Raw genomic sequence first — 56,827 nt, 5'->3', positions numbered from 1 at the left:
TCACCGCCGACCAGGTCCAGCCGCAGGCCGCCCTCCCACCCCAGGACGCTGCGGTTGTCGGCGTGGTGGTGCTCGGCCAGGCGCACGTCCTCTCCGGGAAGGGGGACGCGCCGCACCTGCGCCAGACCGCCGAACACCAGCTCCAGCCAGGGTTCGGCCAGGTCGCGCGGGGCGAACCGGGCGACCGCGCCGACGGCCCCGCTGCCGCCGACGATCCCGCCGCCGGACCGGTGCACCGCGCCGAAGATCCGTCGGGGGTTGGGCCACACGTGCGGAATGCGTTCGCCGGTGGCGTCGCGCGTGGTCATGACGATGGGCGTGCGGCTGCGGATCTCCGCCGACCGGACCGCCGACGGGCCGCGCGAGGCCGTGAGCACGCGGGTGTAGGAGACGTCGAAGGTGCGGGTGACCGACAGCGGTTCGAGCAGGTGGTCCCCGATCCGCTGCGGCTGTCCGACCAGGTCCCGCGGGTCGACCGGGGGCGGGACGGCGTCGTCCAGCCAGGTGATCGTCCAGTGGTGCAGCCGGTCGCCGAGCGGCGCGGGCCAGCCGTTCATCGACCACCGCTTGGCGGCGGCGTGCTCGTCCGGGGGCTGCGGCCACCAGTGGTTGAGCAGTCCGTGACAGTCCTCGGGCCGGATCGGCCGCGCGGTGTCCGCCAGGTCACGCAGGATCACGGTCCAGCGTGTCGGCACCGGCACCACCCCTTCTCACGTGGTCGTGACGGCGACGGGTCCGCGCCGTCCTCGGTTCACCGAGGACATCTCTCGGACAGTCGCCGGGGGCGGGCGCCGGTCAGCCCTCGACCATCTCCAGCAGCCGCAGGACGGTGCGCCAGTTGCGCCCGGTGAGGACGCCGTCGGCGTGCCGGGCGACGATGTCGGGGACCCTGGCCTTGCGCAGGCCCTCGCGGTGATCGGTGTAGGCCTCGGTCGCGGTCACGGCGAGCCGTTCGTCGGGCAGGTGGGACAGGTCGAGCCCGCGCAGGGCGTCGACGTCCAGGCCGCCGGAGCAGAACAGGACGAGGAAGCGGGCCGGGTCGGGGACGTCCAGGGGGTTGGCGTCGACGGCGGCGCGCAGCCGGTCGGCCGCGCGCACGACGGTCGGGACGTCCAGGCCGAGTTCGCGGCGGATGGCGTCGTGGACGCGCGCCGCCACGTCGTCGGCGTCGGCCCCGGGCGCGGTCAGCACGACGTTGCCGCTCTGGAGGTGGGTGGCCACGTCGGTGTAGCCCAGCCCGGTGACCAGCGTCCGCAGGTCGGCCATGGCGACACGGCGGCGCGTGCCCAGGTTGATCCCGCGCAGCAGCGCGACGTACCTCGTCATGTCCCCATTGTGGCGCGGCCGCCGACATTCCCCGATCCCTCGCTCGGCCGGGCGCGGGCGTCCGCGTACGCTGGTCCCGACCAGCGCGCCGACCAGCGCACCGAACGCACGTGATCCGGAGCCGCCTTGCCTCGTCTGACCCACGCCTTCGACGTCGCCGCCGTGGACCGGGACGCGGTCGCGCGGACGGTCGCCGCGGCGCACGAGGTCACCCGCTCGTGCCGGTTCGACGGCCGGGGCTGGCTGCTCACCCCCGACGAGCCCACGCTCGCGCGGCTGACCAGGCGCGCCGAGGAGCTCGGGCTCGTCGACCGCGAGGCGGCCGAGCGGCGCGATCGGGAACGGACCGCCGAGGCCGAACGCGCGGGCGGGCGGGTCCGGACGGCGGCGGAACGGGCGACCACGACCGCGCTCCAGCTCCAGACCGGGCGGCACCTCGCGCCCCGCAGCCACTACCTCGTCGCCGAACTCTCCGCCGACGGCGTGCCCCTGGAGCCGCGCTACGAGGAGGAGGGGTGGAGCAGCACGGGGCTGACCGTCACCTCCTGGGACGAGGCGGGCACGTGCGCCCTGGAGTACGCCATGCCCGACAGCGTCGGCACGGGCGAGACCCCGGTGACGTCGGGCACGGTGACCCACGACGCGGCGGGCGTCCTGACCGTGACGACGCGGATCCAGCTGCCCGGCCGCTTCCCCGGCTGGCGCACGGCCGACGGCACGCTCACCGTCGACACCGGCGCCTGGTACGCCGCCCTGGACGCGGGCACGACCGAACCCCCCGTCCGCCTGTCGGCGACCCACGCGCTGGCCGACGTCACCGCCTGGCTCTCCCCCGCGCCCCGCACCGACGGCCGCTGGGACGTGACGGCGGTGCTGGACGTGCGAGGGCGCGGCCTCATCGCGCGCCCGCTGGTGGCGATGCTGGTCTGGGCGATCCGCGGGTCCTTCCGCGGGGAGGAGAGACGGGCGCGCCGGGGGCGCGGGACCGGGGTCGTGGGACCGCGTGAGCGCTGGGACCGCGCTGTGCGCTCCTGGGACCGCGTCGCGCACCAGGCGCGGCGGATTCCGGACTTTCTCCACGACGTGGCCAGGGCAATGGCCGAGGCACGCCCCCAGACCTGACGGGCACCGCCATTTCCCGCTCCCTTTCCCATGGCTTATCGGACCTCCGGAATTTCCCGGAGAACGGAGAGCGACACGCGCGTCACACCGTGATTCAACCTTTGATCACGGTACCGGAAAACACGGCGTTCACCGCGTTCCGCCCCTCCCGCGGCGGCGACGGCCGCGCGCCCCGGGCAGCGCCAGGTGGCCCTGGGTGACCAGGTGGAACCGCTCCAGCCCGGGGCACTGGACCTGGACGACGGTCGTCCCGTGCGCCAGTTCCGCGAGCGTGTGCGCCACCACCCGGTGCCCCGCCCCGGCGATCCGCGCCACCACGGCCTCCCGCTGCGCGGCGACGCCGGTCCCGGGCGGCACGGCGTCGGAGGCGAGCGCGCCCGCGGGCGCCGCGTCGAGCCGGTCGGCGAAGTCGAGCATCGCGCAGGCCAGCAGCCGGGGATGGCCCGAGAGCCGGGCGCGCACGGCCGGTCCGGTGTCGTGGTCGGCGACCAGGCGGGCGAACGGCGCCGAGACGTCCCCCGACGCCGACTGCTCGGCCACCACCCGGGCGAGCAGCTCGCCCTGCACGAACTCGGTCACCGCGCGCTCGGCGGCCAGCTCGCCCCACAGCGACGCGCCGAGCCCGTACCGGTGCGCGGCCGCCGGGCCGCCCGAGGCGGGCGCGTACGCCATGACCACGGGAACGCCCAGGTCGGTGGTGAGATCGAGCAGGACGACCGGCCCGCCGACCAGAGCACGGGCACGGTCCAGCTGGTCGCGCAGCCGCCCGGGCAGCGCCGCGTCCGGCACCGTGGCGGGCATGGGGCCGCGGTCGTAGACCGACCGCAGGAGGAACAGGGAGAACGCGTCGCGCTCGACCCACTCGTTGAGCGCGTGCAGCAGCGCCTCGTCCCGGGTGGCGCCGATCGCGCACCCGGAGTTGACGCTGTGGGAAAGCGCGGCGCGGTAGTCGGCGGTGTCGCCCAGGCCGTGCCGCAGGGCGGTCGTCGCGGCGTCCGACACCGGGTACCAGGGCGCCCACAGGTACACGGGGACGTCCGCGTCGGGGCCGCCGTCGAGCGCCGCGTAGCGCACGCACGCCACCCGGGCGCCGTCCTGGCCCGCCACGTCGCGCACGGCGCGGTCGGTCGCGAACGGTCCCCCGCGCAGGTCGGCGGCCTCGACCAGCCGCAGAGGAAGGGAGTCGAGCACGGTGGGGCCGGTGAAGGCGTGTTCCAGGGCCTCGAACCGGGCGCCGACCCTCGCGGCGGAGCCCGCCCCCTTGCCCGCGCCCAGACCGAAGGGGACCTCGGTGCCGTCGGCGCGCCACAGCCCGCACTGCACGGCCGTCGGGTCCCGGTCGTCGAGCACCCGGTACCGCGCCCGCCAGCCCAGGGCGCGGGTGTCCGCTCCGACCCGGTCCTCGGCCTCCTCCAGGGACAGCTCGCGCTCGGGCGAACCGGCCCGGTCAACGGCCCCGCGGCCGGGCAGGGGACGGGACGCGCCCTCCCGCCCGGCCGCGGGGATCCACGCGGAACGCGGCACCGCTATTCCGCGGTGTCCTCGTCGAGTTCCTCGACGGCCATCGTGATGTCCTCGGTGGGCTCCAGGGGAGCGGCCCAGTCATATCCCGCGCAAGCCATGGCGATTCCTCTCTCGCGGTGGTTTACCGAGCACGAATCAGCTCCGTGCTCAGGCCTTCCTATCCCACCGTCAAAGCCTTTGTCACCACCTGCCGGACAGGAATTCCTGCCATTGTCCGATGTCGGCTTTCACGTTTTCCGAATACACCTCGCCCGACCTGGGCGGATGCGCGGACGTGTCGGAGAGTGACAGACTCGCGCCATGACGAACACCCCGACCGACCTCGCACGACGTGTCGAGGAACTCACCGACGGTGTCTGGATCCTGGCGGCGCTCGCCGCGGCGGCGGGCGACGGGCGCCCCGACGGCGCGGCGCTGTCCGACGAACACGGGGCGCTGCTGGCGCGCGCGGGTCTGGCCGGGCACGGCCCGGACGGCTGGCGGCTGCTCCCGGCCCACCGCGCGGCCCTGGCCCGTCAGTCCGACCCGTCGGCCTTCGCCCGCCGCGTGGCCCGTCAGCTGCGCCAGGCCGCGGACGCGATCGAGGACCGACCGGCGCCGCCCGAGGACGACGCCGCGTTCGTGGCCGAGGGGGTGGCCTCGGGCGCGCGCGTGGGGTCGTTCCTGGACCTGCTAGCCGCGAGCGTCCCCGGGTTCGCCCCGGTGCTGCGGGCGGAGGGGCTCAGCGTCCTGGACGTGGGCACGGGCATCGGCGCGGTGGCGGCCACCGTCCTGGACCGGGTGCCCGGCTCCCGCGCCGTCGGCCTCGACACCGATCCGCGCGCGCTGCGGCTGGCCGAGGAGCACCTGGCCGAGCGCGGGGTGCGCGACCGCGTCGACCTGCGCCTGCTCGACGTCGCCGACCTCCCCGCGACCGACGTCTTCGACCTGGTGTGGCTGCCGCTGTCCGTGCTCTCCCCCGACGCGGCCGGCGCGGCGCTGCCCCGCGTCCACGCCGCCCTGCGCCCGGGGGCGTGGCTGGTCAGCGCGACGGCCGCGGGCCCGAACGGCGACGGCGGCACCCGCGAGGCCGTACTGCGGTGGCGCATGACCCGCTCCGGGGTCGCCGCGTGGCCGCCGGAGGAGGTGGAGCGGCGGCTCACCGCGGCCGGGTACCGGGGCGTGACGACCGTCCCCGCGCCCGGCCGCGCGGTCACCCTCGTCGTCGCCCGGCGTGCGTGACCGCGCGGGCCCCTCGCGCCCGCCCCACCCCGGCTCCACCCTCAGGAGGAGGAGGTCTCGGTGCCCCAGCCGGTGAGCGAGCGGACCCGCAGCTCGGTGTAGCGCGAGGTGTCGCGCTCGTCCGAGAGCAGGCTGCCGACCACCGCGCACAGGAACCCGACCGGCACCGCGAACAGCGCCGGGTTCTCCATCGGGATGAGCTGGATGTCGATCCAGGCGGGCAGCAGCGACAGGTTCTCCCCGGTGACCGGGTGCGTCTTGCCCGACATCACCGGGGAGAACAGCATGAGCAGCATCGTGCACGAGAGCCCGCCGTAGATGCCCCACTCCACGCCCCGGGTGTTGAACCGCCGCCAGAACAGGGTGAGCACGATGACGGGGAGGTTGGCGGCGGCCGCGATGGCGAACGCCAACCCGACGAGGAAGGCCACGTTGAGCTCCTGCGCCCGGATCGCCAGCACGACGGCCAGCCCGCCGATCGCGCACGCCGAGAAGCGGGCCACCCCCACCTCCTGCGACTCGCGCGGCCGCCCCCACATGAGGATGTGCCCGAACAGGTCGTGCGCGATGGAGGACGACGAGGCCAGGGTCAGGCTGGCGATCACCGCCAGGATCGTGGCCAGCGCCACCGCCGAGATCAGCGCGAGCAGCACCGCCGCCCCCACCGGCCCGGCCGTCAGCCGTCCCAGCTCCTCGGCGAGCATCGGCACCGCGCTGTTGCCCGACGGGTCCAGCCCCAGGATGCGTTCGGACCCCACCAGTGCGGCCGCGCCGAAACCCAGCGCCAGGGTCATCAGGTAGAACGCCCCCACCATGACGATCGCGCGGTTGACCGAGGTGCGGGCCGCGCGGCCGTCCCGCACGGTGTAGAAGCGGATGAGGATGTGCGGCAGGGCGACCGTGCCCAGGACCAGCGCCAGCCCCAGGCTGATGAGGTCGAGCTTGTTGAACATCGTCCGCACCGGGTCGCCGGGCACCTCCACCCCCCAGCGCAGCCCCGGTTCGAGGAAGGCCTGGCCGTGCCCGCTGGCCTGGGCCGCCTCCGTCAGCAGGGCGCGGGGGTCGAAGGAGAACTGCGCCATGACCAGGACGGTGAGCACCCCGGTGGCGCCCAGCAGCACGACCGCCTTGATGATCTGCAGCCAGGTGGCGGCCTTCATCCCCCCGTACATGACGTAGACGATCATCAGCACGCCCACGAGCACGATCGCCCCCGACCGGGCCTGGCCGGCGCCGACGCCCAGGAACGTGCCGCCCTCGTGCAGGCCGAGCAGGACCGCCACCAGCGCGCCCGCCCCGACCATCTGCGCGACCAGGTAGAACACGCACACGGTGACGGTGGAGACGGTGCACGCCAGGCGTACCCGCATCCGGCGCATGCGGAACGCGGGCAGGTCGGCCATGGTGAAGCGGCCGGTGTTGCGCATCAGCTGGGCCATCGGCAGCACCAGCAGCCAGGCCACGAGGAAGCCGATGGAGTACAGGAAGCCGTCGTAGCCCTTGAGGGCGATCATCCCGGCGATGCCCAGGAAGGAGGCGGCCGACAGGTAGTCCCCGGTCAGCGCCAGGCCGTTCTGGGTGCTGGAGAAGGCGCGGCCCCCGGCGTAGAAGTCGACCGCGCCGCGCGTGGTCCGGCGCGCCCGGACGGTGATCGCCAACGTGACGAGGACGAACACGGCGCACAGGACGAGCGTCCAGGCGTGCGCGGCGCCGAACTGGCCGCCGAGGACGCCGGCGAGGCCGGTGGCGGGGTCCGTGTGGGCGGTGCCGTCCCCCGCGGCGGCACCGTCCGCGGACCCCCGGACGAGATCGGACGAGGCGGTCATCACCGGATCACCCTCCCGCTCACGGTCTCCTCCTCACGGACCCGCTCGCGGATCCGGTCGGCCAGCGGATCGATCGCGCGGTCCGAGAAACGGCCGAAGGCCCAGGAGAGCGCGAACACCACCAGGAACTGGCCGATTCCCATCACGAGGGCGACGTTGACCGGCGCGAACACCGGCTTCGCCATGAATTCCCTGGCGTAGGCGGCGAACAGCAGATAGGTGAGGTAACTGAGGAGGAATCCGGACACCAGGACAACCGCCTGGAGTGCGAATCTCCTTCGTAGTTTCACGAAACCCGGGTCCACCGACATCCGTTCGCACGTGCGCGCCACGTCGGCCCGTGCGCGCCTGCGCGCCGCCGCCGACCTGGGACCCCGTGGACGGAACGGTTCCCTCCGTCCGTCGACACGCCTTCCGGAGGCGCCCTCCATGTACTCGACCACAGCCCTCCCCCTGCGTTTCTCCCACGGAATCCGCTCCCCCACGGAATCCGCCGTCACCGGCGTGCGCCATGAGGGAACGACACCGATTCCTCCTCCACCGCCGCGCGTGCGCGCCAGCGTGTCGTGAAGTGGGAATTACGATAGCCAGAAGAACGCCGCCGTGTTCACCAAACGCACAAATCGGTTGACGCGCATTCCACACACCGATCACACGAACCGGACGAAGTGCCGTGGAATCCACCAGTCCACACCAAACCACGACCGGAAGCCCCGCCCCGACCGCGCGGCGCCGACACGCCCCGCCCTTCCAGCGCCGACGCGCCGCGCGCGGGCGCGGACGGTGTCCGGTCTTCGCTAGGCTTCGGGGCGACCCCGAACCCATCACGGAATCCGACAAACCTCGGCTTTCCGTGTTCGTACACGTGTATGATTACGGGGTCCGGACTATTCACGCGATACCGAAGGGAAATCCCCGCCGTGGTCACCGAGGTCTTCACGCGCAAGTACTGCGATCCCCACGCCGTCCGCGAGGAGAAGGTCGAGGCGACTGAGGTCATCCAGTTCGCCTGGGAGGGCGCCGTCCGTGAGGTCGACGCCTGTGACGAGTGCGCCAAGGAGCACGAGTCCCGCTACGAGCCCCTCGTCGACTACTCCCGCCCGGTGAAGAAGCGCCGCGCTCCCAAGAAGACGCCCGCCTCGGCCCCCGCCGACAACGGCTCCGCCGACGCCGCCGCGGACAGTGGAGCCGACGAGGAGTAGGGCCCACCCGTCGCCCGCCACCGCCCGGGGGCCGCTTCGCGGCGGGGCGGGCACCCACCCGTCGCCCGCCACCGCACCGACGAACGGGGATCAGCGACACCCCCAGTGACCGCCGACCCCCGCGTCTCGTCGCGGCTCAGGCCTGGCCCATCAACCGCGCCACCTGACCGCCGCGGCGCGCCTCACCGCCCACGCCCGCCTGCACCGCCTCGGCGACCGGCAGGCGGGCGTGCACGTACGTGCCGCCCTGGGGCCGCACCGACGCGCCCAGGCGCCGCATGATCCTCAGCATCCCCGTGTTGGCCAAGCTGGTCTCCGCCCGCACCTCGGCCAGGCCCCAGTCGGCGGCCACGACCGTCAGCGCCCGGGCCACGGCGGTTCCCACGCCGCGCCCCTGCCAGGCGTCCTCCACCAGGAAGGCGATCTCGCCCACCCCCGGGTCGAGCGTGTACATCAGGTGCCCCAGCGCCACCGGCTCCTCCCGCCCGCGCGGGCGCACCGCCAGGGTCAGCCCCCGTTCGGGGTCGCAGAACACGCGCAGCATCCGCGGGCTCAGCTCGCTCATGCCCGTGAAGTACCGGTTGCGCACCGTCTCCTCCGAACAGCGGCGGTGCAGGTCGCTCAGGGAGGGAGCGTCGGTGTCGCGCACCTGGCGCAGGGACAGCGCCACGCCCTCGCCGGTGCGCACGATCCGGTCGGTGGGCACCGGTCCGGTCGACGGCATCACCGAACGGACCAGGGCGTCCGCCCGGCTCGACTCGGTCCAGGTGAACGGGTGGGAGGCGCGGCGGACCAGCACCCCGCGCAGGGGCCCGACCGGGACCAGCATGGCCGTACCCGTGTCGGCGTCCGCGACCGCGTCCGCCCGGGTGAGGTTGGTCCACCGGGCGTCGTCGGCCAACAGCAGTTCCGCCAACGCCTCGGGCAGCCGGTTGGGATGGGTCCGCAGCCGCGCGGTCAGCAGCAGCGCCCGGGTGACGTCGTCCCCGACCTCGCGCCTGTGGGCGGGGACGGCCGTCACCGCACCGGACGGACTGAGCTCCGCGACCGCGCGCACCGCCCGCGCCTGATCGCCCGGCACGTCCACGACGAACTCGTCGACCACGCCCGCCACGTCGGTGTGCAGGGACAGGCCGACGATGTTGCCTCCGTGTCGCGCGAGGGCGCCGACGACCTCCGCGAGACCGCCGGGTCGGTCCTCGACCGCCGTCCTGATCCGCCACAGGCCCACAGTGTCCTCCAGGGAGTGGTTGCTCCCGTCGCCGCGGCACGACTCTGGACCGCGACGACGGGACGCGCACCGACGTGGTGTCCACGGTGGGCGACGCACGTTTCGGGGACGTTAGGCGACCGTTGAGTTCCGTCGGCGATCACGCCGGACCGCGTGATACGGCGTCATCGAAGGACGGACGGCGCCGTGCCGGAGCGGATCGTGGCCGGTCAGGGGCGCCCGGCGACCAGCTCGCCGTCCTTCCACACCGCCGCGACCTGCGGAACCCCCGGCCGGTAGGCCAGGTACAGGTGGTTGGGCGCCTCCAGGAGGGTGAGGTCGGCGCGCGCCCCCGGGGCCAGGTGGCCCACGTCCGTGCGGCGCAGGGCCCGGGCGCCGCCCGCGGTCGCCGCCCACACCGCCTCGTCCGGCGTCATACCCATGTCGCGGACGGCGACGGCGACGCAGAAGGCCAGGCTGGAGGTGAAGCACGACCCCGGGTTGCAGTCGCTGGCCAGGGCGACCAGCGCTCCGGCGTCGATGAGCGCCCGCGCGTCCGGGTAGGGCTGGCGGGTGGAGAAGTCGACGCCCGGCAGCAGTGTGGCCACGGTCGGTTCGGGCCGCCGGGCCGCCTGGGCGAGGGCGTCGACGTCCTCGGCGGTGAGGTACGTGCAGTGGTCGACGGAGGCCGCGTGCGTCTCGACCGCGAGCCGCACGCCCGGCCCCTCCCCGAGCTGGTTGCCGTGCACCCGGGGCAGCAGACCGCGCGCGACACCGGCGGTGAGCACCCGGCGCGAGGCCTCCTCGTCGAAGGCGCCGCGCTCGCAGAACACGTCCACCCACCGCGCGTGCGGCGCGCACGCCTCCAGCATCGGCCCCGTCACCAGGTCCACGTAGCCCTGCGGGTCGTCGGCGTACTCGGGGGCGACCACGTGCGCGCCGAGGAAGGTGACCTCGTCGGTCACCCGGGCGGCCACGGCCAGGGCGCGCTCCTCGTCCGCGACGGTGAGCCCGTACCCGGACTTGACCTCCAGGGTGGTGGTGCCCTGCGCGTGGGCCTCGCGGACCAGGCGGCGGGCGTTGGCCAGGAGTTCGGCGTCGCTGGCGGCCCGGGTGGCGGCGACGGTCGTGCGGATGCCGCCCGCCGAGTACGGTGTCCCGCTCATGCGCGCGGCGAACTCGCGGCTGCGGTCGCCCGCGAACACGATGTGCGAGTGGCTGTCGACGAAGCCCGGCAGGACGCAGCGCCCGGCGGCGTCGACCCGGGCGTCGGCCTCGGGGGCCCGGTCGCGCGGTCCGACCCAGGCCACGCGCCCGTCCTCGATCACCAGGGCGGCGTCGGGGATCTCGCCGACCGGCCCGCGCCCGAGCTCGGGATCGTTGGTGACCAGGGTGGCGATGGCGTCGACGAGGACCGCGCGGGGCGTGTCGGTCATGAGTGGAGCTCCTTGATCACCGTGTCGAGGTCGTGTGCGGCGTCGGGCACACGGGTGTGCGCGCCGTCGCGGACGGTCCAGCGCCCGTCGGCCATCACGTGGCGCACGTCGGCGGCGGTCGCGGCGAAGACCACCGCGTCCGTGGCGCGGGCGGGGTCGGCTCCGGCGAGCCGGACCCCGTCCAGGGAGACGTTGACCAGGTCGGCCCTGGCCCCCGCACGCAGTTCACCGGCGTCGGCCCCGCCCCGCTCCGGGTCGCCCGACCAGCCGAGCGAGCGGTGGCCGTGCGCCGAGGCCGCGTGCAGCAGCGCCCCGCTGCCCAGGGTGCCGCGCCGGTGGGTGCGCAGGCGCTCGTGCAGTTCGACGCCGCGCGCCTCGGCGAACAGGTCCGTCCACGCGTGCTGGTCGGTGCCCAGACTGAGCCGGTCCGGGGCGAGGTCGCCGGTGCGGGGCAGACCGTCGGCCAGGTCCCGCTCGGTCGTCGGGCACAGGCACACGGTCGCCCCCGCGCCGCGGACCGCCGCCACGTCGGCGTCGGTCAGGTGGGTGGCGTGCACGAGCGTGGTGCGTTCGGACAGGGCGCCGGCGTCGGCGAGCACCCGGGTGGGGGTGCGTCCGTGCGCGGCCAGGCAGGCGGCGTTCTCCGCGGGTTGCTCCGACACGTGGACGTGCAGGGGCATCCGGCGTCCGTCGGCGAAGGCGGCCACGCCGGGCAGGTCCTCGGCGGGGACCGCGCGCACCGAGTGCGCCGCCGCGCCGACCCTGGCGTGCTCCCCCCGCGGGGTGAAGGCGGCGACGCGCTCGGCCCACCCGGTCACGTCGCCGTCGCCGAACCGGCGCTGGGGGCCGGTGAGCGGCAGGTGCGACCCGTGCTCGTCCAGCCCCCCAGACAGGTAGCACACGTCGAGCAGCGTGATCCGCACCCCGGCCTGCGCCGCCGCCTCGACCAGGGCGTGGCCCATCGCGTTCGGGTCGGCGTAGCGCGCGCCGCCCGGGGCGTGGTGCAGGTAGTGGAACTCGCCGACGCACGTCACCCCGGCCAGGGCCATCTCCGCGTACACCGCCCGCGCCAGGCGCAGGTAGGAGTCCGGGTCCAGGCGTTCGGCGACGCGGTACATGCCCTCGCGCCAGGTCCAGAACGAGCCGCCGCCCGCGTGGGTGCGGCCGCGCAGGGCCCGGTGGAAGGCGTGCGAGTGGGCGTTGGCCAGACCGGGCAGGGTGAGGCCGGACAGGACCTCGGCGCCCTCGGGCGGCGCGGCGGCCTCCACGACGGAGGCGAACCGTCCGCCGGCCACCTCCAGCAGCACGCCGCGGGTCGGGGCGTCGCCGCCGAGCCAGGCCCACGCGCACCAGTAGCGGCCGGTCGCGGGCGCGGTCACGGCGCCACCTCCCCCACGGGTCGCGCGAGCAGGTCCTGGAGCACGTCGGCCAGGGCGAGCACCCCGGCGTGGCAGTCGTCGGGGCGCGCCCACTCCTCGGGCGAGTGCGAGACTCCGGTGGGGTTGCGCACGTACAGCATCGCGGTGGGCACGTGGGCGGCGAGCACCCCGGCGTCGTGTCCGGCGCCGGTGGGAAGAACCGGCACGCGGGGGTCGGGGGCCCGGGTGCCGACGACGGCGGCCAGACGGTCGCGCAGCCCGTGCGTGAACGACACCAGCGGGGTGGTCGACTCGGCGGTCATCGCGTACCCGACGCCGTGCTCGCGCGCGGCGGCCTCGGCCCGGGCGCGCACGCCCTCGACCACGGCCGTGAGCGCGGCCTCGGAGTCGGCGCGGGCGTCCAGCCAGGCGTTGACCAGGGACGGGATGGCGTTGGTGCCGTTCGGGACGATCAGCGACTTGGCCACCGTGGCGCGCGCGTCGTGCTCCTCGGCCAGGGCGCGGGCGGCCAGGACGGCGTGCGCGAAGGGCAGCATGGGGTCGTTGCGGTCGGCCAGACGGGTGGTCCCGGCGTGGTCCGCGCGGCCGGTGAAGTCCATCCGCCACCGGCCGTGCGGCCAGATCGCGCTGGCCACGCCCACCGGGTGGTCGGTGTCCTCCAGGGCGCGGCCCTGCTCCACGTGCAGCTCGACGAACACGTCCAGCAGGGCGAGCGCGTCCGGATCCGGGCCGATCCCGTCGGGGTCGTGTCCGGCGCGGGCCATCGCCTCGGCCCAGGTGACCCCGGCGGCGTCGGTCAGCCCGCGGGCGCGCTCGGGCGCGATCTCCCCGGTGGTCAGTCGGCTGCCCAGGCAGGGGACGCCGAACCGGCCGCCCTCCTCCTCCACGAACACCACCAGGGCGAGCGGGCGGTCGGGGCGCACGCCGCGGGCGCGCAGCTCGTCGACGGCGGCCAGGGCGCTGGCCACGCCGAGCGGGCCGTCGAAGGCGCCGCCGTTCGGCACCGAGTCCAGGTGGGAGCCGGTGGCGACCGCGCCGGGGCCGGGCGTGCCCCACCAGGCCCACAGGTTGCCGTTGCGGTCGGTGCGCACGTCGAGTCCGCGTGCGGCGGCCTCCCCCGTGAACCAGGCGCGGGCGTCGGTGTCGGCGCCCGCCCAGGTGTACCGGTGGTAGCCGCCGCCGTCGTCGGCGTCGCGCCCGACCGGGGCCAGGTCGGCCCACAGACGGTCGAGGGACACGGTCACTCCCCCTCGGCCATGGGGACGCGGATGCCGTGCTCGGCCGCCACGCGGGCGGCGTCCTCGTACCCGGCGTCCACGTGCCGGATGACGCCCATGGCGGGGTCGTTGGTCAGGACCCGGTCGAGCTTGGCCGCGGCCAGTTCGGTGCCGTCGGCGACGCTGACCTGCCCCGCGTGCAGGGAGCGGCCCATACCCACGCCGCCGCCGTGGTGGATCGACACCCACGAGGCGCCGGAGGAGGTGTTGACCAGGGCGTTGAGCAGCGGCCAGTCGGCGATGGCGTCGGAGCCGTCCTTCATCCCCTCGGTCTCGCGGTAGGGGGAGGCGACCGATCCGGTGTCCAGGTGGTCGCGGCCGATGGCCAGCGGCGCGGAGACGGCGCCGGAGGCGACGAGGTCGTTGAAGCGCGCCCCGGCGGCGGCCCGCTCCCCCTGGCCGAGCCAGCAGATGCGCGCGGGCAGGCCCTGGAAGGCGACGCGTTCGCGCGCCATGCGGATCCACCGCGTCAGGTGGTCGTTGTCGGGGAACAGGTCGAGGATCGCCTCGTCGGTGCGGGCGATGTCGGCGGGGTCGCCGGACAGGGCGGCCCACCGGAACGGGCCCTTGCCCTCGCAGAACAGCGGCCGGATGTAGGCCGGGACGAACCCGGGGAAGTCGAAGGCGCGGGTGAAGCCGCCCGTGCGGGCCTCGTCGCGGATGGAGTTGCCGTAGTCGAACACCTCGGCCCCGGCGTCCATGAAGCCCACCATGGCCTCCACGTGCGCGGCCATCGACTCGCGGGCCCGGACGGTGAACTCCTCGGGCTTGGCGGCGGCCAGGTCACGCCAGTCCTCGAAGGCCACGCCGACCGGCAGGTAGGCCAGCGGGTCGTGCGCCGAGGTCTGGTCGGTGACCACGTCGATCGGGGCGCCCTGGGCCAGCAGGGTGGGCAGCGCCTCGGCGGCGTTGCCCAGGACGCCGATGGACAGGGCGCGGCGCTCGTCCCGGGCCTGGACGGCCAACCTGAGGGCGTGGTCGAGGTCGTCCGCGCGCACGTCCAGGTAGCGGTGTTCGAGACGGCGGTCGATGCGGCTGGAGTCGCACTCGACCACGATCGCCACGCCGCCGTTCATCGTCACGGCCAGCGGCTGGGCTCCGCCCATCCCGCCCAGACCGGCGGTGAGGGTGATGGTTCCGGCCAGCGAGCCGCCGAAGCGTTTCGCGGCGACCGCGGCGAAGGTCTCGTAGGTGCCCTGGAGGATGCCCTGGGTGCCGATGTAGATCCACGAACCGGCGGTCATCTGCCCGTACATGGTCAGACCCTGGGCCTCCAGGCGGCGGAACTCCGGCCAGTTCGCCCAGTCGCCGACGAGGTTGCTGTTGGCGATGAGGACGCGGGGCGCCCACTCGTGGGTGCGCATGACGCCGACCGGACGCCCGGACTGCACGAGCAGGGTCTCGTCGCCCTCCAGGTCGCGCAGGGAGGCGGTGATGCGGTCGAAGCTGCGCCAGTCGCGCGCGGCCTTGCCGGTGCCGCCGTAGACCACGAGGTCCTCGGGGTGCTCGGCCACCTCGGGGTCGAGGTTGTTGTGGAACATGCGCAGTGCGGCCTCCTGCTGCCAGCCCTTGGCGGACAGGGCGGTGCCGCGGGCGGCGCGGACGGTACGCGGGGTGCTCATGGGTCTCCTCGGGGTCTCAGGCGAGCGCGGTGACGGATTCGGCGGCGGCGACGACGGTGCCGTCGGCGACCAGTTCGGCGACGGCGGCGATCTCGGGCGCCAGGTGGCGGTCGGGGCCGGGGCCGGACACGCGCTCGCGGACCGCGCGCAGGACGGCTCCGGTGGCGGGTCCTGGCTCCAGCGGCGAGCGCAGGTCCAGGGCGCGGGCGGCGGTGAGCAGTTCGACGGCGAGCACGCTGGTCAGGCCGTCCACGGCACGGCGGAGCTTGCGCGCGGCCGACCACCCCATGGACACGTGGTCCTCCTGCATGGCGGAGCTGGGGATGGAGTCGACGCTGGCGGGCGCGGCCAGGCGCTTGAGCTCCGAGACGATCGCGGCCTGGGTGTACTGGGCGATCATGTGCCCGGAGTCGACGCCGGGGTCGTCGGCGAGGAAGGCGGGCAGGCCGTGGGAGCGGGCGACGTCGAGCATGCGGTCGGTGCGGCGCTCGGCGATGGAGGCGGTGTCGGCGACCGCGATGGCCAGGAAGTCCAGCACGTAGGCGACGGGCGCGCCGTGGAAGTTGCCGTTGGACTCCACGCGGCCGTCGTCGAGCACGACCGGGTTGTCGATGACGCTGTCGAGTTCGCGCCCGGCGACCAGGAGCGCGTGGTCGAGCGTGTCGCGGGCGGCCCCGGCGACCTGGGGGGCGCAGCGCAGGGAGTAGGCGTCCTGGACGCGGTTGCACTCGGGGCCGCGGTGGGAGGCGACGATCGGCGAGTCGGCGAGCATCGCGCGGATGTTGGCGGCCGAGGCGGCCTGGCCCGGATGCGGGCGCAGACGCTGGAGCTCCTCGGTGAACACCCGGTCGGTGCCCAGCAGGGCCTCGACGCTCATCGCCGCGGTGATGTCGGCGACCTTGAGCAGCCGCGCCAGGTCCTCGCAGGCCAGGACGAGCATGCCGAGCATGCCGTCCGTCCCGTTGATGAGGGCCAGGCCCTCCTTGGCGCCCAGCTCGACGGGGCTCAGGCCCGCCTCGTGCAGGGCGGTGTAGGCGGGGAGCCGGGCGCCGGAGGCGTCGCGGACCTCGCCCTCCCCCATGAGGGCGAGCGCCACGTGGGACAGCGGCGCCAGGTCGCCGGAGCAGCCGAGGCTGCCGTACTCGTGCACGACGGGGGTGATCCCGGCGTTGAGCATGGCGGCCAGGGTCTCGACGGTGGCGACCTCCACCCCGGTGTTGCCGGAGGCCAGGGTGCGCAGCCGCAGCAGCATGAGCGCGCGGACGACCTCGCGCTCGACCTCGGGCCCGGTCCCGGCGGCGTGGGAGCGGATGAGGGAGCGCTGGAGACGGGCGCGCAGGTCGGGAGCGATGTGGCGGGTGGCCAACGCGCCGAAGCCGGTGCTGACCCCGTAGGCGGGGACCTCGCCGCGGGCGAGCGACTCGACCCGCTCGCGGCCGTGCCGGACGGCCTTGAGGGCCTCCTCGGAGAGCGTGACGCGGGCGCCCTCGCGCGCGACGGCCAGGACCTGGGCCGGGGTGAGCGGGGCGCCGCCGACGGTGACGGAAGGAACTGCTGTGGTCATACCCCCATTGCAGCGCTGGTGAGCTCATTGGTGAAGGGGTGACCCACGGGTTTTGTCTGACATTTCAGACGAACGAGAGGCGGGGCGTGGGACTATCGGGGCATGTCCCTCGTTCCGGCGGCCACCCGCGCGCTGCGGCTGCTGCGCTTCCTGGCCACGCGGCCCGGCCCCGTGTCGGCGTCGACCGCGGCGGCCGAGCTCGGGCTTCCGCGCTCCAGCGTCTACCAGCTGCTGGAGGCCATGGCCGAGGAGGGGTTCGTCATCCACCTGCCCGAGGAACGGCGCTGGGGACTGGGCGTGGCCGCGTTCGAGATCGGCTCGGCCTACCTGCGCCACGACGGTCTCGAACGACTCACCCGGCCCCTTCTGACCCAGCTCACCGAGGCCACCGGCGCCACCGCCCACCTGGGCATCCTGCACGGCGCCGACACCCTGTACCTGCTCAAGGAGCAGCCCCCGCACGCACCCACCCTCATCACCGGCGTCGGCGTGCGGCTGCCCGCCCACCTGACCGCCTCGGGCCGGGCCATGCTCGCCCTGCTCCCCCGCGCCCAGGTCCGCGCCCTCTACCCGGACGCCGCGGCCTTCACCGACCGCACGGGCCGGGGCCCCAGCACCCCGACCGAACTGCGCCGCGTGCTCGCCGAGGAGCTCAGGCAGGGGTGGTCGATGGAGAACGGCCAGGTCACCGAGGGGTTCGTGTCCGTCGCGGCGGCCGCCACCGACCACAACGGCCGACCCGCCGCCGCGATCAGCCTGACCGTGCCCAGCGCCCGGCCGGTCACGCCGCAGGCCCTCGCCGCGCGGGTGCGCGACGCGGCGACCGACCTCACCCGACGGCTGGACGGGCGCGCGTCAACGTAGCGGTTCGCTGCGCTCCACGGTCGACGGCAGCGGCGCCGTGCGCTCGATCATCCGCAGGATGCGTTCCTTGACGTCCTCGGGCACCTGCACGTAGAACTGCGTGGGCGCGTCGGCCTCCTCCAGCCCCAGGCTCTCGGCGGTCTCCGCCCAGCTGGGCAGTTCGGGGCCGGTGCGGTGGGTGTCGAGCACGAACTCGATGAAGTAGGTGAGCCGGCGCCCGCCCGTGTGCACCTCGCGGATCCGCCGCACCTCCGGCCACGCGACGAACGTGCCCTCGCCCGGGAACCACCACTTGCGCTCCTGGAGGACGGTGAGCCCGTCGCTGTCGGCGCTGATCCCCTGGCGGGTGATGCGCTGCGGCAGCCCGCGCACCACGACGACGTTGCTGCCGGGGCCGAGGAAGGCCATCACCACGGCGGCCGTGCCCCACAGGACGACCGATCCGACCGTGTAGTCCCCCGACACCAGGTACCAGACCAGGGACCCGACCACGACGAGGAACCCGAGAGTCAGGGCCGCGGAGAAGTAGGCGACCGCCATCCACATGCGGGCGTGCGGGCCGCGCAGGCTGACGTACCGACGCAGGTGCGACACCCCGGCGGGCGGCTGGGTCAGGTCCGAGGGCACGCCCTGGACGGTGGCGCCGGGGTCGGAGGGTTCGGGGGAAGCCATGGCCCCATTCTCCCAACCCTCCCGTGTGCCCGGTGCGCCGGATCGCCCGCGCCGTCGGGGATCGATCCACGCGAAGCCCGGACGACCGGACCGCGCTCGGGCTAGAGTCCCGTCCATGAGACGCAACACGAGCGAATTCGACACCGAGCTGCGGGCCAACGGCCAGATCATCACCCTGGACGGAGTCGCCTACCAGGGGCGGACCGTCCTCATGGACGGACCGGACCGGTTCGCGCCCCTGGAACGCTGGGCCAAGGGCGTCGCCGAGACCCTGGGCGAACCGGTGACCTGGCGCGCCCTGGAGAAGGGGGAACTGGCCGCACGGGGCACGGTGCAGCCCGGACCGGGGGCTCAGAACCTGCGCGCGCTCTGAGCTCCGCACTTGGCGCACTGGAACTTGCGGTCGTCGCCGAGAATCCAGTCGTGGTCGCCACCGGTCGGACACGCTGACATCGACACCATCTCCTCGGGAGGGGCTGTTGGGGGAGCGTGGCGATCACTGTAATTCCCAGTAACCACACCAGTCCCGGGAATGAGAAAGTCACCCGGTCCTTCACATCCTCGCCCGTTCATGCCCTTCCACGATGGAATTGTCGGCACCGTGGGTGAACGCATCGTCGTTCTGAGTCACATTCGTCTTCCTCGGCGCGAAGACGCCACCGCCCGGAACGCCCCGAGGGGACCCTCGGGGCGTTCCGGGCGGTGGCGAACCGGAGGAACGAGCGTTCCGCCTAGTTCTGGGAGGCCTTCATGTGGGCCTCGACCGCGGCGCGGTCGGCGCGCAGCTTGGCGAGCGCCTCGTCGAGGATGAGCTTGCCCTCCTCCTCGCTACGCCGCTCCTTGACGTAGGCCAGGTGGGTCTTGTAAGGCTCGGTGCGCGGCGGCGACGGGGGGTTGGCCTTGTCCTTGCCCGCGGGGAAACCGCAGCGCGGGCAGTCCCACTCGTCGGGGACGGCGGCCTCGCTCGCGAAGCTGGGCACGACCTCGTGCAGGTTCGCACAGTAGAACGGAACCCGGATCCGGGGTGCGGCCTCGCCGCGCTCCGCCTCGCCCATCGGGCCGGCTCCGACTCGGCTGCCACGGATGGCACTGCCACTACCCACGAAATACTCCTTCAGCGAACGCGCTCGCCGGAACTCGGGCGAGCGTGACTGTGGACGGGGGAAGCCTTCGGGGCGCCTGTCAGGCCCGGCCGTACAGGATGCCGAGGACGACGACGGACAGGATCCACACGATGCCGACGGCCACCGTCATGCGGTCGAGGTTGCGCTCGACCACCGACGAACCGCCGAGCGAGGACGTGACCCCGCCGCCGAACATGTCGGACAGACCACCGCCCTTGCCCTTGTGCAGGAGCACCAGGAAGATCAGCAGCACACTGAGAACCATCACGAAGATGGACAGACCGAGAGTCACACGCTCACCCGTAGCTCGACCCCGAAGCGGGGGGATGGACACCACGGCCCCCGTTTCCCACCCGTACCGGCGACGGCACCGCGGCACCTGGCCGACCGGTCGGATCAGGGAAGGAGGAGACCGGGACGATTTCGGATTTTACCGTGCCGTGCGCGGCACGGGAGGGGACTCACGCGATACGCGCAGGTCCCCTCAGCGAAGTCTAGCCCGACGGGAGCCCCCGTCGGACACCCCGTCCCCCGAAGTCGGACGAATCCACCCCTGGGACGGGGTTCCGCGAGACACCGTGCGACTACTGGTCGCCGTAACGGATCACCTTGACGAACTCGTCGGCCTTCAGGCAGGCGCCGCCGACCAGGGCGCCGTCCACGTCGGCCTGGGCCATGATGCCGGGGGCGTTGTCGCCCTTGACCGAACCGCCGTAGAGCACGCGCACCGCGTCCGCGACCTCCTGGGAGTACAGCTCGGCCAGGCGCACGCGGATGGCCGAGCACACCTCCTGGGCGTCCTCGGGGGTGGCGACCTCACCGGTGCCGATCGCCCACACCGGCTCGTAGGCGATGACCAGCGTCGCGGCCTGCTCGGCGGTGATCTCCTTGAGCGCGCCGTCCAGCTGGGCCAGGACGTGCTCGACCTGGCGGCCCTGCTTGCGCACCTCCAGGCCCTCGCCCACGCACAGCAGCGGCACGATGCCGTGGCGGTAGGCGGCCTTGACCTTGGCGTTGACCAGGGCGTCGTCCTCGTGGTGGTACTCACGGCGCTCGGAGTGGCCGACCAGAACGTAGGAGCACTCCAGCTTGGCGAGCATCGCCCCGGAGACCTCGCCCGTGTAGGCGCCCTTGTCGTGCTCGGAGATGTCCTGCGCCCCGAAGCCGATCCGCAGCTTGTCCCCGTCGACGAGCGTCTGCACGCTGCGCAGGTCGGTGAACGGCGGCAGGACGACGACCTCGACCTTGTCGTAGTCCTTGTCGTTCAGGGCGAAGGCCAGCTTCTGGACGAGGGCGATGGCCTCCAGGTGGTTGTTGTTCATCTTCCAGTTGCCCGCGATGAGCGGCAGGCGCTGGGACATGTGGTCACTTCCCGTCGTGGTCGTGCGGCGCGCCGGTCGGGCCGCGCCGGGGTTGCCGGAGTGGGGGTGGGCGCCTCAGGCGAGGGCGTCGATGCCGGGCAGGTCCTTGCCCTCCAGGTACTCCAGACTGGCGCCGCCGCCGGTGGAGATGTGGCCGAACGCCGACTCGTCGAAGCCGAGCGCGCGCACGGCCGCGGCCGAGTCCCCGCCGCCGACCACGGTGAAGGCGTCGGAGTCGATGAGCGCCTGCGCCAGGGCGCGCGTGCCGCCCGCGTACGGCTCCATCTCGAACACGCCCATGGGCCCGTTCCAGAACACCGTACGGGTGTCGGCGATCTTCGCCGCGAACAGCTCCTGGCTGCGGGGGCCGATGTCCAGGCCCATCCGGTCGGCCGGGATCGCGTCCACGTCCACGGCCGCGTGCGGCGCGTCGGCGGCGAACTTCTCGGCGGCCACGACGTCCACGGGCAGGACGATCTCCACGCCCTCGCGCTCGGCCCGCTCCAGGTAGCCCCGGACGGTGTCGAGCTGGTCGGTCTCCAGCAGGCTGGAGCCGACCTCGTAGCCCTTGGCCTTGAGGAAGGTGAACACCATGCCGCCGCCGATGAGCAGGCGGTCGGCGGTGCCGAGGAGGTTGTCGATCACGCCGAGCTTGTCGGAGACCTTCGAGCCGCCGAGCGCCACGGCGTAGGGGCGCGCCGGGTCGGCGGTCAGCTTGCGCAGGACCTCGACCTCGGTCAGGACCAGGCCGCCGACGGCGTGCGGGAGCCTGCCCGGCAGGTCGAAGACGCTGGCGTGCCTGCGGTGCACGGCGCCGAAGGCGTCGCCGACGTACAGGTCGGCCAGCTCGGCGAAGCGGTCGGCGAGCTCGCCGCGCTCGGCGTCGTCCTTGCTGGTCTCACCCGGCTCGAAGCGCACGTTCTCCAGCAGCGCGACCTGGCCGTCGGCGAGGGCGGCGCAGGTGGCGCGGGCCGACTCGCCGGCGGTGTCGGCGGCGAAGGCCACCTCGGCGCCGAGCAGCTCGCCCAGGCGCTCGGCGACCGGGCGCAGGGAGAAGCGGGGGTCCGGGGCGCCCTTGGGGCGGCCCAGGTGGGCGGCGACGATGACGCGCGCGCCGCGCTCGCGGAGCGCCTGGACGGTGGGCAGGGCCGCGCGGATGCGGCCGTCGTCGGTGATCCGCTCGCCGTCCAGGGGCACGTTGAGGTCGGCCCGGACGAACACGCGCTTGCCGGAGACGTCGAGGTCGTCGATCGTCCGCATGCTGGTCTCCTCGGTGGTCTGATCAGCCCGGACGTCGCGCCGGGCGAGGGTCGGGTGGGGAGCACCGCCGGGTCACGACGGCACCCCCTCGCCCGCACAGCGTGCGAAGGGGTGCCGTGCGCTGGGCAGCGCGGTCGCCGGAGGCGTCCGGTGGCTACAGGTTGGAACCGACCAGCTTGGCCAGGTCGACCAGGCGGTTGGAGTAGCCCCACTCGTTGTCGTACCAGCCGACGACCTTGACCTGGTTGCCGAACGCCATGGTCAGGCTGGAGTCGAAGGTGCAGGAGGGCGAGGTGCCGACGATGTCGGAGGAGACGATCGGGTCCTCGGTGTAGACCAGGACGTCCTTGAGCGGGCCCTCGGCGGCGGCCTTGAACGCGGCGTTGACCTCGTCCTTGGTGACCTCGCGGTCCAGGGTGACGACCAGGTCGGTGACCGAGCCGTCCGGCACCGGCACGCGCATGGCCATGCCGTCCAGCTTGCCCTGGAGCTCGGGGATGACCAGGGCGGTGGCCTTGGCGGCACCGGTCGTGGTCGGGATGATGTTCTGCGCGGCGGCGCGGGCGCGGCGCAGGTCCGAGTGCGGGAAGTCCAGGATGACCTGGTCGTTGGTGTAGGCGTGCACCGTCGTCATCAGACCCTGCTGGATGCCGAAGGCGTCCATCAGGACCTTGGCCATCGGCGCCACGCAGTTGGTGGTGCACGAGGCGTTGGAGACGACGTGGTGCTGGGCGGCGTCGTACTTGTCGTCGTTGACGCCCATGACGACGGTGATGTCCTCGCCCTTGGCCGGGGCGGAGATGATGACCTTCTTGGTGCCCGCGCTGATGTGCTTGCCGGCGTCCTCGGCCTTGGTGAAGCGGCCGGTGGACTCGATGACCACGTCCACGTTCAGGTCGGACCAGGGCAGCTGGGCCGGGTCGCGCTCGGCCAGGACCTTGATGGTCTTGTCGCCGACGCGGATGAAGTCCTCGCCCACCTCGACGTCACCGTCGAGGGTGCCGAGCACGGTGTCGTACTTGAGCAGGTGCGCGAGCGTCTTGGTGTCGGTGAGGTCGTTGACCGCGACGATTTCGATGTCGCTGCCGCCAGCGGCGACCGCGCGCCAGAAATTGCGGCCGATCCGACCGAAGCCGTTGACGCCTACACGGATGGTCACGGAACCAATCTCCTCATATGTCGCACATCATTTCCACCCGCGCATTCGTCCCCCCACTCCGTCCACCCCGGCCAGAAGGCCGGGGCAACCGCATTGAACAGGGTTAACACACGCCAGGTGTTGTCAGAGAGCCTAGCGGAGCGCCGACGGAGCACGGCGGGGGGCCCGTGTTCAACGGCCCGCAGACCCTCGTGGATTCGCGACCATACTGGCACCAACCGGCGAACAGGTCTATACCATTGTCTGAAGTTATCCGCGTGTTTCCGCAGTTAACAAAGCCGAACACCTCAGGCCCGTCGGGCGTTCTCGCGTTCACACGGCCGTCACCCGCCGTCACGCCGCCGTCCCGTCACGGGACCAGCATGTCCGGAGTGAGGTTCGCCTCGGTGCCCTCGATGCCCAGGTCGGCGGCCCGCTTGTCGGCCATGGCGAGCAGCCTGCGGATCCGCCCGGCGATGGCGTCCTTGGTCAGCGGCGGCACCGACAGCTGACCCAGCTCCTCCAGGGACGCCTGCTTGTGCGCCAGGCGCAGCTTCCCCGCGGCCACCAGGTGCTCGGGGGCGTCCTCGCCCAGGATCTCCAGGGCCCGCTCCACACGCGCCCCGGCCGCCACCGCCGCGCGGGCGCTGCGCCGCAGGTTGGCGTCGTCGAAGTTGGCCAGCCGGTTGGCGGTGGCGCGCACCTCCCGGCGCATGCGCCGCTCCTCCCACGCCAGCACGCTCTGGTGGGCGCCCAGCAGCGTCAACAGGGCGCCGATGGAGTCGCCGTCGCGCACCACGACCCGGTCCACACCGCGCACCTCGCGCGCCTTGGCGTGCACCTTGAGCCGCCGCGCCGCGCCGACCAGCGCCAGCGCCGCCTCCGGCCCGGGACAGGTGACCTCCAACGACATCGACCGGCCCGGCTCGGTCAGCGACCCGTGCGCGATGAACGCACCCCGCCAGGCCGACTCGGAGTCACAGGCCCCGCCCGCCACCACGTGCCGGGGCAGACCGCGCACCGGACGGCCGTTGTTGTCCACCAGCCCGGTCTGGCGGGCCAGGGACTCGCCGTCCTTGATCACCCGCACCACGTACCGGTTGCCCTTGCGCAGCCCGCTCGGAGACAGCACGACCACCTCGGACTCGTGCCCGAAGACCTCGGAGATGTCCTTGCGCAGACGACGGGCGGCGGCCCCGGTGTCGAGCTCGGCCTCGATCACGATCCGCCCGCCCACCAGGTGCAGGCCCCCGGTGAACCGCAGGATGGTGGACACCTCCGCCTTGCGGCAGCATGGCTTGAGAATGGCCAGACGGCTCAACTCATCCTTCACCACGCCGGTCATCGCCATCGCCGCGATCCTCCCCCTCGAACTGGACCGTCCCGGTCTCCCGCACCGGGCACCGGTGTGCACCGACATGGCCGCGCCACGCTCGGTTTCCTTCGTGGCAGACTACGCGACACGGCTCTCGGCGCCGACCCCCGTGCGGCGTGTTGCCCATCCCGCTCCTGGTCAGAGCGTGGGCGTGTCGTCGTTCGTGCCGGTGTGCGGTCAATTGCTCCCGGCCTCGGCGGACAGGCGCTCCTCCAGGTACGCGCGCAGGACGAGCGCGTGGTTGCGCTCGGTGTCCCTCGCCGCGTACAGCAGGGTGACCGGGCCGCCGCGCGCCGCCGCCAAGGCGGGCTCCAGCGCCTCCGGGCACTCGTCCAGTTCGGCCCGGTAGCGGTCGGCGAACGCCGCGAAGCGCCCGGGTTCGTGGCCGAACCACCTGCGCAGCTCGGTGCTGGGAGCCGCCTCCCGCAACCACTCGACACCCTCCAGCGACGCCCGGGACACACCGCGCGGCCACAACCGGTCCACGAGGAAGAGCCGCCCCGGAGGCGGCTCCCGCCCCTCCTCCGGGTGCTCGCGCGCCCGCACCGCGTCGTAGACCCGCTCCACGTGGACACCATGACCAGCCATGACGCCGGTGTTCCCCGCACGGGCGCGCGGCGAACGCCTACCCTTCGAGGATCCGCTCGAAGGCCGCCGCCAGCCGGTCGGCGTCGTGCCTGGGCGTGCCGTCGTCGCGGCCCAGGTCGTCCAGCACCAGGCGACCGCCGAAGTCGCGCACCACCCGCCGCAGCGGCGCGGCGTCCTCCACGGTGCCCCGGTCCGCCAGCACCACGTCCACCCCGAGCTTGGGCGCGTGGTCGCGCAGCACCTCCAGATAGGTCTCGGGCCGGAAACCGTCGGTCTCGCCCCGCTGCGGGGACAGGTTGAGCGCCACCAGGCGCCTGGCACGCGTGGTGACCAGGGCGTGCGCCAGATCGGGGACCAGCAGGTGCGGCAGCACACTGGTGAACCACGACCCCGGCCCGAACACCACCCAGTCGGCCTCGCGCACCGCCTTGACCGCCTGCGGGCTGGCGGGCGGCGCCTCGGGGATCAGGGAGATCGACCGCACCCGCCCGCTGGTGCTCGCGCACGCCACCTGGCCGCGCACCGTGGTCAGCTCCTCGGGCCGGTCGGGGTCGATCCCGGCGACCTCGGCCGCGATGTCCAGCGGCACCGACGACATCGGCAGCACGCGCCCGTGCGCGCCCAACAGCTGACCGACCCAGTCCAGACCCGCCACCGAATCGCCCAGCAGCTCCCACAGAGCGACGATCAGCAGGTTCCCGACCGCGTGCCCGTGCAGTTCGCCCTCGGAGCGGAACCGGTGCTGGATCACCTGGCTCCAGGTGTGCCCCCACTCGTCGTCGCCGCACAGCGCCGCCAGGGCCATCCGCAGGTCGCCGGGGGGAAGCACGCCCAGCTCGCGCCGCAGGCGACCGCTGGACCCGCCGTCGTCGGCGACGGTGACGATCGCGGTGACGTCCGTGGTCACCCTGCGCAGGGCGGACAGGGAGGCGTGCAGGCCGTGCCCGCCACCCAACGCGACCACGCGGGGTGGGCGCGTCCCGTCACCGTCCGGCGCCGTGCTCTTCGACATGATGGCTGTGGCCTGCCCCTCGTCCCGTGTGCGGCTGGCGCCCGCGACCGCGCCCGCCGGGGACGGCGGGCAGGCGGTCGACCCGCGCCCAGGACCGCCGGACACCGGCCCCCGGAGGGCAGGCACCAGCGGTGACCGGGCCAATCTAAGCGAAGACACCGTTCTTGGCGATTCCGCTCACTCCGCGTACGGTGCCCGGGCCCGCACGGGGCTACTCCCGTCCGACGTCCCGGTGCACGACGTGCACGTCCACGCCCTGGGCGCGGAGCCGGTCGCCGAACTGCTCGGCCATGGCGACGCTGCGGTGCTTACCGCCCGTGCACCCCACGGCCAGCGTCATGTAGTGCTTGCCCTCGCGCTGGTACCCGTCGATCGTCAGCTTGAGCACCTCGGAGTAGGTCTCCAGCATCTCCTTGGCGCCGTCCTGGGACAGGACGTAGTCGCGCACGGGGGCGTCCCGGCCGTTCATCGGCCGCAGGTCGGGCACCCAGTGGGGGTTGGGCAGGAAACGGCAGTCCAACACCAGGTCGGCGTCGACGGGAAGTCCGTGCTTGAACCCGAACGAGACGACGTTGGCGCGGATGCGGCCCTCGCCGTCCTCCCCGAAGAACCCGAGCACGCGCGCCTTGAGCTGGTGCACGTTGAGCTGGGAGGTGTCGATGACCAGGTCGGCCTCGCCCCGGATGGCGCGCAGGGTCTCGCGCTCGCGGGTGATGCCGTCGGTGAGCAGGCCCTCGCCCTGGAGCGGGTGGCGGCGGCGCACCCCCTCGAAGCGGCGGACCAGCGCGTCGTCACCCGCCTCCAGGAAGAGCACCCGCGCGGTCATGTCGCGCTTGCGCAGCTCCTCGACCGTGGACAGCAGGTCCTCGGTGAAGGCCAGCGACCGCACGTCCACGACCACGGCGACCCGCGGCACCGCGCCGTGGGTGCGCCCGGCCAGCTCGATCATCGTCGGCAGCAGCCCGGGCGGCAGGTTGTCCACCACGAACCAGCCCAGGTCCTCCAGCGCTCTGGCCGCCGTACTCCGTCCCGCACCGGACATCCCGGTGACGATGACCACCTCCGGCGGCAGCTCGCCGCCCAGTTCGACCGTCATGTGTCTCCTCCCCCGTCAGTGCCTTGCTGTGCTGGCGCCCCGTCGTCCTGGCCGCCCCCTCCGGCGGGATCACCGGTCAGGTGCGCGTGCACGGCCTGGGCCAGCTTGGGGCCGATGCCCGGGACCGCGGCGATCTCCTCCGCCGTGGCCGAGGCCAGCCGCTTGACCGAGCCGAACTCCTTGATCAGCGCCGACCTGCGGGTCGGACCCAGGCCGGGCAGGTCGTCCAGCTTGCTGCCCGTGAGCGCCTTGGCCCGCTTCTGGCGGTGGTAGGCGATGGCGAAGCGGTGCGCCTCGTCGCGCACCCGCTGAAGCAGGTACAGACCCTCGCCCGTGCGGGGCAGGATCACCGGGTCCTCGTCGTCGGGCAGCCACACCTCCTCCAGGCGCTTGGCCAGACCGCACACGGCGATGTCCTCGATCCCCAGCTCCTCCAGCGCCCGGCGCGCCGCCTCGGCCTGGGGACGGGCCCCGTCGACCACCACCAGGTTAGGGGGATAGGCGAACTTTCCGGGCGTCGGGGCGTCCTCCGCCGGACGGTCGCCGTGGTCCCCGCTCTCCCCCATGCGGGCGACCTCGCCCGCCCGGGCGCTCTCCTCAAGGTAGCGGGTGAACCTGCGTTTGATCACCTCGTACATCGCGGCCACGTCGTGTTGTTCCGCGCCGCCCGCGCCGGACCCGCGGATGCTGAAGCGGCGGTACTCGGACTTGCGGGCCAGGCCGTCCTCGAACACCACCATGGACGCCACCACGTGCTCGCCCTGGAGGTTGGAGATGTCGTAGCACTCGATGCGCAGCGGCGCCTCGGGCAGGTCCAGGGCCTCCTGGACCTCGTTGAGGGCCCGCCCGCGCGTGCTCAGGTCGCCGGCGCGGTGGGTCTTGTGGCGGGCCAGCGCCTCGCGGGCGTTCTTGGCGACCGTCTCCATGAGGTCCTTCTTGTCGCCGCGCCGGGGCACGCGCACGTCGACGGCCGAGCCGCGCAGCCCGGACAGCCACGAGGCGACGGCCCCGGCGTCGGCGGGGGCGTCGGAGACCAGGACCTCGCGCGGGACCGCGCCGCCGGTGTCGGCGCCGGCGTCCGCCGCCTCCTCCGCGCCGCCGTAGAGCTGGCCGAGGAACGTCTCCATGAGCTCGTCGGGGCCGGCGTCGGTGACCTTGTCGACCACGTACCCGCGCTGGCCCCGGATCCGGCCGCCGCGCACGTGGAAGATCTGCACGGCCGCCTCCAACTGGTCGTCGGCCATCGCGATGACGTCGCAGTCGGTGGAGTCGGGCAGCACGACGGCCTGCTTCTCCAGGGCGGCGCGCAGGGCCCCGATGTCGTCGCGGACGCGGGCCGCGCGCTCGTACTCCATCTCCCCCGCCGCCTCGGCCATCCGCGCCTCCAGGTCGCGGATGAACCGCCCGGTGTCGCCGGCCAGGAACGCGCAGAAGTCGTCCACGAGCGCCCGGTGCTCCTCGGGGGTGGCCCTGCCCACGCACGGGGCCACGCACTTGCCGATGTAGCCGAGCAGGCAGGGGCGGCCGCTGTTGCGGGCGCCCCGGAAGACCCCCGCCGAGCAGGTGCGCACCGGGAAGACGCGGAGCAGCAGGTCGACGGTCTCGCGGATGGCCCAGGCGTGGGAGTAGGGGCCGAAGTAGCGCACACCGCGCCGCTTGGCGCCGCGCATCACCTGGACCCGGGGGAACTCCTCGTTGAGGGTGACCGCGAGGTAGGGGTAGCTCTTGTCGTCGCGGTACTTGACGTTGAACCGGGGGTCGTACTGCTTGATCCAGGAGTACTCCAGCTGGAGCGCCTCCACCTCGGTGCCGACGACCGTCCAGTCGACGTCGGCGGCGGTGGAGACCATCTGCTGGGTGCGCGGGTGCAGACCGGCGAAGTCGCGGAAGTAGGAGGACAGCCGGGCGCGGAGGTTCTTGGCCTTGCCGACGTAGATGACCTGCCCCGTGGCGTCGCGGAACCGGTAAACGCCCGGGTCGCGCGGGATGGATCCGGGTGCGGGACGCAGGTGTGGAGTCGCAGCCATACCTCCATTCTGGTCGGTGCCGAGGACATCCGGCCACCCGAGCCGCCCACGTCACACCGGTCGAACGTCACGAGCGGATATCGGAATGCTCTAGGTTGGGCGGTACCGACGAACTTCCCAACCCGGACGACAAGGGGGCCCTCCGCCGTGTCACCTGGCCAATGGATCACGATCGGCGTCGCCGTCGCGATCGCCCTGCTGCTGGTCTTCGTGGCTCACTGGCTGCTCAACCACCAGCTGGGCCGGATCTGGCCGCAGGCCCGCTTCGTGGTCGCGCGCTCGACCTTCACCGCCTACGCCGCGGCCGCGGTGGTGGGCGCCAACCTGGCGCTGCCGACCCCCAGCGACGTCGGCTGGAGCACGTACCGGACCATCGACCACCTGATGGTCATCCTCATGATCGGGTCGCTGACCGGTCTGGGCATCAGCCTGGCCTACGCCGCGACCGACATGATCCTGGCGCGCCTGTCGACCTCCAACGGCGACGCCGACCGCCGCGCCCGGCGCCTGCAGACCCAGGTCCGGCTGCTGCGGCGGGTGATCACCTCGGTCATCGTCGTCCTGGCGATCTCGGCGATCCTGTTCACCTTCGACGAGGTGCGCGCGCTCGGCGCCGGACTCCTGGCCTCGGCGGGCATCATCGGCATCGTCGCCGGTGTGGCCGCCCAGTCCACCCTGGCCAACCTGTTCGCCGGGCTCCAGCTGGCCTTCAGCGACTCGCTGCGCATCGGCGACGTGGTCGTCATCGAGGGCGAGTGGGGCCGGGTGGAGGAACTGAGCCTGGTCAACGTCACCGTGAAGATCTGGGACGAGCGCCGCCTGGTCGTGCCGGTCGCCAACTTCACCACCATGGCCTTCGAGAACTGGACGAAGCAGAGCACCCAGATCACCGCCAAGGTCATGCTGCCGCTGGACTGGGAGGTCCCGATCGAGGCGCTGCGCGAGGAGGCGGGCCGCCTGATCACCTCCAGCAAGTACTGGGACGGCCGCAGCTGGTCCTGCCAGGTCGTGGACATCCTCGGCGACGGTCTGGTCCAGGTGCGGGTGGTCGCCACGGCCGCCGACTCCAGCGACCAGTGGAACATCGCGTGCGAGATGCGCGAGCACCTGGTCGGCTGGCTGGTCGAGCACTACCCCGAGTCGCTGCCGCGCAACCGCACCGAGTTCGTCACCGGCGGAGACGACGCGGACTACGCCGCCCGGTTCCCCGCGTCGGCGTTCCGCAGGGGCACGAGCGCCCGCGAGGCCGAGAGGGCGGCCGTGGAGCACAGGGACAAGGATCAGGATTCCGACGAGGGCTGACCCGAACGTGCGCGGGGCCCGGAACACACCGCTCGGTGTTCCGGGCCCCGCCCGCGTTCGGCGCCGATCAGGCCCCGGACGCCGACTCCAGGATGAGGTCGGTGCCGTCGACGGTCACGGTGAAGGCCTCCAGGGGCTCGGTGGCCGGACCGACCACGGGCTCACCGGTGACCAGGTCGAACTGGCTGCCGTGGCACAGGCACCCGATGACCTCGGTGACCTCCTGGACCGTGCAGCCACCGTGCGTGCAGGAGGCGCTGAAGGCCCGGTAGTCGCCCTCCTCGGGCTGGGTGACGACGAGCTTGCTGTCGCTGAAGACCGCGCCGCCGCCGACCGGGACGTCCGTGGTCTGACCGACCACCTGTCCGAACCGCGCCTCCTGGGGCCTGGGCGGCTCGCCTCCGCAGGCGGCGGCGGTGGCCGTGACCGCCGCGGCCGTCCCCGCAGTTCCGAGCAGGCGCCGCCTGCTCATCCCGCACCCGCACGTTCTCTGACCGGCCACGTCCGAACACTCCTCACCTGCACCGTTTGAGCACTACGGAGTGTAGTAGGTCGTCGGAGCGGCCCCGACCCGGGGTGGGTCCGGCTCCCGGGCCGCGGTCAGCTGACGTCGAGCACCACGGTCCCGGCGATCTTGTCGTGGATCCCCTGCCGGTTGGGGCGGTCCCAGGCGGCCATCCCGCCCGTGAACAGCGCCACGAACACGAACACCGGCCACGCCGGAACGCCGGGCAGGGCGGCCAGGAGGACGGGCAGGCCGAAGATCGCGGCGCGCACGGTCAGGGCCGCGGCGGGCACCGCCCCCAGCCGGCCCGCACCGCCCACGGGCGCCACCCGCACGCCCGCCATCCGCTTGCCGAGCGTCTGCCGCCAGCGTGCCAGGGCGAACGCCTCGTAGCCCGTGTACAGGACGAAGAACGTCACCGCCAGGAAGTACCCGTAGCGGCGGACGCCGCCGGACCCGCCGAACAGGTCGCGCGCGCCCAGGAACACCAGCGCGAGGAGCAGGGCCAACAGCAGGACCGGCAGTGCCACGACCACCAGGTCGATGACGCGGGCCAGCGCCCGCGCCCCCCAGGAGGCCAACGGGTACAGCCGCTCCTCCGGCCCCGGGGCGCCGGGCGCGGAGGGTTCCGCCGGCCCCTGCGGGCCCGGGTACGGGCGCCCCCGCCCGTGCGCTCGCCAGCGGGGATCCGGGGGTGGCTGGTTCATGGTGGCGTCCGACCTCCTGGACGGGTCGCGGGAGCGCGGTTCACAGGATCTTGGCCAGGAACTGGCCGGTGTAGGACTCGGCGACCGCCGCGACCTCCTCGGGGGTGCCCTGGGCCACCACCCGGCCTCCGCCGGAGCCGCCCTCGGGCCCCATGTCGATGACGTGGTCCGCGGTCTTGATGACGTCGAGGTTGTGCTCGATCACGATCACCGTGTTGCCGGAGTCCGTCAACCGGTTGAGCACCCCCAGCAGCTTGCGGATGTCCTCGAAGTGCAGACCGGTGGTCGGCTCGTCCAGCACGTACACCGTCCGCCCGGTCGACCGCCGCTGCAACTCGGCGGCGAGCTTGACCCGCTGGGCCTCACCGCCGGAGAGCGTGGTGGCGGGCTGCCCCAGGCGCACGTACCCCAGCCCCACGTCGGTGAGGGTCTGGAGGTGGCGGCGGATGGCGTTGATCGGCTCGAAGAACTCCAGGGCCTCGGCGATGGGCATGTCGAGCACCTCGGAGATGTTCCTGCCCTTGTACCGGACCTGGAGGGTCTCGCGGTTGTACCGGGCCCCGTGGCACACCTCGCAGGGCACGTAGACGTCCGGCAGGAACTGCATCTCGATCTTGAGCGTGCCGTCGCCCGAGCACGCCTCGCACCGGCCGCCCTTGACGTTGAACGAGAACCGGCCCGGCTGGTAGCCGCGCGTCTTGGCGTCGGTGGTCTGCGCGAACAGCTTGCGGATGTGGTCGAAGACCCCGGAGTAGGTCGCCGGGTTGGAGCGCGGGGTGCGGCCGATCGGGCTCTGGTCGACGTGCACGACCTTGTCCACCTTGCCGGTGCCGTTCACCCGCAGGTGGCGGCCGGGGACGTCGCGCGCGCCGTTGAGCTCCTTGGCCAGCGCCTTGTACAGGATCTCGTTGACCAGCGTGGACTTGCCCGACCCGGACACCCCCGTCACGGCGGTGAACACGCCCAGCGGAAAGGCGACGTCGATCCCGTGGAGGTTGTTCTCCCGGGCGCCGCGCACGACCAGTTCGTGGCCGCGGGCGCGGTCACGGCGCGAGGCGGGCAGCGCGATGGAGCGGCGCCCGGCCAGGTAGTCGCCGGTCATCGAGTCCGGCGAGGTGAGCAGCTCGTCCACGATGCCCGAGACCACGACGTGGCCGCCGTGCTCGCCCGCGCCCGGGCCGATGTCGACGACCCAGTCGGCGGCGCGGATGGTGTCCTCGTCGTGCTCGACGACGATGAGCGTGTTGCCGATGTCGCGCAGCCGCTGGAGCGTCTCCAGCAGGCGGGCGTTGTCGCGCTGGTGCAGGCCGATGGACGGCTCGTCCAGCACGTACAGCACACCCACCAGGCCCGACCCGATCTGGGTGGCCAGGCGGATGCGCTGGGCCTCACCGCCGGAGAGGGACCCGGCCGAGCGGGCCAGACTCAGGTAGTCGAGCCCCACGTCCAGCAGGAAGCCCAGTCGCGCGTTGATCTCCTTGAGCACCTGGGCGGCGATGACCATGTCCCGGTCGGACAGCTTGAGGTCGGCGAGGAAGGCGGCGCTCTCGCTCAGCGACATCCGCGCGACGTCGGCGATGGACCTGCCGCCGACCGTCACGGCCAGCACCACCGGCTTGAGGCGGGTCCCCTCGCAGGTGGGGCAGGGCACCGTGCGCATGTAGCCCTCGAGCCGCTCGCGGCCCCAGTCGCTCTCGGTCTCGGCGTGGCGCCGCTTCACCCAGGGGACGACGCCCTCGAACTCGGTGTAGTACGAGCGGTTGCGGCCGTACCGGTTGCGGTAGGTGACGTGGACCTGGGTGTCGTGGCCCTCCAGGATGGCCTTGCGCACGCGACGCGGCAGCCTCTCCCAGGGGGTGTCCAGGTCGAAGCCGACGGCCTCGCCCAGGGCCGTGAGGATGCGGTCCCAGTACCCGGAGTTGGTGCCGCCGGTCCACGGGGCGATCGCCCCCTCGGCCAGCGTCCTCTCCGGGTCGGGCACGAGCAGGTCGGCGTCGACCTCCATGCGGGTGCCCAGGCCGGAGCAGTCGGGGCAGGCGCCGTAGGGGGCGTTGAAGGAGAACGAACGCGGTTCGAGCTGTTCGAAGGACAGGTCGTCGTAGGGGCAGTACAGGTGCTCGGAGAAGACCTTCTCCCGCTCGGGGTCGTCCTCGGCCAGGTCGACGAAGTCCAGGACGATGGTGCCGCCCGCGAGCTTGAGCGCGGTCTCCACGGAGTCGGTGAGACGGCCCCGGGACGAGTCCTTGACGCTGAGCCGGTCCACGACGACCGCGATGTCGTGCTTGTCGTAGCGGCCGAGCGTCGGCGGGTCGTCCAGGCGCACGGCGGCGCCGTCGACGACGGCGCGCGTGAAGCCCTTGCTCTGCAGGTCCTTGAAGAGTTCGACGTACTCGCCCTTGCGGCCGCGCACGACCGGGGCGAGCACCTGGAAACGGGTGCCCTCGGCCATCTCCAGGACGCGGTCCACGATCTGCTGGGGGGTCTGACGGGCGATCTCACGGCGGCACTCGGGGCAGTGCGGCACCCCGATGCGCGCCCACAGGAGCCGGAGGTAGTCGTACACCTCGGTGATGGTGCCGACGGTGGAGCGGGGGTTGCGGCTGGTGGACTTCTGGTCGATGGACACCGCGGGCGAGAGCCCCTCGATGAAGTCGACGTCCGGCTTGTCCATCTGCCCGAGGAACTGGCGGGCGTAGGCCGACAGGGACTCGACGTAGCGCCGCTGTCCCTCGGCGAAGATCGTGTCGAAGGCGAGCGAGGACTTGCCGGACCCGGACAGACCGGTGAACACGATCATGGAGTCGCGCGGCAGGTCCAGCGAGACGTCCTTGAGGTTGTGCTCGCGGGCTCCCCGGACTACCAGTTGTTCGACCATCGAGTGAGACATCCTTCGGCTTGGGCGCACAGGACGTGGACCTCGTCGCGCGACGTCGGCTGACCCGTGTGTGGACTTCGCGGTCCGGTGGACGATCAATCGTCGGCGGCCACCCCGGCCCAGGAACCGGGCGCGAAGGGGGTGGGCAGGGAACGCGGACCCCGCGGTCCCTCCCGTCCGACAAGACTAACGACCGCCGCCGGCGGTTTCTTCCACCTCGAAGAAGTGGTGGCGCCCGGACGACTCCGCGTCGGGGCACCACCACTATAGACGAACAGGCGTTCGAACTCTGCTGTTTTCGAGGAACGGGTCCGGGTACCGGACGTGTCGCCGCCCCGGCGTCAGGGGCGCTCGCCCGCCGCGTCGCCCTCGGCCCCCACGGACACCGACTGGCGCTGGCGCTCGTCGACCCGGGACTTGATCAGGCTGCCGACGATGGTGATCGTCATGATGCCGATGATGACGGTCAGCGAGGTCCCGATACCGATCTCGGGGGTGTGCACGCCGTTCTCGTGCAGCGCGTGCAGGATCATCTTCGCACCGATGAAGACCATGATCGCGGACAGGCCCCAGCTGATGTAGGCCAGCTTGTCCATGAGCCCGGCCAGGAGGAAGTACAGCTGGCGCAGGCCCAGCAGCGCGAAGGCGTTCGCGGTGAAGACGATGTAGGCGTCCTGGGTGAGGCCGAAGATCGCCGGGATGGAGTCGACCGCGAAGACGAGGTCGACGACGCCGATCGCCACGATGACCAGGAGCATCGGGGTCACGTGCCGCCTGCCGTCGAGCTTCACGGTCATGTGCGCGCCGTGGTAGTCGTCGGTGACCGGCCAGAAGCGCTTGACCAGGCGCACGGCCGGGTTCTGGGTGAAGTCCTGCTGCTCCTCGTCGCCCTTGAGGTGGTCCCGGACGATCTTGTACCCGGTGTAGATGAGGAAGAGGCCGAAGAGGTAGAAGACCTCGCTCCAGGCGTTGATCACCTGGGCGCCGAGGATGATGAAGAAGCCGCGCATGACGAGCGCGATGACGATGCCGACGAGCAGGACCTCGTGCTGGTACTTCTTCGGGACCGCGAAGGCGCCCATGAGGAGGTAGAACACGAAGAGGTTGTCGACGCTCAGGCTCTTCTCGGTGATGAACCCGGCGAAGTACTCGGCCCCGGCGGTCGACCCGCCGAAGTACATCAGGCCGAGGCCGAACACGATGGCCAGACCCATGTAGAAGGCCGCCCACCAGGCGGCCTGGCGGATCCCGAACTCCTGGGGACCCTTCTTCTTGCTCCAGGGGTGGTCCACGATGGCCAGGTCGATCACCAGGACGGCGACCATGCCGAGAATGGTGGCGGCCCAAACCCACAAGGGAACGTTCACGGACGGAATCTCCTCCGGTCGGTGCGCACGGGAGCACTGCGCGCACGGCGAACTACCGGAGGTCTCTCCCGCTCGCCCGACGTCGGCGCGAACCGACGGAACCGGGAACACGACCGTGTGCTCCGTGATGACGGCTCCGCCGCGACAGGGATACTCCCCTCACGTGAATACGAGGGTACCGGCGCACACCTCATGACATGAGGGCGAAAGCCGGCCCGCCCCAAGCATGTCACCCATCGGACACCGAGGGAAGTCGCCCGCGGGGTGGTGTTCACCTCACCGTCCGGGCACGGTGAACACCACCCCCGCCCGAACGTCACCAGGAAGGCCCGTGGGCGGCGCACCACCGGCGCGCGACGGCCGCGTACACGCCGTCGGCCGCCGCCACCGCGTCCTCCTCCGTGGGCAGTGCCCCCGCCGCCTCCCGCGCACGCGAGCGCAGCTCCTCGGCCAGGCCCGGATCGTCCAGCACCCGCCCGACCTCCGCCGCCAGGGCCCCCGGGTCGTCCGGAGGGACCATGCGCACCGTCCCGTCGTACAGGTCGGGGATACCGCCGACCCGGGTGGCCACGACCGGCAGCCCGGCACGCAGCGCCTCCATGATCACCAGCGACGGCCCCTCCCACCGGCTGGGCAGGCAGAACACGTCCGCCGCCGCCAACAGGTCCGCCACGTCCGTCCGGTGCCCCAGCATGCGCACGTCCGCCTTGAGCTCGGCCGCCGTGTCGTGCAGCGCGCCCCACAACGGCCCGTCCCCCGCGATCGCCACCACGGGTTCGGGACGCCGGTCGGCGATCGAGGGGGCGGCGGCCAACAGGGTGTCCAACCCCTTCTGCCCGACCAGGCGCCCGACGGTCAGCACCAGCGGACGCTCGGGCCGCACCGCCAGATCGGCCCGGGTCGCCTCACGCCCGTTGAGCGGCTCCCCGACCGGCGGCGCCGCCACCACCGCCATCCGGGCCCGGCGCGCCCCGGCCGCGCGCAGCCGCCGCACCAGGTCACCCGAGACGCCCAGCGCCACGTCCGACCGCCGCGCCACGATCCGCTCCAGCACCGGGTAGGCGGTCGACAGCGGCCCGCTCACCGACGGCGGCGCGTTGTGCGCGGTCACGACCAGCGGCGACACCCCCGCCAGCGCGCACAGCGCCCCCGCCCGCATCCCGTGCGCGTGGACGACGTCCGCGCCGGCGGCCAGGGCCCCCAACCGCAGGACGACCGCCGGGTCGCCCAACGACGGGGCGGCCCCGATCGGCACCGGGGCGAACCGCAGCCCCGCCTCCGTGAACCCGAACGCGCGGTCGGCCGAGGCCGGACCGATCACCGCCACCCGATGACCGCGCTCCCGCAACCCCGCGGCCAACGACCGCACGTGCCGCCCCACCCCTCCGGTGCTGGTCCCGATGACCAGCGCGATCCTGCGGCTCACCGCTCTGCCCTCCTGCCTTCGAGTACGGTCCGGGCGCGAGCGGCCACCGCCCGCGGCGCGGACGGATCCACCAACGCCGCCACCAGCACGAACACCACCAGCCCCGCCGTCCCCGCCACCACCGCAGAGCCCGCCGCCCGCCACGCGTCCGCCACGGGCAGCACCGCCGCGACCGTACGGCCCGCCGCCCACCCGGCGACACCCCCCAGCGACGACGCGACCACCGACCGGCCCACCCCCGCCAGCGCCGCGCTCCCGTGCGCGCGCAGCGATCCCGCGCACAGCAGGCCCGCCGCGACCGTGAGGCCGACCGTGACCGCCGCGCCCAGCGCCGCGATCGTCCACTGCGGGGGCGCCGCCCACACCAGCGCGGTCGCGCCCACCCCCGCCACCGCCCACCCGGCGACCTGTGCCGCGGCCGCTCGACGGCCGTGGTGCGAGGCGTACAGCGCCCGGCTCAGCAGGGCCACCAGTCCGAACCCCACCACACCCGGCGCGTAGGCGAGCAGCGCGCGCTCGAGCGCCAACGGATCCTCCTGGGCGAAGACCGCCGCCACCGGGACGGCGGCGGCCGCCAGCGCGGCGCCCGCACCCGCCGTGGCCACCACCGTGGCCCGGGCGGCCCCGGAGACCAGGACGGCGAAACCCCGGTGGTCCTGGTCGGCGTGCGCCACCGCCAACGCCGTGAACGCGCTGGTGGCGATGGGCACGGCGAGCACCCCGTAGGGCAGGGTGAACAGGGCCCAGGCGTAGGTGTGCAGCACGGCCGCGCCCGCACCGCCGCCCCGGTTGGCCAGTGCCACGAACAGCAGCAGGCACACCTGCATGCCCACGAGCGGCAGCAGCGAGGCGGCGGCCAGCGCACGGACCCGCTCCCCCACACCGGGTGGGAACGTCAGCCGCGGTCGCGGCCGCAGCCCCAGCCGCCACATGGGGCCCAGCACGGTCAGGAACAGGGCGGCCACCCCGGCGGTGGTGCCCAGCGAGAGCGTGAGCTCGGCCGGAGCGGGCAGGGCGCCGATGTCCTGGCGGTGCCCCACGCCCCGCGGAACGAACGCCAGGTAGGCGGCGATCACCACGAGGCTGGACACGAGGGGGGCCAGGGCGGGGGCGAGGAACCGGCGGTGCGCCTGCAGGACCCCGTACAGCACCGCCGCCAGCCCGTAGAAGACGACTTGGGGGGCGAACACGACGAGCATGCGCGCGGCCAGGGCGAGCAGGTCGGCGTGGTCGCATCCGGCCGCCGGACCCAGCATGAGCGCGGTCACGGGCACCGCCCCGACCACGAGCAGCGCCGACAGCGGTACGGCCAGCAGCAGGACCCAGGTGACCAGCGCCGAGACGGTCGCGCGCACCCGGTCGCGGTCGCCGCGCCCGACGGCCGAGGCCAGCACGGGCACCACCATCGCGGTCAACGCGCCGCCGATGACGATCTCGAACAGCACCGCCGGCACCTGGTTCGCGGTGACGTAGGCGGTGCCCAGACAGGTGTCCCCCACCGTCTGGGAGAACACCACCGTCCGACCGAACCCCGCCAGCCGCGCCCCGACGGTGGCCAGCGCGATGACCGCCGCCGCCGTGCCGACGCCGCGCGTCACCCCGCCGCCGAGGACGGCGCGAGGCACCGTGGTCCCCTCACACGCACCTGCCCCACCGGTCGAGGCGGCGCAGCGCGGGCACGCGGTCGATCACCTGGGAGAAGCTCATACGCTCACTGGCCAGGGTCAACGCCACCGCCCCGCCGAGCAGCGCCAGGCGGACGGGCCGGGGCGCACGGGCCACGGCCGCCACCCCCAGGGCCGCGCCGAGCGCGTTGGCGCCCGCGTCACCGAGCATGGAGCGTTCGGCCAGGTCGTCGGGGAGCAGCGCGGCCGACGCCCCCACCACCGGACCGACCAGGGGCGCGGCCGGGGAGACCAGCGCCGGGGCGCAGGCCAGCAGGGCGAGCTTGGCCGCGCGCCCGGGGCGCAGGTCGAACAGGTTCACCAGGTTGGCGCTCGTCGCGATGAGCGCCCCGTCCAGCAGCGTGTCGACCGCGGACCGGCGCAACAGGGCGGCCGCGGCCACACCGGTGGCGCCGATGCCGACCATCTTCACCAGACCCGTGGTCACCCGGCCGTGCGCCAGGGCGCCCAGATGGCCGCGCAGACCGCGCGCGGCGGGCGACCCGGACAGGTCGTCGTAGGCGCCGAACGCGGCGGCCCCGGCGGCGGCCAGCGCGCAGGCGGCGCGCACGCGGGGGGTCAGTCCCGGCGTGACCAGGCTGGCGGCGCACACCCCCGAGGCCAGGGCGGGCCCCTCCTGGAGGGTGACCGGGCGGCCGCGGAAGTTGGTCCGCCGCCACGCGCCGGGGGCGTCCGGGGCCGCGTCGGCCCCGTCCGCGGTCCCGGTGGCGGACGGCCGCACACCGCCCGGGCGGGGGCGGGTGAGCAGCCGGTAGGCGGCCCGGGCCGCCACCGCTCCCACGGCCGCGCCGACCAGCCCCTGGAGCAGGGCGCGGCCGGCGGAGGATCGGGGCGCGACGACACCCACCGGGCTCACTCCCCGCCCCGGGTGGCGTGGCGGACGTCGTGGCCCGTCCCGTCACCGTCCCCGGACTCCCCGCCCGCGGAGTCCTCCCCGTCCCCGTCACCGGTGGACCTCGGGTCCGGCAGCGGGTCGGGAACCACGCCCACGACCCCCTCACCCACCCCGTAGGCGGCCCCGGGTCCCCTCAGACTCGCCGCCAGCGCGAGAACCGCGATGACGTCGCCCATCGGCCGGCCCGCCAGGTCGACGGTGGTGTAGACGGGCTCCTGGGCGCGGGCGTGAGCGACCAGGCCGCCGGGCTCGGCCGAGGCGGGGTCACCCGCCAGCACGGTCGGACCGACCTGCTCGCGAAGCGCCGCCACGAGCGTGGTCAACACGGCGTGGGCCGTCTCGGTGTCCCCCTCCGAGCCGAACGCGGGCGCGACCACGACCACCGCGTCGGCGGCCTCGGCCGGTTCGCCCTGGAGCGCGACCAGCCCTCCCTCGGCGAAGGCGGCCAGCACGGCGGCGGCCGCGCGGTCGTCGCGCACCTCCGCGTCCCCCTCGCCCCCGGTCCCGCTCCCGTCGCCGACACCCGTGTCGTCGGCGCGCGTGTCGGCGCCGCGCACGCCGTCGGCGAGGGAGTCGACGGCACGCGCGCCGTGGGCCAGCGCCCGGCCGAGCTCGGCCCCCGCCCGCTCGTGCGCGTTCCCGGTGAGGCGGTCGGGATCGCGCGCCACCTGGAACGCGAGTTCGCCGACGAACGTCGCGTTGTCCCCGTCCACCAGCTCCGGGGTCAGGTCCACCCGGCCGACGACCTCGCCGTCGGCCTCCTCCACCCGCTCGGCCAGGGCCGTGACCACACCGGCGTCGGCGCCGGGAGCGGCCACCATGACCACCCCCACACCGTCGAGCCGACGTTCGAGCACCTCCTCGGACAGGACGTCGGCGAACATGTCGGCCCCGGCGCCGACGCGCTCGGCCGCGTCCCGCTCGGTGCGCAGCTGCTCGCTCTGCCCGCGCAGATCGGCGGTCTCCGACTGGAGGGTGTTGAGCAGCGGGTCCTGCAGCATGGTGGTGCCCAGGACGAGCCCCACCGTCAACGCGAGGAAGACCGCGACGATGGACACCAGGTGGTAGCGGAAGTCGATCACGTGAGCAGCCCTGCCATCCAGTAGGAGAACGCGTCCCAGCGCGCGGCGAGGAAGGTGAGGTAGACCTGGCCCGCCGGGGAGCTGTAGGCGGCGACGACGATGGTGAGGAGGCAGGCGGCGACCAGGGCCAGCAGGGCCCAGGGCGAGATGCGCGAACGGTAGAGGCGGCTGACCCCCTTGGCGTCCACGAGCTTGCCGCCCACGCGCAGACGGGTGAGGAAGGTGCTGGCCATCCCCGAGCGCCCCTTGTCGAGGAACTCCTCCAGGGTGGCGTGGGTGCCGACCGCCACGATGAGCGCGGCGCCCGCCCCGTCGGCGAGCATCATCGCGACGTCCTCGCTGGTGCCGGTGGCGGGGAAGACCACGGCGCCGTACCCGAGGTCGGTCAGACGCGACAGGCCCGGCGCCCGGCCGTCGCGGTAGGCGTGCACGACCAGTTCCGCGCCGCTGCTCAGCGCCCGGTCGGAGACCGAGTCGAAGTCGCCGACGATGATGTCGGGCCGGTACCCGGCCTCCATGACCGCGTCCGCTCCCCCGTCGACGGCGATGATCACCGGCCGGAACTCGCGGATGTAGGGGCGCAGGGCGGCGATGTCCTCACGGTAGTGGTAGCCGCGGACGACGATGAGGGCGTGGCGGCCCTCGATGTCGGTGGCGATGGCGGGGATGCCGACGCCGTCCAACAGCAGCTCGCGTTCGTGCTGGAGGTAGGCCATGGTGTTGGCCGCGAAGGCCTCCAGCTGGGTGGCCAGCCCGGCGCGCGCCCCGGCCATGGCGGCCTCGACCGTTCCGGCGTCCTGGAGGACCCCGCGCGCGATGACCTCCTCGCCCCGGTAGAGGGTGGCGCCCTCCAGGCGCAGTCGTTCACCGTCGCGGACCCGGGTGAACAGCTCGGGGTCGACGTCGTCCACCAGGGGGATCCCGGCCGCGACGATCATCTCCGGCCCCTGGTTGGGGTAGCGGCCGCTGATGCTGCGGGCGACGTTGAGCACCGCCGAGACACCGCAGCCGACGAGGGCCTCGGCGCTGACCCGGTCGAGGTCGACGTGGTCGATGACGGCGATGTCGCCGGGGTTGAGCCGTTTGGTCAGGTTCTTGGTGCGACGGTCCGAACGGACGGGCGCGACCAGCCCGGCGGGCGCGTCCCCCCGGGAGCGGCGCAACCGCAGGACTGTGGCGCTGAGCGCATCCGATACCTTCATCGCTCGCATACTGTCAGAACTCACTTACGCAGAGTCATAACAGCTGGTCGATCGGCGTGTTCTCACCACCAGGCCAGCGCCAGCGCCCGGTCCCCGGGGAACGCACGGGACCCCGACCGACCGAACGCGTCCGCGGGCCGGGGTCAGGGCCGGGTCAGGCCGCCGGGTAGGCGCGCTCCGGGTCGGCGTTGGTCAGCAGCTCCTCGGCGTGCGCCCGGCCCAGCTCGGAGTCCTCCAACCCGGCGAGCATGCGCGACAGCTCACGGACGCGGCCCGCCCGGTCCAGACGCACCACACCGCTCTCGGTGACCAGGCCGTCCGTGGACTTCTCCACCACCAGGTGGGCGTCGGCGAACGCCGCCACCTGCGGCAGGTGGGTGACCACGATGACCTGCGCGCGCTGCGCCAGACGGGCCAGACGGCGACCGATCTCCACCGCGGCCTTGCCGCCCACCCCCGCGTCGACCTCGTCGAAGACGAACGTGGGCACCGGGTCGGCACCGGCGAAGACCACCTCGATCGCCAGCATCACGCGCGAGAGCTCACCCCCGGAGGCGCCCTTGTGCAGCGGCAGCGGCGGCGAACTCGGATGCGGGGCCAGCAGGAGCTCCACGTCGTCGCGCCCGTGCGGGCCGAACTCCGCACCCGTCTGGATCCGCACACTCACCCGCGCGTGCGGCATGGCCAACGCGGTCAGCTCCTCGGTGACGGCCGCACCGAACCGCTCGGCGGCCTCGCCGCGGATCCGGGTCAGCTCCGTGGCCGACTCCTCCAACCGACCGTGCAACTCGTCGGCCTCGGCGCGCAGGGCGTCGATCCGCTCGTCGTCGCCGTCCAGCTCGCCGAGCCGCTTGGCCGCGTTCTCGGCCCAGGCCAGGACGTCGTCGGCGGTCTCGCCGTACTTCCGGGAGAGCTGGGTGAGCAACGCGCGCCGCTCCTGCACCGCCGCCAACCGGGCCGGATCCGCGTCCACGGACTCGCCGTAGGACGCCAACTCCGTGGCCGCGTCGGTGATGATGTAGGACGCCTCGTCCAGACGGTCGCCGATCGCGCCCAGACGGGCGTCGTGCTCCCGCACCGACGTCACCGCCTGCCGGGCCGCCGAGAGCAGCCCCACCACGTCGACCTCCACGTCGGAGGCCGGGTCCCCCGCGAGGGCCTCGTGCGCCGTCGTGGCCGCCACCCGCAGGCTGTCGGCGTGCGCCAACCGGGTCTCCTCCGCGAGGAGCTCGGCGTCCTCACCGGGCTGCGGCTGCGCGGCCTCGATCTCCTCCACGCCGAACCGCAGCAGATCGGCCTCCTGGGCGCGCTCGCGGGCCCGCTGGACGATCTCCTCCAGCTCCACCGAGACCTCGCGGTGGCGACGGTAGGCCGCCGCGTACCGCTTCAGCTCCCGCGCCAGCTCCGGCCCGGCGAACCGGTCCAGGGACGAGCGCTGGCGCTCGGCGCGCAACAGGCGCTGCTGGTCGGACTGGCCGTGCACCGCCACCAGGTCGTCGGCCAGGTAGGCGAGCAGACTCACCGGAGCCGAACGGCCGCCCAACGTCGCACGCGAACGCCCCTCCGCCGACACCGCGCGGGTGAGGATGAGCACGTCGTCGTCGATGTCACCGCCGGCCTCCAGGACACGGGAGGCGACCCGGCCGTCCCCGGGGACCGTCACACGGCCCTCGACGACCGCCCGGGGCGCCCCGGGACGCACCCGCTGGGGGTCGGCCCGACCACCGAAGAGCAGCCCGAGCCCGGTGACGACCATGGTCTTTCCCGCACCGGTCTCGCCCGTCACGACGGTCAGTCCCGGTGACAACTCCAGAACGGCGTCGTCAATGACCCCGAGTCCCTGGATGCGGACTTCCTCGAGCACCGAACCCTCTCCTGATAGTTGACGCCTGTGCGTAGCGCGCGTCGCACGCGCGTGCGCGGCGCGCCAGGAACCGTGTCCTGGTCAGCGGCCGCGCTCGACCCGCCCGCGCCAGCCCGCGACCGGCAGCCCGAACTTGGCCACCAGCCGGTCGGTGAACGGCGCCCGGTGCAACCGGGCCAGCCGAACCGGCGTGTCCGCACGGGTGATCTCAATGCGTGCCCCGGCGGGCAATTCGACCATACGCCGTCCATCACACCAGAGCACGCCCGGTGCCGTGTCAGGGAGCACCTCCAACGCCACGGTGGCGCCGGGCCCCACCACCAGCGGGCGGGCGAACAGGGCGTGGGCGCTGAGCGGCACGACGAGCATCGCGTCGACGTCCGGCCACACCACCGGCCCCCCCGCGGAGAACGCGTGCGCCGTGGACCCGGTGGGGGTCGCGACCACCACGCCGTCACAGGTCCACCGGGACAGCGGGCGGCCGTCGATCTCCAGGACGGCCTCCAGGATGCGGCGGGCCTCCCCCTTCTCCAGGGTGGCCTCGTTCAGCGCCCAGGTCCGGACCGGGGGCGCGTCGTCGCCGCGACCGCCGTTGAGGACCGCGACGTCCAGGGTCATCCGCTCCTCGACGTCGTAGTCGCGCCGGACCACGCTGCGCACGGTCGCGCTGAGGTCCTCGCGTTCGGCCTCCGCCAGGAAACCCACGTGGCCCAGGTTCACACCGAGCAGGGGCGCACCGGCCGGGCGCGCGATCTCCGCGGCGCGCAACAGGGTGCCGTCGCCGCCGAGCACCATGACCAGTTCGACGCCCTCGGCCGCCTCCGCGGTGGCGACGGCCTCGACCGGGCCCAGGGCGCAGCCCTCGGCCGCCAGCTCCTCGACCTCACCCTTGAGCATGCGCACGGTCAGCCCGGCCCGGGTGAGGCTCTGGTGGACCAGATGGGCACTGCGCACCGCCGCGGGCCGACCGGTGTGCGCCAGCAGGAGAACACTGCGTCCGCTGGTCATCGCCGTCCCCTCACGTAGGCTCCCCGGCGGGGAGTCGGATGCGGGCCGGGAGCGGTCGCTGACCCGGCCGGGTCACGTTACCGGACACCGCGGACACGGTGCCACGCGGTTCAGCGGGGCCCCTCCTCGATCGCCCGGGCCAGCCGCCCGGGGTCCAGCGCCGGTGCGCCCGCGCGCATCCACAGGAAGTACTCGACGTTGCCGGAGGGTCCGGGCAGAGGGCTGGCGGTGACGTCGACGGTGCCCAGCCCCAGACCGAACGCGTGCTCCGCGACGCGGGTGACCGCCTCGGCGCGCAGCTCCGGCTCGCGGACCACACCGCCCGCGCCGACACGGTCCTTGCCGACCTCGAACTGGGGCTTGACCATGAGCACGAAGTCGGCGCCGGGGGCGACGCAGTCCCGCAGCGGCTCCAGGACCAGGGTCAGGGAGATGAACGACAGGTCGCCCACGACGAGGTCGGGGCGGGGCTCGCCGATCCGCTCGGGGGTGAGCTCACGGACGTTCACCCGTTCCATGACCCGCACGCGCTCGTTGCTGCGCAGGGACCAGGCGAGCTGGCCGTAGCCGACGTCGACCGCGGTGACGTGCGCGGCGTCACGGCGCAGCAGCACGTCGGTGAAGCCCCCGGTGGAGGCGCCCGCGTCCAGGGCGCGACGGCCGGACACGTCCAGGCCGAACGCGTCCAGGGCGCCGATGAGCTTGTGGGCGCCCCGGGAGACGTAGGGCGGCTCCTCCGACGGGGTGCGCACGACGATGGGCTGGTCGGTGCCGACCTGTGTGGCGGCCTTGGAGGCCACCATCCCGGCCACACGGACGTACCCGCCCTCGATGATCTCGGCGGCGTGGCCGCGGGAGCGTGCGTGCCCGCGGCGGACGAGTTCCGCGTCGAGGCGACTGCGTTTTGCCATGGTCACCTAGGATACCGGGGGTCGTCGGGGGGCGTTGGCACCCCGGTCGAGAGCGCCGAGCACGGCGGACAGCTCCTGGTGCAGGGAGTCGAGGACCCCGACGTGCTCGGCGGTGGGCAGGGCGTCCAGCGCGGCCAACCGCTCCCGCGTGCTGGCGAGGGTCTGTTCGGCCAGTGCCGCGGCCTGCTCCGTCGGGTCCATGACTCTCCCGTGCTCGTGGGCTCTCCCGTGCTCGTGCGCGGGCTACTTCTTCGCGGTGCCCTTGCCCTTGGCCGTGGTCGTGCGCTTGCCGGTCGACCGCGAGCGGGTGGACCTGGCGGTGGCGGGCTTGGACGCGCCCTTGGCCGTCGACCGGCCCTTGGCGCGGGCGGCGGTCGGCTCGGCGGCCTGGGGCTCGGCGTCGCCGATCGGCTCCGCGTCGCTCCCGGAGGCCTCCGACGCGGCGTCCGGCGTGGCCCCGACCGACCCGGCGGCGTCCGGCCCCGACTCCGCGGCGTCGCCGTCCGAGGGCTCCTGCGCGCGCTCATCCGCCGTGCCGGGAGTGGCGTCGGCGGAGACGGCGTCCGCGGCCGCCTCGTCGGCCGGATCCGCGGCGGGCTCGGCAGCGACGGCGTCGGACACCGTGACCCGCGCCGGGCCCCGCGCGGCCAGGCGGCGTTCGAGTTCGGCCACACGGCGCGCGAGGCGGTCGTACTCGCCGCGCGGGACGACGTCCATCCGCTCCAGCTGCCGCCCGACCTCGGACCGGACCAGGGCGGCGATCGCGGCACGGTTGGCCTGGCTGGTCTCGATCAGCTCTCCGGCCAGGGCCTGGATGTCCTGGCCGACCCTGGGCGGCAGCGCCGCACCGCGCGGCTGCTCGGGCGCGGCCGCGCCGTTCGCCCTCAGCAACGCCTTGGCCGCGGCGACGGCCTCCTTGCGCGACAGTTCGGTGAGGCCACTGGCGGCATCGAGGTAGGTACGTACCGCGTCGACGACCATGTTTCACGTGCTCCTTGATGGGACCGCGGGAGGAAGGGCTGAGCGGGGGACGGGGATCGCACGAGGCGGGGGGCCGGTGCGCGACGAGGGGGTACGGGACCAACGCTACCGGGGCGCGGGCCCCGATGGCACGGGAACTCGGGAGTCGGCTCCCTTCGCCCCGTTCGGAACGCGAGGACCCCGACCCGCGCCGGATGGGGCATGATGTGGCCATGAGCAGCATCGAGGCGTGCCTGGCCGGTATCGCCAGGGTGAACGAGCGCATCCTCGCCCAACCCGAGTCCGAACGCCGCAAGCACATCCGCGAGCGCTCCGTGAGCGTCGTGGTCCCGGACCTGGCCACGGTGTTCGACATGCGGCTCACCCTGGGCGGGCTCGTGGACGTCACCCACCGCCCCGTGGACCGGTCCGCCCCCTCCCCGCAGGTACGGGTGACCGTGGACAGCGCCGACCTGGTGGAGCTGGCCGAGGACCGGATGGACTACGCGCGGGCGCTGCTGACCCGCCGGGTGAGGGTGGACGCCAGCGTGGGCGACCTGCTCCGGATGCGCCGCCTGATATGACGGCCTCCCCGCCCTGAGGGGGTCCCCGCACACGCGAGCCGCATCCGGTCGGACACGCCCCCACGCGTCCTGCCTCCCAGGGGTCCCGCGCGCGAGCCCGACGATCGCACGGGACGCCCGGCGGCGGGGAGTCCCCGCACACGCGAGCCGGGGCCGACGAGAGGGGCACCCCGGGTACGCGTCACACCCGTGGGCTGCGGGTACCTTTCTGGGATGCCACGCCAACCTCTCGCACTGGCTCCCTTCCGCGGTCTGCGGTACACGGCTCTGGACGTCGGGAAGATCCTCGACTCCCCCGAGCACGACTTCGCCCGCCTGCTCGCCCCGCCCTACGACATCCCGGGTCCCGAGGAGGCCCGGGCACTGCTGCGTTCCGACCCGCACAACGCGACGCACATCACCCGCCCCTACCAGCTCAACATCACCATGCCGGGCAACTCCTCGGGCACACCGGCGCGGTCCGTCTACGAAGGCGCCGCCGCGCACCTGCGCGCCTGGATCGACGACGGCGTCCTGGCCCGGGACCCCGACCCCGCCCTGTACGTCTACGAACAGGTGACCGCCACGGGAATCCGGCAGCGGGGCGCCATCGGCGCGTTGCGGCTGCCCTCCGCCTCGACGCCGGGACCGGTGCGTCCGCACGAGGAGGTGGGCCGCGCTCCGGTCCTCGACCGGGTCCGGCTGATGTCGCGGACCCGCGCCAACCTCGAACCGATCTTCCTGCTGTACCCGGGCGGAAACGGCGCCACCACCCGGATCACCGAGGCAGCCGAGGAGCACGGAAGGCTCCTGGTCGACACCCGCACCGCCGACGGGACCCGCCACCGGCTCTGGGCGCTGACCGACCCCGCGGCCCACGCGGAGATCGAGGCCGACCTGGCACAACGCAGCGCGCTGATCGCGGACGGGCACCACCGGTACGCCGCCTACCAGCGCATGCACGAGTACGGCGACGAGCCCGGGTGGTCGCACGGGCTCGCCTACCTGGTGGACAGCGACGCGCATCCGCCGACGCTGGGCGCCATCCATCGCGTCGTCCCGGGGCTGACCACGGCGGAGGCGGCCGAGGCGGCCCGTTCGGTCGCCCGCGTCGAACGGGTGCCGGGCGGCTCCCTCGCCGACGCCGAACTGGCCCTGTCCAAGGTCGAGCATCCCGCGCTCCTGCTGGCCGGCCCCGAGGGCGACCACCACCTGGTCCACGACGTCGACCGCGCCCGCCTCGCGGAGGCCACCGCCGCCCACTCCGAGGCCTACCGCGAACTGCCGACCGCCACGCTCCACCACGTGCTCCTCCCCCTGTGGAACCGCTCCGACCAGGACGTGCGCATGGTGCACGACGAGGCCGCCGAGGCGGTCGACGTCGCCCGCGGGGAGGGCGGCACCGCCGTCATCGTGCCCCCGCTGCGGGTGGAACAGGTGTACGCCGTCGCCGAGCGTGGGGAACTGACCCCCCGCAAGTCCACGTCGTTCGGACCCAAACCGCGCACCGGCCTCGTCATGCGCGTCCTCCCCTGACCTCGCGACCCGTCCGGTCCGCGGCGACCGGACGGGCGGAGCCGCCCGCCCGCCGTCGACGCCGGACGTCGCGGCGCCCGCCCGGGGCCGGCCGTCACCGGCCGACGGCGACCCGCGACGAGGTCACCGCGGACCAGGGCGCTCCGCCGCGGTCGGGAGGAGCACGCACACCGCGCGGACCGCGTAGACCACGGTGACCGCGAGCCCGGCGACCACCAGCAGGGCGAAACCGGTGGGGATGACATAGAAGGTCTGCTCCCAGGTGATGTGACGGTTCTGGCTCAGCAGCCCGAGGATCCGGTTCGGGAACACGGCGGTGAGGATCACGGCGAGTCCGGGCAGCAGACGCACGGCAGTCCGCCACCAGGACCGTCGGCGGACGGCCTCGGCCCACGTCCCGGCCCGCCGCACACCCCGGTAGGCGAGGTACCCGGCCAGTCCCATGAGGGCGACCAGGACCAGATCGACCGCCAGCAGCACCGCGCCCAACGGAGCGTCCGGCTCCCCGCCGTCCGCGAGGGCCACCAGCCCCGAGAGCAGCGCGTAGGAGTCGGAACTGCCCAGCCCGGTGTTGGCCATCACCGCGATCCCGTACCCGCTCTCGGGCAACAGCGTCTGGTACGCCGTGTAGGTGAACTGGATACCTCCGTGCGCGACCATCGGCGCGCCCGACGGTGATTCCCGGGCGCGCCAGCCCAGAGCCGCGGTCTCGCCCAGCCCGTCCTCGTCGAGCGGTGTGTGCGCGGTGGCCACACCCGCCTCCGACAGGACGCGTGTCCCGTCCGCGCCCGTGCCACCGTTGTTCTGCGCGATGAGCCACCGGGCCATGTCGGCGGCGGTGGTGACCACGCCGCTCGAACCGTTGAGGTAGCCCTCCGGCTCCACGATGGGAACCGCCCGGCCCAGGACGGTGATGTGTCCCCGGGCCACACCCGCCTCGAAGACCTCGTCGGCGCTGTCGACGGTGACCGTGTCGTCCATGCCCAGGGGCGTGAACGTGCGCTCGTCCAGGAACTCCCCGAACGGGCGACCGCTGACGACCTCCACCAGGCGTGCCGCCACCTGGTAGTTCGGGTTGTGGTAGTGCTCCTCGGTACCCGGGGCGGCGGCCAGTTCGACATCGGCCAAGCGCGCGACCGCACCCGCCAGGTCGTCGGAGACGGGCGCGCCCTTCTCCTCGAACGTGGAGTCGGCCATCCCGGAGGTATGGGTCAGCAGCTGGCGAACCGTGATGTCGGCCGAGCGGGGGTCGGCCGTGGAGAACTCGGGCAGGTGGTCCACCACCGGATCGTCGAGCGCGACCCCGCCATCCTCGACGAGCTGCAGGACGGCCAGCGCGGTGAAGGACTTGCTGACCGAGGCCACACCCATGGGGGTGTCGTCGGTCATCGGCTCGCCCCTGGAGTCGGCACCGTACCCCGCCGTGTGCACCACCTCGGTCCCCCGGGTGATGGCGACGGTGGCCCCGGGCAGGGGCGAGGAGTCCAGGTAGTCGTGAACGTAGGCGTCCACCGCCTGGGGGGTCAGCGGCCCGGAGACCGTGGGCTCGACGTCGGCTGAGGCGGGAACGGCGCTGAGGAGCACCAAGCCCACGGAGAGGAGGCTCGGTGCCACGGTCCTTGTCGGAAACATGGTGTCCATCGTGTTCCGTGGGACCCGACGCGCGCGATGGTGCCGACCGCACGCACACCCTGCGGCTGACCGCACCCCCGGCCGTACCGGCGCCTCCGGCCGAGGCCTGGCCGACGCCGCCACCGATGGGCTCCGCCGCTGATCGGCCCGCCCGGCATCGGTGACGGATGCGACCGAGCGCACACCCGAGACGGGAGGCCGCGCCCGCCCCCGCGGCCATAGCCTGGACGCGTCCACTCCCACCGCACGGAACGGGTGCACCGCCATGTCCCTGCTCGCCGCCGACCGCCCGCTCTCGGAGCTGCACGACGCGATGCTCCTCGACCTCGACGGCGTGGTCTACATCGGGCCGCGCGCGGTGCCGAGCGCACCGGAGGCGGTGGGAAAGGCCCGTGCGGCGGGCGCGCGGGTGGCGTTCGTGACCAACAACGCCGGGCGCACGCCCGCCCGCATCGCCGAGCACCTGACCGAGCTCGGTGTGACCGCCGCCCCCGAGGACGTGGTGACCTCGGCCGAAGCCGCCGCGCGCGTGGTACGTGACCGGTGTCCGGCGGGGTCGGACGTCCTGGTGGTGGGGGACACCGGGCTGCGCCAGGCAGTACGGCGCATGGGGCTGCGGCCGGTGACCGTGGCGACGGAGTCGGTGGTGGCCGTGGTGCAGGGGTACTCGCGCACCATGACCCGTGACCTGATCGACCAGGGCGCCCTCGCGGTCGCCCGGGGTGCGTTGTACGTGGCGAGCAACGCCGACGCCACCGCTCCCAACGAGTGGGGGATCACCCCGGCCAACGGCGCCTTCGTGCGGGTGATCGTCCACGCGACCGGCGTCGAGCCGATCGTGGCGGGCAAGCCCATGCGTCCGCTGCACGAGGAGGGGATCCTGCGCACCGGCGCCGGCAACCCGCTGATCGTCGGCGACCGGCTGGACACCGACATCGAGGGCGCCACCGCCCACGGGGCCGCCGGGATGCTCGTGCTGTCGGGGGTCGCCACGCCGCGGGACGCGCTGTGCGCACCAGCGCACCAACGCCCGAACTACCTGGCCTGGGACGTGTCGGGCATGAACACGACGCACCCGGCCGTGCTTCGGGAGGGGGCGCGGTCCCGTTGCGAGGGGTGGACGGCCACGTCCGAGGGCGGCGCCCTCCGCCTGGAGGGGGACGGCGACCGGCTGGACGGTCTGCGCGCGCTGTGCGCGGCGGCGTGGTCCGACCCCACGGCGGACCCGACCGGCCCGTCCGCACGCGAGGCGCTGGCCCGCCTGGGCTGGTGACCCCATCACCGCCCCTCCCCCGTCCGCTCCGCAGAGCACGCTTCCGCCCGCCCGGCTTCCCCCCGCTCCGCAGCCCGCGCCTCCACCTGCCTCGCCGTACGCACCTCCACCTCGTAGACGGTGCGCACCCCGTCACCGACCCGCCAGGTGCGCCTGCGCAGCGCCCCGGTCATCTCGACGACCTCCCCCAGCCGCCAGCCCCGGACCCGGTCCTGGACTCCGGGGTCGAAGCTGACGCAGGTGATGGAGTCGGAGCGGTGGCCCCGGAACCGGGAGTCGGCGGTGCGGGCCACACACACGCGCCAGATCGCGAGTCGGTCCCCGCTGGGCAGTTCCCGGACCGCGGGTTCGGCGGTGACGCGTCCCGCCACGACGATCTCGTTACGGTGCCCCGCCCGTGCGGGGGTCCTCTGCTGCCGCATGTGCCGTCCTTCCCGAAGTGCGCTGATTCCAGACTCACGGACACGGAGGCGAGGGGAAAGGCCCACTTCTCACCTGTGGACAACCGCCCCCTGCTCACACCGGCCGGGGTCCACCTGTCCTAGAGTCGGGGTCTGGGCCGAGCGACCGGGCGGACGTCCGAGGTGCGCGCGCTGTCACAGCCGCAGCCGCTTCGACCGGTCCAGCGGTCTCACCGTGGGGCGGTCCGGAACCGCTGACGAACGAATACGGGGGTGCGTGTGGACGTGAGCGGCCTGCCGGAGGGGATCACCTACCTGGGTGACGACGTCTTCGCCATCGACACGATGCTCGCCGGGTACCCGGGCGTGGTCTCGGCCTACCTGATCCGCTCCGAACGGCCCTGCGTCGTCGAGGTCGGCACCGCCGGGTCCGCCTCCGTGCTGCACGGCGCCATCTCCCGGCTGGGGCTGGCCGCCGAGGACCTGGCGACCATCGTCGTCACGCACATCCACCTGGACCACGCGGGCGGCACCGGGGACATGGCCGCCGTGTTCCCGGACGCGGAGATCGTCGTCCACGAACGCGGCGCCCGGCACCTGGCCGACCCCACCCGCCTCATGAACAGCGCCGCGATGGTGTGGGGCGACCGACTGGAGACCCTGTTCGGGCACATGCGCCCGACCGAGGCGGCGCGGATCCGCGCGGTCGCCGAGACCGGCGAGATCGACCTGGGCGGCGGCCGCCGCCTGGTGTCCCACTACGCGCCGGGACACGCCAAGCACCACATGGGCCTGGTCGACACCGCCACCGGCGACCTCTACGTCGGTGACGCCCTGGGGGTCTACAACCCGCTCACCGGTGACGTGCGCCCGGCGACCCCGCCCCCGGACTTCGACCTGGACGCGTGCCTGCGCACCCTGCGGCTGTTCGGCGACATCGAACCGCGGCGGCTGATGTTCTCGCACTTCGGCGCGGTGGAGACGGTGCCGGAGACGATCGGGCGCGCCGAGGCCGAACTACGGCTGTGGGTGGAGACCGTGCGCGAGTCCCACGGCACCGTCGGCGACCTGGACCACGCGATCGCCATGGTGCGCGACAAGGTGATGGCGCGGTACGCGCCCATGCCCGAGCGGGCGGCCGGGGTCCTGGACACGCTCGCGGGCGCGGAGACCAACGTGTCCGGCATCGTGCACTGGCTGGAGCGTCTGGAGGCCGAGCAAGCCGGGAAAAAGGACGTGCCGACCGAGGGGTGAGTCAGTAGGGTCGCCGCCATGACGATCCGCGCGCTCACCGCCGCCGACCTTCCCCAGACCCACCGCCTTCTGAGCGAGGCCTTTCCCGTTCTGGTCGTGTCCGAGGAGGCGATGCGCTGGCGCTTCGACCACGGCTCCCCCGGCGCGGACGCCGCGACGCTGGTCCGCGTGCGCGACGGCCGGATCACCGGGCACGTCCGTTCGGTCCTCCGCGACGGGGTCGGGAACACCCTCCTCCTCGTGAGCGAGGAGGAGGGTCCGGGCACGGACCTGCTGGAGGCGTCGGAGCGGAGCCTGGTCGAACGGGGCGCCGAGCGGCTGCGCGTGACGGCGGCCGAGGAGTCCGTGCAGCGCGGAGGAAGGGCTCTCCTCGATTGCCTGCACGGGACCGAGGTGGTCGACAGCCACCGGATCCTGGGGCTCGACCTCGGCGACCTGCCCGGTCCTCCGGCCACGCCCGCCGGTGTGGAGGTGCGGACCTGGCGCGAGTTCGAGCCGCGCGCCCTCTTCGAGATCGACCGGGCGACCAACGAGGACGAACCGGGGGAATCCGTCGTCTTCCCGTCCTTCGAGGACTGGCACGCGGAGGTGTGGGGGAACCCGCTGCACGACCTGGACCTCAGTCTGGTGCTGCTGCTCGACGGCAGGCCGGTGGCCATCACCTGCTACGTCTCGGATCGCGGGACGCGGATGGAGTCGGCGATGACGGGCACCCTCCGCGGGTTCCGTGGTCGGGGACTGGCGGGCTACGCCAAGAGCGTCGCGCTGCACCGCGCACGGGAGAAGGGCTTCACCCACGCCTACACCGGCAACCACGAGAACAACGCGCCCATGCTCGCGATCAACGCACGACTGGGCTACCGGCTGGTCGGCACGGAGCACGTGTTCGCCAGGGAGATCAGGGAAGTCCGAGCACAGTGAGCAGGTGGGCGTACAGACCGTCGGACCATGACAGGTCATCGGGCAGGGAGTCGAACTCGCCCACCTCGACGGTCTCGAAGTCCCCGCTCAACGGCGCGACGTCGACCACCTGTGCACTGGTGACAATGGTGACGTGGCCGCCGGCCAGGACGTAGTACCCGTGGACGGACACCTCGCCGAGGGTGGCGCCCGCCTCCTCCCAGGCCTCCCGCACCACGGTGTCGCGGATGCCCTCACCGGGTTCGGCGTGTCCGCCGGGGAACTCCCACGCACGGTCCCGGTGGCGCACCATCAGCAGCCGGTCTCCCCGCAGCGTCAGGCACACCACCGAGTCGTGGGTCCCGGGCAGCACCCCCAGGTGCACCCGAGCCCCACCGAGCGGCTTCAGTCCCGCTCCTCGTCGTCGGCCTCCTCGGCGTCCGTCCAGACGATGCCGTCGTGGTCGACGTCCACGAGTTCCACGCCCTCCAGGGCGGCGAGGCGCTCGTCGGCGTCGGTCACGCCCTCGCGGTCGACCGCGGACGCCCGCGCGAAGTACTCACGTGCGTCGTCCTCACGGCCGAGCTCCTCCAGGACGTCGGCGTAGGCGTAGAAGAGCCGGGCGATCCAGGGGCGGGCCCGGCGTTCCTTGAGTTCGGGGACCTGGAGCTCGACCAGGGCGCCCTGCAGGTCCCCCATGTCCCGGCGGGCACCGGAGGCGACGATCCGCAGCTCGATGCGGTCAGCCGCGTCGAGGTTCTTCGCGCCCGGATCGTTGCCGATCTCCAGCGCGCGCTCGGGACGGCCCAGGCCGCGCTCACAGTCGGCCATGATCGCCAGGAAGTTGTCCCGACCGCTCATCCGACGGGCGGCGCGCAGGTCGGCGAGGGCCTCCTGCCACTTGCCCATGGTGTAGGCGGCGACACCCGACGCCTCACGGACGCCGGGCACACGCGACGCCTTGCGACGGGCGAAGGCGGCGTGCCCGTAGGCCCGCTCGGGGTCCTCGTCCAGGAGGAGACCGGCGGCGACGATGTGCTTGCCGACGAGTTCGGCGAGGGACTTCGGCAGCGAACTCAGATCGCGGCGGGTCTCCGCGTCCAGCTGATCGTAGGTGGCCTCCTCGGGAAGCGGCGGCGCCACGTCCGCGGGGTCGCGGTCCCGGTCACGAGGCCGGTCATCCCGACGCCACTGGTCGCGACCGCCCCTGCGGTCGTCACGGCCACGGTGGCCGCCACGGTCGTCGCGACCGCGGAAACCACCGCGATCGTCCCGGCGCTCACCCCGGAAACCGCCACGGCGATCATCACGCCCACGGTAACCGCCCTGGCGGTCATCGCGCCGATCATCCCGGCGACCCTCACGACGGTCCCGGTCGTCACGCCGGTCATCCCGGCGGTCGTCACGTCCCCGGTGGCCGCCACGATCGTCGCGACCCCGATAGCCGCCACGGTCGTCACGGCCGCGGTAACCACCGCGATCGTCCCGGCGCTCACCCCGGAAACCGCCACGGCGATCATCATGCCGGTCGCCGCCGCGTCCCCTCTCGTCCCGGGAACCGCCGTAGCCGGACCGGGAGCGGGGACCGTCGCCGCGTCCCCGACCATCGGGCCTCCCGGAGCGGCTGCCGCTACGGTCGTTGGCTCCGGATTCCTCGCGGTCTCCCGATCGGCTGTCCTCAGTCATCAACCCGTCCGTCAACATTCAAAAGCGCTGCCACCTTGAGCAGGAGCAGCGCGTCATAGTAATTGTCCCACCAGTTTACGACATGGAGCGGCGCGCCACCGCCAACCGGGCAGTGGTGACTCTCTCCGCCCGAGCACCGAGCGTAGCCGGAGCGGGCCCGAGACCCACCGGCCGTGATGGTTGGTCCATCTCGTCTCCATCATGGCAGGTCGCGGCCGTCAACAGCGGACCTGTCGGCCCGCCCGAGGGGTCCATCACGGCACACGAGCTACCTTCACAATCGCACAAGCGTGCGCACAAGGAAAGGGGCCGTCTCCAACGAGACGACCCCTCCCCCTCAAGAAAAACCGTGGCAGCGACCTACTCTCCCACCCCACCACAGGGCAGTACCATCAGCGCAAAGGGACTTAACGACCGGGTTCGGAAAGTCACCGGGTGTAACCCCCCCGCCATAACCACCACGGAAACCATGACGTGAAACAGTGTGCGCGAACATCCAATTACCTGCAGCGGACAAGCCCTCGGCCTATTAGTACCGGTCAGCTCCACCCCTCACAAGGCTTCCAC

52 protein-coding genes and 1 rRNA gene (1 of these 53 cut by a window edge) are annotated in these 56,827 nt (G+C 73.4%); 11 read left to right on the top strand and 42 right to left on the bottom strand.

Annotated features, from left to right (window positions below):
* A protein-coding gene (cas6, locus tag AB0I72_RS16330; RefSeq protein WP_358568601.1) for a CRISPR system precrRNA processing endoribonuclease RAMP protein Cas6 crosses the window boundary here: on the bottom strand, positions 1-704 show its 5' portion. Its footprint begins 250 nt before the window's first position; only the first 704 of its 954 coding nucleotides appear in the window; the start codon lies at positions 702-704; its stop codon lies off the left edge, out of view.
* A 91-nt stretch (positions 705-795) separates the two neighbouring features.
* A complete protein-coding gene (locus AB0I72_RS16325; RefSeq protein ID WP_358568598.1) occupies positions 796-1,326 on the bottom strand; it encodes a DUF1697 domain-containing protein in 531 nt (176 codons plus the stop codon).
* A 126-nt stretch (positions 1,327-1,452) separates the two neighbouring features.
* On the opposite strand from AB0I72_RS16325, the gene AB0I72_RS16320 reads away from it, so the two are divergent.
* Positions 1,453-2,448 (top strand): hypothetical protein, encoded by a 996-nt coding sequence (locus AB0I72_RS16320; protein ID WP_358568595.1) that lies wholly within the window; start codon positions 1,453-1,455, stop codon positions 2,446-2,448.
* Between the two features lie 129 nt (positions 2,449-2,577).
* On the opposite strand, the gene AB0I72_RS16315 is transcribed toward AB0I72_RS16320, so the two are convergent.
* The gene (locus AB0I72_RS16315) at positions 2,578-3,972 is read right to left on the bottom strand and encodes a YcaO-like family protein (protein ID WP_358568592.1); all 1,395 of its coding nucleotides are present in this window, start codon (positions 3,970-3,972) and stop codon (positions 2,578-2,580) included.
* A gap of 300 nt (positions 3,973-4,272) precedes the next feature.
* On the opposite strand from AB0I72_RS16315, the gene AB0I72_RS16310 reads away from it, so the two are divergent.
* Complete coding sequence (locus tag AB0I72_RS16310) at positions 4,273-5,193, top strand: class I SAM-dependent methyltransferase (RefSeq protein WP_358568590.1); 921 nt, start codon at positions 4,273-4,275, stop codon at positions 5,191-5,193.
* Positions 5,194-5,234: 41 nt separating this feature from the next.
* Here AB0I72_RS16310 and AB0I72_RS16305 read toward each other — a convergent pair whose 3' ends face one another.
* Entirely contained in the window at positions 5,235-7,019 is a 1,785-nt protein-coding gene (locus AB0I72_RS16305; protein WP_358568587.1) for a cation acetate symporter, read from the bottom strand.
* A complete protein-coding gene (locus AB0I72_RS16300; protein WP_358569227.1) occupies positions 7,019-7,330 on the bottom strand; it encodes a DUF485 domain-containing protein in 312 nt (103 codons plus the stop codon). Before AB0I72_RS16300 ends, AB0I72_RS16305 begins: the two co-directional genes overlap by 1 nt.
* Before the next feature lie 609 nt (positions 7,331-7,939).
* On the opposite strand from AB0I72_RS16300, the gene AB0I72_RS16295 reads away from it, so the two are divergent.
* On the top strand, positions 7,940-8,221 hold the full coding sequence (locus AB0I72_RS16295; protein ID WP_358568584.1) for a hypothetical protein: 282 nt from the start codon (positions 7,940-7,942) through the stop codon (positions 8,219-8,221).
* A 136-nt stretch (positions 8,222-8,357) separates the two neighbouring features.
* On the opposite strand, the gene AB0I72_RS16290 is transcribed toward AB0I72_RS16295, so the two are convergent.
* From AB0I72_RS16290 to hutH, 6 genes are all read right to left on the bottom strand, one after another.
* Positions 8,358-9,452, bottom strand: a complete 1,095-nt coding sequence (locus AB0I72_RS16290) for a GNAT family N-acetyltransferase (RefSeq protein WP_358568581.1) — start codon at positions 9,450-9,452, stop codon at positions 8,358-8,360.
* A 209-nt stretch (positions 9,453-9,661) separates the two neighbouring features.
* On the bottom strand, positions 9,662-10,867 hold the full coding sequence (gene hutI / locus AB0I72_RS16285; protein ID WP_358568578.1) for an imidazolonepropionase: 1,206 nt from the start codon (positions 10,865-10,867) through the stop codon (positions 9,662-9,664).
* Positions 10,864-12,246, bottom strand: a complete 1,383-nt coding sequence (locus AB0I72_RS16280) for a formimidoylglutamate deiminase (RefSeq protein WP_358568575.1) — start codon at positions 12,244-12,246, stop codon at positions 10,864-10,866. The genes hutI and AB0I72_RS16280 overlap by 4 nt, the downstream gene beginning before the upstream one ends.
* On the bottom strand, positions 12,243-13,484 hold the full coding sequence (locus tag AB0I72_RS16275; RefSeq protein WP_358568572.1) for an allantoate amidohydrolase: 1,242 nt from the start codon (positions 13,482-13,484) through the stop codon (positions 12,243-12,245). Before AB0I72_RS16275 ends, AB0I72_RS16280 begins: the two co-directional genes overlap by 4 nt.
* A 2-nt stretch (positions 13,485-13,486) precedes the next feature.
* On the bottom strand, positions 13,487-15,145 hold the full coding sequence (gene hutU / locus AB0I72_RS16270) for a urocanate hydratase (protein ID WP_358568569.1): 1,659 nt from the start codon (positions 15,143-15,145) through the stop codon (positions 13,487-13,489).
* 16 nt (positions 15,146-15,161) lie between these two features.
* Complete coding sequence (hutH, locus tag AB0I72_RS16265; RefSeq protein WP_358568567.1) at positions 15,162-16,709, bottom strand: histidine ammonia-lyase; 1,548 nt, start codon at positions 16,707-16,709, stop codon at positions 15,162-15,164.
* Between the two features lie 102 nt (positions 16,710-16,811).
* On the opposite strand from hutH, the gene AB0I72_RS16260 reads away from it, so the two are divergent.
* Positions 16,812-17,573 carry an IclR family transcriptional regulator gene (locus AB0I72_RS16260; protein WP_358568564.1) on the top strand — a complete coding sequence of 254 codons (762 nt, stop codon included), beginning with the start codon at positions 16,812-16,814 and terminating at the stop codon, positions 17,571-17,573.
* On the opposite strand, the gene AB0I72_RS16255 is transcribed toward AB0I72_RS16260, so the two are convergent.
* On the bottom strand, positions 17,565-18,245 hold the full coding sequence (locus AB0I72_RS16255; RefSeq protein ID WP_358568561.1) for a hypothetical protein: 681 nt from the start codon (positions 18,243-18,245) through the stop codon (positions 17,565-17,567). The genes AB0I72_RS16260 and AB0I72_RS16255 overlap by 9 nt on opposite strands.
* Before the next feature lie 115 nt (positions 18,246-18,360).
* Between AB0I72_RS16255 and AB0I72_RS16250 the strand changes: the two genes are divergently transcribed.
* The gene (locus AB0I72_RS16250; protein WP_358568558.1) at positions 18,361-18,618 is read left to right on the top strand and encodes a hypothetical protein; all 258 of its coding nucleotides are present in this window, start codon (positions 18,361-18,363) and stop codon (positions 18,616-18,618) included.
* Positions 18,619-18,976: 358 nt separating this feature from the next.
* Here AB0I72_RS16250 and AB0I72_RS16245 read toward each other — a convergent pair whose 3' ends face one another.
* From AB0I72_RS16245 to uvrC, 10 genes are all read right to left on the bottom strand, one after another.
* Positions 18,977-19,348 (bottom strand): RNA polymerase-binding protein RbpA, encoded by a 372-nt coding sequence (locus tag AB0I72_RS16245; RefSeq protein WP_017606310.1) that lies wholly within the window; start codon positions 19,346-19,348, stop codon positions 18,977-18,979.
* Between the two features lie 79 nt (positions 19,349-19,427).
* Positions 19,428-19,661, bottom strand: a complete 234-nt coding sequence (secG, locus tag AB0I72_RS16240; RefSeq protein WP_075924865.1) for a preprotein translocase subunit SecG — start codon at positions 19,659-19,661, stop codon at positions 19,428-19,430.
* Positions 19,662-19,953: 292 nt separating this feature from the next.
* Positions 19,954-20,730 carry a triose-phosphate isomerase gene (gene tpiA / locus AB0I72_RS16235; protein WP_358568555.1) on the bottom strand — a complete coding sequence of 259 codons (777 nt, stop codon included), beginning with the start codon at positions 20,728-20,730 and terminating at the stop codon, positions 19,954-19,956.
* Positions 20,731-20,805: 75 nt separating this feature from the next.
* Complete coding sequence (locus AB0I72_RS16230) at positions 20,806-21,990, bottom strand: phosphoglycerate kinase (protein WP_358568552.1); 1,185 nt, start codon at positions 21,988-21,990, stop codon at positions 20,806-20,808.
* Positions 21,991-22,144: 154 nt separating this feature from the next.
* Positions 22,145-23,149 carry a type I glyceraldehyde-3-phosphate dehydrogenase gene (gene gap / locus AB0I72_RS16225; RefSeq protein WP_358568549.1) on the bottom strand — a complete coding sequence of 335 codons (1,005 nt, stop codon included), beginning with the start codon at positions 23,147-23,149 and terminating at the stop codon, positions 22,145-22,147.
* Positions 23,150-23,498: 349 nt separating this feature from the next.
* Positions 23,499-24,479 (bottom strand): DNA-binding protein WhiA, encoded by a 981-nt coding sequence (gene whiA / locus AB0I72_RS16220; protein ID WP_358568546.1) that lies wholly within the window; start codon positions 24,477-24,479, stop codon positions 23,499-23,501.
* Positions 24,480-24,680: 201 nt separating this feature from the next.
* A complete protein-coding gene (locus AB0I72_RS16215; protein WP_358568544.1) occupies positions 24,681-25,091 on the bottom strand; it encodes a DUF488 family protein in 411 nt (136 codons plus the stop codon).
* 37 nt (positions 25,092-25,128) lie between these two features.
* Positions 25,129-26,103 carry a uridine diphosphate-N-acetylglucosamine-binding protein YvcK gene (gene yvcK, locus AB0I72_RS16210; RefSeq protein WP_358568541.1) on the bottom strand — a complete coding sequence of 325 codons (975 nt, stop codon included), beginning with the start codon at positions 26,101-26,103 and terminating at the stop codon, positions 25,129-25,131.
* A gap of 211 nt (positions 26,104-26,314) precedes the next feature.
* Positions 26,315-27,199, bottom strand: a complete 885-nt coding sequence (gene rapZ, locus AB0I72_RS16205) for an RNase adapter RapZ (RefSeq protein ID WP_358568538.1) — start codon at positions 27,197-27,199, stop codon at positions 26,315-26,317.
* On the bottom strand, positions 27,196-29,226 hold the full coding sequence (uvrC, locus tag AB0I72_RS16200; protein ID WP_358568535.1) for an excinuclease ABC subunit UvrC: 2,031 nt from the start codon (positions 29,224-29,226) through the stop codon (positions 27,196-27,198). The genes rapZ and uvrC overlap by 4 nt, the downstream gene beginning before the upstream one ends.
* A 147-nt stretch (positions 29,227-29,373) precedes the next feature.
* Here uvrC and AB0I72_RS16195 point away from each other — a divergent pair, with 147 nt between their 5' ends.
* Complete coding sequence (locus AB0I72_RS16195) at positions 29,374-30,528, top strand: mechanosensitive ion channel domain-containing protein (protein ID WP_358568532.1); 1,155 nt, start codon at positions 29,374-29,376, stop codon at positions 30,526-30,528.
* Positions 30,529-30,595: 67 nt separating this feature from the next.
* Here the strand turns inward: AB0I72_RS16195 and AB0I72_RS16190 are convergent, their stop codons facing one another.
* The 14 genes from AB0I72_RS16190 to AB0I72_RS16125 all read right to left on the bottom strand — a co-directional run bounded on the left by AB0I72_RS16190 (position 30,596) and on the right by AB0I72_RS16125 (position 47,036).
* Entirely contained in the window at positions 30,596-31,000 is a 405-nt protein-coding gene (locus AB0I72_RS16190; protein WP_358569224.1) for a Rieske (2Fe-2S) protein, read from the bottom strand.
* 128 nt (positions 31,001-31,128) lie between these two features.
* A complete protein-coding gene (locus AB0I72_RS16185) occupies positions 31,129-31,740 on the bottom strand; it encodes an RDD family protein (RefSeq protein ID WP_358568529.1) in 612 nt (203 codons plus the stop codon).
* Positions 31,741-31,780: 40 nt separating this feature from the next.
* Positions 31,781-34,615 carry an excinuclease ABC subunit UvrA gene (gene uvrA, locus AB0I72_RS16180; protein ID WP_358568527.1) on the bottom strand — a complete coding sequence of 945 codons (2,835 nt, stop codon included), beginning with the start codon at positions 34,613-34,615 and terminating at the stop codon, positions 31,781-31,783.
* Between the two features lie 341 nt (positions 34,616-34,956).
* A complete protein-coding gene (locus tag AB0I72_RS16175) occupies positions 34,957-35,982 on the bottom strand; it encodes a TerC family protein (RefSeq protein WP_358568525.1) in 1,026 nt (341 codons plus the stop codon).
* Between the two features lie 316 nt (positions 35,983-36,298).
* Positions 36,299-37,408 (bottom strand): glycosyltransferase family 4 protein, encoded by a 1,110-nt coding sequence (locus AB0I72_RS16170; RefSeq protein ID WP_358568523.1) that lies wholly within the window; start codon positions 37,406-37,408, stop codon positions 36,299-36,301.
* Complete coding sequence (locus AB0I72_RS16165) at positions 37,405-39,033, bottom strand: lipid II flippase MurJ (protein WP_358568522.1); 1,629 nt, start codon at positions 39,031-39,033, stop codon at positions 37,405-37,407. The genes AB0I72_RS16170 and AB0I72_RS16165 overlap by 4 nt, the downstream gene beginning before the upstream one ends.
* A gap of 10 nt (positions 39,034-39,043) precedes the next feature.
* Positions 39,044-39,940 (bottom strand): hypothetical protein, encoded by an 897-nt coding sequence (locus AB0I72_RS16160; RefSeq protein ID WP_358568520.1) that lies wholly within the window; start codon positions 39,938-39,940, stop codon positions 39,044-39,046.
* A 5-nt stretch (positions 39,941-39,945) separates the two neighbouring features.
* Entirely contained in the window at positions 39,946-41,070 is a 1,125-nt protein-coding gene (locus AB0I72_RS16155) for a copper transporter (protein WP_358568518.1), read from the bottom strand.
* Entirely contained in the window at positions 41,067-42,272 is a 1,206-nt protein-coding gene (steA, locus tag AB0I72_RS16150) for a putative cytokinetic ring protein SteA (RefSeq protein WP_358568517.1), read from the bottom strand. Before steA ends, AB0I72_RS16155 begins: the two co-directional genes overlap by 4 nt.
* A gap of 154 nt (positions 42,273-42,426) precedes the next feature.
* The gene (recN, locus tag AB0I72_RS16145) at positions 42,427-44,136 is read right to left on the bottom strand and encodes a DNA repair protein RecN (RefSeq protein ID WP_358568515.1); all 1,710 of its coding nucleotides are present in this window, start codon (positions 44,134-44,136) and stop codon (positions 42,427-42,429) included.
* Between the two features lie 81 nt (positions 44,137-44,217).
* On the bottom strand, positions 44,218-45,144 hold the full coding sequence (locus AB0I72_RS16140; RefSeq protein ID WP_358568513.1) for an NAD kinase: 927 nt from the start codon (positions 45,142-45,144) through the stop codon (positions 44,218-44,220).
* A gap of 110 nt (positions 45,145-45,254) precedes the next feature.
* The gene (locus AB0I72_RS16135) at positions 45,255-46,055 is read right to left on the bottom strand and encodes a TlyA family RNA methyltransferase (protein ID WP_358568510.1); all 801 of its coding nucleotides are present in this window, start codon (positions 46,053-46,055) and stop codon (positions 45,255-45,257) included.
* Positions 46,056-46,061: 6 nt separating this feature from the next.
* Positions 46,062-46,256 (bottom strand): hypothetical protein, encoded by a 195-nt coding sequence (locus AB0I72_RS16130; RefSeq protein ID WP_358568508.1) that lies wholly within the window; start codon positions 46,254-46,256, stop codon positions 46,062-46,064.
* A 42-nt stretch (positions 46,257-46,298) separates the two neighbouring features.
* A complete protein-coding gene (locus AB0I72_RS16125; protein ID WP_358568505.1) occupies positions 46,299-47,036 on the bottom strand; it encodes a membrane fusogenic activity family protein in 738 nt (245 codons plus the stop codon).
* Positions 47,037-47,248: 212 nt separating this feature from the next.
* Between AB0I72_RS16125 and AB0I72_RS16120 the strand changes: the two genes are divergently transcribed.
* Positions 47,249-47,599, top strand: a complete 351-nt coding sequence (locus AB0I72_RS16120) for an SCP2 sterol-binding domain-containing protein (protein WP_358568502.1) — start codon at positions 47,249-47,251, stop codon at positions 47,597-47,599.
* Positions 47,600-47,812: 213 nt separating this feature from the next.
* Positions 47,813-49,114: a DUF1015 domain-containing protein gene (locus AB0I72_RS16115; protein ID WP_358568499.1), complete on the top strand. Its 1,302-nt coding sequence runs from the start codon at positions 47,813-47,815 to the stop codon at positions 49,112-49,114.
* A gap of 123 nt (positions 49,115-49,237) precedes the next feature.
* Here AB0I72_RS16115 and AB0I72_RS16110 read toward each other — a convergent pair whose 3' ends face one another.
* A complete protein-coding gene (locus tag AB0I72_RS16110) occupies positions 49,238-50,728 on the bottom strand; it encodes a serine hydrolase domain-containing protein (RefSeq protein ID WP_358568497.1) in 1,491 nt (496 codons plus the stop codon).
* Positions 50,729-51,011: 283 nt separating this feature from the next.
* Here AB0I72_RS16110 and AB0I72_RS16105 point away from each other — a divergent pair, with 283 nt between their 5' ends.
* A complete protein-coding gene (locus AB0I72_RS16105) occupies positions 51,012-52,019 on the top strand; it encodes an HAD-IIA family hydrolase (RefSeq protein ID WP_358568494.1) in 1,008 nt (335 codons plus the stop codon).
* A gap of 5 nt (positions 52,020-52,024) precedes the next feature.
* Here the strand turns inward: AB0I72_RS16105 and AB0I72_RS16100 are convergent, their stop codons facing one another.
* Positions 52,025-52,441: a single-stranded DNA-binding protein gene (locus AB0I72_RS16100; RefSeq protein ID WP_358568491.1), complete on the bottom strand. Its 417-nt coding sequence runs from the start codon at positions 52,439-52,441 to the stop codon at positions 52,025-52,027.
* A 258-nt stretch (positions 52,442-52,699) separates the two neighbouring features.
* Here AB0I72_RS16100 and AB0I72_RS16095 point away from each other — a divergent pair, with 258 nt between their 5' ends.
* Together AB0I72_RS16095 and AB0I72_RS16090 are read left to right on the top strand one after the other, a co-directional pair.
* Positions 52,700-53,674, top strand: coding sequence for an MBL fold metallo-hydrolase (locus AB0I72_RS16095; RefSeq protein WP_358569221.1), 975 nt, complete (start codon positions 52,700-52,702; stop codon positions 53,672-53,674).
* A gap of 18 nt (positions 53,675-53,692) precedes the next feature.
* Positions 53,693-54,595 carry a GNAT family N-acetyltransferase gene (locus tag AB0I72_RS16090; RefSeq protein WP_358568488.1) on the top strand — a complete coding sequence of 301 codons (903 nt, stop codon included), beginning with the start codon at positions 53,693-53,695 and terminating at the stop codon, positions 54,593-54,595.
* On the opposite strand, the gene AB0I72_RS16085 is transcribed toward AB0I72_RS16090, so the two are convergent.
* The 4 genes from AB0I72_RS16085 to rrf form a co-directional block, all read right to left on the bottom strand.
* The gene (locus AB0I72_RS16085; RefSeq protein ID WP_358568485.1) at positions 54,573-54,959 is read right to left on the bottom strand and encodes an NUDIX domain-containing protein; all 387 of its coding nucleotides are present in this window, start codon (positions 54,957-54,959) and stop codon (positions 54,573-54,575) included. The genes AB0I72_RS16090 and AB0I72_RS16085 overlap by 23 nt on opposite strands.
* Before the next feature lie 20 nt (positions 54,960-54,979).
* Positions 54,980-55,717, bottom strand: a complete 738-nt coding sequence (locus AB0I72_RS16080; RefSeq protein WP_358568482.1) for a hypothetical protein — start codon at positions 55,715-55,717, stop codon at positions 54,980-54,982.
* Complete coding sequence (locus AB0I72_RS16075; protein ID WP_358568479.1) at positions 55,651-56,097, bottom strand: hypothetical protein; 447 nt, start codon at positions 56,095-56,097, stop codon at positions 55,651-55,653. The genes AB0I72_RS16080 and AB0I72_RS16075 overlap by 67 nt, the downstream gene beginning before the upstream one ends.
* 510 nt (positions 56,098-56,607) lie before the next feature.
* Positions 56,608-56,723 (bottom strand): 5S ribosomal RNA (gene rrf / locus AB0I72_RS16070).
* Positions 56,724-56,827: the final 104 nt, after the last annotated feature.

Source organism: Nocardiopsis sp. NPDC049922 (genome assembly GCF_040660275.1).
In the GTDB taxonomy this organism is placed as follows: Bacteria; Actinomycetota; Actinomycetes; order Streptosporangiales; family Streptosporangiaceae; genus Nocardiopsis.
The sequence above is the reverse complement of the archived record's forward strand: the minus strand, read 5'-3'. Positions and strand labels throughout refer to the sequence as shown.

What these genes read in the sequence shown, in the direction of transcription:
- AB0I72_RS16325 (WP_358568598.1), bottom strand. Translation starts at nt 1,326, where the DNA reads ATGACGAGGTACGTCGCGCTGCTGCGCGGGATCAACCTGGGCACGCGC.
- AB0I72_RS16310 (WP_358568590.1), top strand. Translation starts at nt 4,273, where the DNA reads ATGACGAACACCCCGACCGACCTCGCACGACGTGTCGAGGAACTCACC.
- AB0I72_RS16305 (WP_358568587.1), bottom strand. Translation starts at nt 7,019, where the DNA reads ATGACCGCCTCGTCCGATCTCGTCCGGGGGTCCGCGGACGGTGCCGCC.
- AB0I72_RS16300 (WP_358569227.1), bottom strand. Translation starts at nt 7,330, where the DNA reads ATGTCGGTGGACCCGGGTTTCGTGAAACTACGAAGGAGATTCGCACTC.
- hutI (WP_358568578.1), bottom strand. Translation starts at nt 10,867, where the DNA reads ATGACCGACACGCCCCGCGCGGTCCTCGTCGACGCCATCGCCACCCTG.
- hutU (WP_358568569.1), bottom strand. Translation starts at nt 15,145, where the DNA reads ATGAGCACCCCGCGTACCGTCCGCGCCGCCCGCGGCACCGCCCTGTCC.
- hutH (WP_358568567.1), bottom strand. Translation starts at nt 16,709, where the DNA reads ATGACCACAGCAGTTCCTTCCGTCACCGTCGGCGGCGCCCCGCTCACC.
- AB0I72_RS16260 (WP_358568564.1), top strand. Translation starts at nt 16,812, where the DNA reads ATGTCCCTCGTTCCGGCGGCCACCCGCGCGCTGCGGCTGCTGCGCTTC.
- AB0I72_RS16255 (WP_358568561.1), bottom strand. Translation starts at nt 18,245, where the DNA reads ATGGCTTCCCCCGAACCCTCCGACCCCGGCGCCACCGTCCAGGGCGTG.
- AB0I72_RS16250 (WP_358568558.1), top strand. Translation starts at nt 18,361, where the DNA reads ATGAGACGCAACACGAGCGAATTCGACACCGAGCTGCGGGCCAACGGC.
- tpiA (WP_358568555.1), bottom strand. Translation starts at nt 20,730, where the DNA reads ATGTCCCAGCGCCTGCCGCTCATCGCGGGCAACTGGAAGATGAACAAC.
- AB0I72_RS16230 (WP_358568552.1), bottom strand. Translation starts at nt 21,990, where the DNA reads ATGCGGACGATCGACGACCTCGACGTCTCCGGCAAGCGCGTGTTCGTC.
- whiA (WP_358568546.1), bottom strand. Translation starts at nt 24,479, where the DNA reads ATGGCGATGACCGGCGTGGTGAAGGATGAGTTGAGCCGTCTGGCCATT.
- AB0I72_RS16215 (WP_358568544.1), bottom strand. Translation starts at nt 25,091, where the DNA reads ATGGCTGGTCATGGTGTCCACGTGGAGCGGGTCTACGACGCGGTGCGG.
- yvcK (WP_358568541.1), bottom strand. Translation starts at nt 26,103, where the DNA reads ATGTCGAAGAGCACGGCGCCGGACGGTGACGGGACGCGCCCACCCCGC.
- rapZ (WP_358568538.1), bottom strand. Translation starts at nt 27,199, where the DNA reads ATGACGGTCGAACTGGGCGGCGAGCTGCCGCCGGAGGTGGTCATCGTC.
- uvrC (WP_358568535.1), bottom strand. Translation starts at nt 29,226, where the DNA reads ATGGCTGCGACTCCACACCTGCGTCCCGCACCCGGATCCATCCCGCGC.
- AB0I72_RS16190 (WP_358569224.1), bottom strand. Translation starts at nt 31,000, where the DNA reads ATGAGCAGGCGGCGCCTGCTCGGAACTGCGGGGACGGCCGCGGCGGTC.
- AB0I72_RS16185 (WP_358568529.1), bottom strand. Translation starts at nt 31,740, where the DNA reads ATGAACCAGCCACCCCCGGATCCCCGCTGGCGAGCGCACGGGCGGGGG.
- uvrA (WP_358568527.1), bottom strand. Translation starts at nt 34,615, where the DNA reads ATGGTCGAACAACTGGTAGTCCGGGGAGCCCGCGAGCACAACCTCAAG.
- steA (WP_358568517.1), bottom strand. Translation starts at nt 42,272, where the DNA reads ATGAAGGTATCGGATGCGCTCAGCGCCACAGTCCTGCGGTTGCGCCGC.
- AB0I72_RS16140 (WP_358568513.1), bottom strand. Translation starts at nt 45,144, where the DNA reads ATGACCAGCGGACGCAGTGTTCTCCTGCTGGCGCACACCGGTCGGCCC.
- AB0I72_RS16135 (WP_358568510.1), bottom strand. Translation starts at nt 46,055, where the DNA reads ATGGCAAAACGCAGTCGCCTCGACGCGGAACTCGTCCGCCGCGGGCAC.
- AB0I72_RS16130 (WP_358568508.1), bottom strand. Translation starts at nt 46,256, where the DNA reads ATGGACCCGACGGAGCAGGCCGCGGCACTGGCCGAACAGACCCTCGCC.
- AB0I72_RS16125 (WP_358568505.1), bottom strand. Translation starts at nt 47,036, where the DNA reads ATGGTCGTCGACGCGGTACGTACCTACCTCGATGCCGCCAGTGGCCTC.
- AB0I72_RS16120 (WP_358568502.1), top strand. Translation starts at nt 47,249, where the DNA reads ATGAGCAGCATCGAGGCGTGCCTGGCCGGTATCGCCAGGGTGAACGAG.
- AB0I72_RS16115 (WP_358568499.1), top strand. Translation starts at nt 47,813, where the DNA reads ATGCCACGCCAACCTCTCGCACTGGCTCCCTTCCGCGGTCTGCGGTAC.
- AB0I72_RS16105 (WP_358568494.1), top strand. Translation starts at nt 51,012, where the DNA reads ATGTCCCTGCTCGCCGCCGACCGCCCGCTCTCGGAGCTGCACGACGCG.
- AB0I72_RS16100 (WP_358568491.1), bottom strand. Translation starts at nt 52,441, where the DNA reads ATGCGGCAGCAGAGGACCCCCGCACGGGCGGGGCACCGTAACGAGATC.
- AB0I72_RS16090 (WP_358568488.1), top strand. Translation starts at nt 53,693, where the DNA reads ATGACGATCCGCGCGCTCACCGCCGCCGACCTTCCCCAGACCCACCGC.
- AB0I72_RS16075 (WP_358568479.1), bottom strand. Translation starts at nt 56,097, where the DNA reads ATGATGATCGCCGTGGCGGTTTCCGGGGTGAGCGCCGGGACGATCGCG.